The organism is Candidatus Hydrogenedentota bacterium, from assembly GCA_018005585.1.
Lineage (GTDB): Bacteria > Hydrogenedentota > Hydrogenedentia > Hydrogenedentales > JAGMZX01 > JAGMZX01.
In genome coordinates this window covers 1-40,723 of record JAGMZX010000041.1, presented here as the reverse complement: position 1 = coordinate 40,723, position 40,723 = coordinate 1, and the positions used below count along the sequence as shown (strand labels likewise).

Annotated in this window: 37 protein-coding genes; 11 read left to right on the top strand and 26 right to left on the bottom strand. The window is 65.2% G+C overall.

What is annotated here, in order from left to right; genetic code table 11:
* The 4 genes from KA184_09275 to ruvC all read left to right on the top strand — a co-directional run.
* The coding region (locus tag KA184_09275) for a class I tRNA ligase family protein (GenBank protein ID MBP8129761.1) at positions 1 to 617 on the top strand (617 nt) is incomplete at its 5' end.
* A 5-nt stretch (positions 618 to 622) separates the two neighbouring features.
* The gene (locus KA184_09270) at positions 623 to 928 is read left to right on the top strand and encodes a nucleotidyltransferase family protein (GenBank protein ID MBP8129760.1); all 306 of its coding nucleotides are present in this window, start codon (positions 623 to 625) and stop codon (positions 926 to 928) included.
* A 59-nt stretch (positions 929 to 987) separates the two neighbouring features.
* Positions 988 to 1,740, top strand: a complete 753-nt coding sequence (locus KA184_09265) for a YebC/PmpR family DNA-binding transcriptional regulator (GenBank protein MBP8129759.1) — start codon at positions 988 to 990, stop codon at positions 1,738 to 1,740.
* A complete protein-coding gene (gene ruvC / locus KA184_09260) occupies positions 1,741 to 2,232 on the top strand; it encodes a crossover junction endodeoxyribonuclease RuvC (protein MBP8129758.1) in 492 nt (163 codons plus the stop codon).
* 175 nt (positions 2,233 to 2,407) lie between these two features.
* Here ruvC and KA184_09255 read toward each other — a convergent pair whose 3' ends face one another.
* The 3 genes from KA184_09255 to KA184_09245 all read right to left on the bottom strand — a co-directional run bounded on the left by KA184_09255 (position 2,408) and on the right by KA184_09245 (position 5,829).
* The gene (locus KA184_09255) at positions 2,408 to 3,373 is read right to left on the bottom strand and encodes a sugar phosphate isomerase/epimerase (GenBank protein MBP8129757.1); all 966 of its coding nucleotides are present in this window, start codon (positions 3,371 to 3,373) and stop codon (positions 2,408 to 2,410) included.
* A 55-nt stretch (positions 3,374 to 3,428) separates the two neighbouring features.
* Complete coding sequence (locus tag KA184_09250; GenBank protein ID MBP8129756.1) at positions 3,429 to 4,595, bottom strand: Gfo/Idh/MocA family oxidoreductase; 1,167 nt, start codon at positions 4,593 to 4,595, stop codon at positions 3,429 to 3,431.
* A 100-nt stretch (positions 4,596 to 4,695) separates the two neighbouring features.
* Positions 4,696 to 5,829, bottom strand: a complete 1,134-nt coding sequence (locus KA184_09245; protein ID MBP8129755.1) for a hypothetical protein — start codon at positions 5,827 to 5,829, stop codon at positions 4,696 to 4,698.
* Between the two features lie 63 nt (positions 5,830 to 5,892).
* Between KA184_09245 and KA184_09240 the strand changes: the two genes are divergently transcribed.
* Positions 5,893 to 6,267 (top strand): methylated-DNA--[protein]-cysteine S-methyltransferase, encoded by a 375-nt coding sequence (locus KA184_09240; protein MBP8129754.1) that lies wholly within the window; start codon positions 5,893 to 5,895, stop codon positions 6,265 to 6,267.
* Positions 6,268 to 6,278: 11 nt separating this feature from the next.
* Here KA184_09240 and ruvB read toward each other — a convergent pair whose 3' ends face one another.
* The 5 genes from ruvB to KA184_09215 form a co-directional block, all read right to left on the bottom strand.
* Positions 6,279 to 7,304 (bottom strand): Holliday junction branch migration DNA helicase RuvB, encoded by a 1,026-nt coding sequence (gene ruvB / locus KA184_09235; protein ID MBP8129753.1) that lies wholly within the window; start codon positions 7,302 to 7,304, stop codon positions 6,279 to 6,281.
* A gap of 3 nt (positions 7,305 to 7,307) precedes the next feature.
* The gene (gene ruvA, locus KA184_09230; GenBank protein ID MBP8129752.1) at positions 7,308 to 7,913 is read right to left on the bottom strand and encodes a Holliday junction branch migration protein RuvA; all 606 of its coding nucleotides are present in this window, start codon (positions 7,911 to 7,913) and stop codon (positions 7,308 to 7,310) included.
* A gap of 111 nt (positions 7,914 to 8,024) precedes the next feature.
* Positions 8,025 to 8,483 (bottom strand): DUF494 family protein, encoded by a 459-nt coding sequence (locus KA184_09225; GenBank protein ID MBP8129751.1) that lies wholly within the window; start codon positions 8,481 to 8,483, stop codon positions 8,025 to 8,027.
* 112 nt (positions 8,484 to 8,595) lie between these two features.
* Positions 8,596 to 9,381 carry an alpha/beta fold hydrolase gene (locus tag KA184_09220; GenBank protein MBP8129750.1) on the bottom strand — a complete coding sequence of 262 codons (786 nt, stop codon included), beginning with the start codon at positions 9,379 to 9,381 and terminating at the stop codon, positions 8,596 to 8,598.
* A gap of 47 nt (positions 9,382 to 9,428) precedes the next feature.
* Positions 9,429 to 9,755, bottom strand: coding sequence for an SCP2 sterol-binding domain-containing protein (locus tag KA184_09215; GenBank protein ID MBP8129749.1), 327 nt, complete (start codon positions 9,753 to 9,755; stop codon positions 9,429 to 9,431).
* A 334-nt stretch (positions 9,756 to 10,089) separates the two neighbouring features.
* On the opposite strand from KA184_09215, the gene KA184_09210 reads away from it, so the two are divergent.
* Entirely contained in the window at positions 10,090 to 11,364 is a 1,275-nt protein-coding gene (locus KA184_09210) for a tyrosine--tRNA ligase (GenBank protein MBP8129748.1), read from the top strand.
* 16 nt (positions 11,365 to 11,380) lie between these two features.
* On the opposite strand, the gene KA184_09205 is transcribed toward KA184_09210, so the two are convergent.
* The 3 genes from KA184_09205 to KA184_09195 are packed head-to-tail and all read right to left on the bottom strand — an operon-like array spanning position 11,381 to position 15,386.
* Positions 11,381 to 12,640 (bottom strand): ADP-ribosylglycohydrolase family protein, encoded by a 1,260-nt coding sequence (locus tag KA184_09205; GenBank protein MBP8129747.1) that lies wholly within the window; start codon positions 12,638 to 12,640, stop codon positions 11,381 to 11,383.
* Between the two features lie 54 nt (positions 12,641 to 12,694).
* Positions 12,695 to 14,158, bottom strand: a complete 1,464-nt coding sequence (locus KA184_09200; protein MBP8129746.1) for a M20 family peptidase — start codon at positions 14,156 to 14,158, stop codon at positions 12,695 to 12,697.
* A gap of 37 nt (positions 14,159 to 14,195) precedes the next feature.
* Positions 14,196 to 15,386: a hypothetical protein gene (locus tag KA184_09195; GenBank protein MBP8129745.1), complete on the bottom strand. Its 1,191-nt coding sequence runs from the start codon at positions 15,384 to 15,386 to the stop codon at positions 14,196 to 14,198.
* A gap of 145 nt (positions 15,387 to 15,531) precedes the next feature.
* Here KA184_09195 and KA184_09190 point away from each other — a divergent pair, with 145 nt between their 5' ends.
* Positions 15,532 to 17,334, top strand: coding sequence for an SLC13 family permease (locus tag KA184_09190; GenBank protein ID MBP8129744.1), 1,803 nt, complete (start codon positions 15,532 to 15,534; stop codon positions 17,332 to 17,334).
* 344 nt (positions 17,335 to 17,678) lie between these two features.
* Here the strand turns inward: KA184_09190 and KA184_09185 are convergent, their stop codons facing one another.
* From KA184_09185 to KA184_09175, 3 genes are all read right to left on the bottom strand, one after another.
* On the bottom strand, positions 17,679 to 18,044 hold the full coding sequence (locus tag KA184_09185; GenBank protein MBP8129743.1) for a hypothetical protein: 366 nt from the start codon (positions 18,042 to 18,044) through the stop codon (positions 17,679 to 17,681).
* Positions 18,045 to 18,311: 267 nt separating this feature from the next.
* Positions 18,312 to 19,481: a CinA family nicotinamide mononucleotide deamidase-related protein gene (locus KA184_09180; protein ID MBP8129742.1), complete on the bottom strand. Its 1,170-nt coding sequence runs from the start codon at positions 19,479 to 19,481 to the stop codon at positions 18,312 to 18,314.
* Positions 19,482 to 19,730: 249 nt separating this feature from the next.
* Positions 19,731 to 20,735 (bottom strand): zinc-dependent alcohol dehydrogenase family protein, encoded by a 1,005-nt coding sequence (locus tag KA184_09175; protein ID MBP8129741.1) that lies wholly within the window; start codon positions 20,733 to 20,735, stop codon positions 19,731 to 19,733.
* A 163-nt stretch (positions 20,736 to 20,898) separates the two neighbouring features.
* On the opposite strand from KA184_09175, the gene KA184_09170 reads away from it, so the two are divergent.
* A complete protein-coding gene (locus KA184_09170) occupies positions 20,899 to 21,663 on the top strand; it encodes an HD domain-containing protein (GenBank protein MBP8129740.1) in 765 nt (254 codons plus the stop codon).
* A gap of 12 nt (positions 21,664 to 21,675) precedes the next feature.
* On the opposite strand, the gene KA184_09165 is transcribed toward KA184_09170, so the two are convergent.
* From KA184_09165 to KA184_09140, 6 genes are all read right to left on the bottom strand, one after another.
* A complete protein-coding gene (locus KA184_09165) occupies positions 21,676 to 22,251 on the bottom strand; it encodes a TlpA family protein disulfide reductase (GenBank protein ID MBP8129739.1) in 576 nt (191 codons plus the stop codon).
* A 123-nt stretch (positions 22,252 to 22,374) separates the two neighbouring features.
* The gene (locus KA184_09160; protein MBP8129738.1) at positions 22,375 to 22,515 is read right to left on the bottom strand and encodes a hypothetical protein; all 141 of its coding nucleotides are present in this window, start codon (positions 22,513 to 22,515) and stop codon (positions 22,375 to 22,377) included.
* Between the two features lie 20 nt (positions 22,516 to 22,535).
* On the bottom strand, positions 22,536 to 24,488 hold the full coding sequence (locus KA184_09155) for a hypothetical protein (GenBank protein MBP8129737.1): 1,953 nt from the start codon (positions 24,486 to 24,488) through the stop codon (positions 22,536 to 22,538).
* A 1-nt stretch (position 24,489) separates the two neighbouring features.
* Positions 24,490 to 24,975, bottom strand: a complete 486-nt coding sequence (locus tag KA184_09150) for a hypothetical protein (protein MBP8129736.1) — start codon at positions 24,973 to 24,975, stop codon at positions 24,490 to 24,492.
* Between the two features lie 56 nt (positions 24,976 to 25,031).
* A complete protein-coding gene (locus KA184_09145; GenBank protein MBP8129735.1) occupies positions 25,032 to 26,465 on the bottom strand; it encodes a sulfatase in 1,434 nt (477 codons plus the stop codon).
* A 142-nt stretch (positions 26,466 to 26,607) separates the two neighbouring features.
* Complete coding sequence (locus tag KA184_09140; GenBank protein MBP8129734.1) at positions 26,608 to 28,524, bottom strand: hypothetical protein; 1,917 nt, start codon at positions 28,522 to 28,524, stop codon at positions 26,608 to 26,610.
* A 203-nt stretch (positions 28,525 to 28,727) separates the two neighbouring features.
* Here KA184_09140 and KA184_09135 point away from each other — a divergent pair, with 203 nt between their 5' ends.
* The gene (locus KA184_09135; GenBank protein ID MBP8129733.1) at positions 28,728 to 30,065 is read left to right on the top strand and encodes a hypothetical protein; all 1,338 of its coding nucleotides are present in this window, start codon (positions 28,728 to 28,730) and stop codon (positions 30,063 to 30,065) included.
* Positions 30,066 to 30,145: 80 nt separating this feature from the next.
* On the opposite strand, the gene KA184_09130 is transcribed toward KA184_09135, so the two are convergent.
* Complete coding sequence (locus tag KA184_09130) at positions 30,146 to 30,850, bottom strand: metallophosphoesterase family protein (GenBank protein MBP8129732.1); 705 nt, start codon at positions 30,848 to 30,850, stop codon at positions 30,146 to 30,148.
* A gap of 126 nt (positions 30,851 to 30,976) precedes the next feature.
* Here KA184_09130 and KA184_09125 point away from each other — a divergent pair, with 126 nt between their 5' ends.
* Entirely contained in the window at positions 30,977 to 33,217 is a 2,241-nt protein-coding gene (locus KA184_09125; protein ID MBP8129731.1) for a VCBS repeat-containing protein, read from the top strand.
* A 1-nt stretch (position 33,218) separates the two neighbouring features.
* Here the strand turns inward: KA184_09125 and KA184_09120 are convergent, their stop codons facing one another.
* A complete protein-coding gene (locus KA184_09120; protein ID MBP8129730.1) occupies positions 33,219 to 34,199 on the bottom strand; it encodes a 2-oxo acid dehydrogenase subunit E2 in 981 nt (326 codons plus the stop codon).
* A gap of 113 nt (positions 34,200 to 34,312) precedes the next feature.
* Positions 34,313 to 35,293, bottom strand: coding sequence for a prepilin-type N-terminal cleavage/methylation domain-containing protein (locus KA184_09115; GenBank protein ID MBP8129729.1), 981 nt, complete (start codon positions 35,291 to 35,293; stop codon positions 34,313 to 34,315).
* 151 nt (positions 35,294 to 35,444) lie between these two features.
* On the opposite strand from KA184_09115, the gene KA184_09110 reads away from it, so the two are divergent.
* A complete protein-coding gene (locus KA184_09110; GenBank protein MBP8129728.1) occupies positions 35,445 to 36,224 on the top strand; it encodes a FadR family transcriptional regulator in 780 nt (259 codons plus the stop codon).
* Positions 36,225 to 36,287: 63 nt separating this feature from the next.
* Here the strand turns inward: KA184_09110 and KA184_09105 are convergent, their stop codons facing one another.
* From KA184_09105 to KA184_09095, 3 genes are all read right to left on the bottom strand, one after another.
* Positions 36,288 to 37,829: a YifB family Mg chelatase-like AAA ATPase gene (locus KA184_09105; protein MBP8129727.1), complete on the bottom strand. Its 1,542-nt coding sequence runs from the start codon at positions 37,827 to 37,829 to the stop codon at positions 36,288 to 36,290.
* Between the two features lie 120 nt (positions 37,830 to 37,949).
* The gene (locus KA184_09100; GenBank protein ID MBP8129726.1) at positions 37,950 to 39,146 is read right to left on the bottom strand and encodes a hypothetical protein; all 1,197 of its coding nucleotides are present in this window, start codon (positions 39,144 to 39,146) and stop codon (positions 37,950 to 37,952) included.
* Between the two features lie 73 nt (positions 39,147 to 39,219).
* Complete coding sequence (locus KA184_09095; GenBank protein ID MBP8129725.1) at positions 39,220 to 40,344, bottom strand: DUF5009 domain-containing protein; 1,125 nt, start codon at positions 40,342 to 40,344, stop codon at positions 39,220 to 39,222.
* Positions 40,345 to 40,723 lie beyond the last annotated feature (379 nt).

Genomic DNA, 40,723 nt, shown 5'->3' with positions numbered 1-40,723 from the left:
GCGCCATTGCGCCCGAATCGAAGGATTCCGCCTTCGATTGGGACGATTTCATGCACCGGTACAACGGCGAACTGTGCGACGTCGTCGGCAACTTCGTGCACCGCTCGCTCACGATGACCGTGAAGAATTTCGATAGCAGGGTGCCCGAAGCGGCGGCCTTGGACGCCGAAGACGAGGCCATGCTCGGCGCGATCCCCGCGCAGGTAGACGCGATCGCCGAATCGCTGGAGGAATTCCGGTTCCGCCAAGCGCTTGAACGGTTCATCGACCTTGGGCGCAAGGCGAACGTGTACTTCGACATGAAACAGCCTTGGGTCACGCGCAAAACCGACTTGGCCCGCACCGGCGCGACGCTCCATGTCTGCTGCCAGGTCGTCAAGGCGCTGTGCCATACCATGGCTCCGTTCCTGCCTGGCGGCGCGCGCACGCTCGGCCGCATCCTCAACGTGGAATTGCCCCAGGGCAGTCCGGACGGCGGGCCGGATGGCTGGAACGCCGCCAAGACGCCGCTGCCCGCGGGCAGCCCGCTCCAGACGCCGGAAGTGCTCTTCCCGAAACTCGACAAGGACCGCATCGCCGAACTCGCCGAGGCCCACGTGCGCGGCGAGGCGTTCTAAAATCACTGCTCCCGCGGCGCACCCCCGGAGCGGCGGCAGCACCCTCGCCCGAAAACGTGCGCGTCTTCGATTCCGTGGCGCGCGGCGACACGCGCCACGACAGCGACATCGATCTTCTGGTCACGCTGGAAGAGGGTTGCAGTCTGCTTGACGGCGCCGGCCTCATCCAAGACCTGGAAGACCGCTTGGGAAGGAAGGTGGATGTCGTAAACGCGCGTTCGCTGCACTGGCACATCCAGGACCACGTTCTTGCCGGGGCCGTCCCGATGCAGGACGCTGCCATTGCGCGGTTTGGCCGCCAATTGATATAATACCTGGAAGTCGCTGTTATTCATGCGTTTAGGGACACGACGCCAGGAGCACGCACCCCATGTCCGGTCATTCTAAATGGAGCACGATCAAGCATAAGAAGGGCGCGCTCGACGCGAAGCGCGGCAAGATCTTCTCGAAGCTCGCAAAGGAAATTTCCGTGGCCGCGCGACTCGGCGGCGCCGACCCGGGATTCAATCCGCGTCTGCGCACCGTGTTGTTGGCCGCGCGCGCCGCGAACATGCCCAGCGACAATATCGATCGCGCGGTCAAGAAGGGTACGGGCGAACTCGAGGGGCAGACTTTCGAGGAAGTGCGCTACGAAGCCTATGCGGGCGGCGGCGTCGCGCTGATTATCGACGTGCTCACGGACAACAAGAACCGCACCGTCGCGGAAATCCGGCATATCCTGATGCGGCATAACGGCAGCATGGCCGAGACGAACGCAGTCGCGTGGAACTTCGAACAGAAGGGGATTGTCGCCGTTTCGAAGGAAGGTCTCGACGAAGAGGCCATCTTCGAGAAGGCGATCGAGGCGGGCGCGGAAGACGTGGACACGGACGGAGACCTGTACGAACTGTCCACCGCGCCGTCCGAATTACACGCAGTGGTCACGGCGCTGGGCAAGTCGGGCGTCGAAGTCGGCGAAGCGAAATTGACCATGGCGCCGAAGACCACGGTCACGCTCGATACGAAGGCGGCCACGACGGTGCTGCGGCTCATGGAAACGCTCGAAGACCACGACGACGTGCAGAACGTCTACTCGAACATCAACATCACCGACGAGGCCATGGCCGCGATCATGGCGGAGTAAATGCGCGCGCTCGGGCTTGATCCCGGCACGGCCACGACAGGCTACGGCGTCGTGGATGGCGACGCAAACCGCTTGCGCCACGTGGCGCATGGGGTTATCTCTACCGCCGCCGGGGACCACTTCGCGACCCGGTTGAAGCTTATCTATGACGAGGCGCGCGGGCTCCTCCGTGTCTACCGGCCAGACATCGTCGTCCTCGAACGCATCTATTTCAAACAGAACGTGACCACGGGCATCGCCGTGGCGCAGGCACGCGGCGTGCTCGCACTGGCCGCCGTAGAAGCCGGCCTGCCCGTCACCGAATACAGCCCCACCGAAACCAAGACCGCCATCGTGGGCTATGGCCGCGCCGAGAAACGGCAGGTGCAGGACATGATCAAGATACTGCTCAATCTCGACGCCCCGCCGCGGCCCGACGACGCAGCCGACGCGCTCGCCCTCGCGATTTGCCAGGTACAGGCCGGCGCGCTGCAAGGGCGCTTTCGCGAGTAGCGGCCCTGATCGTGCGCGGGCATGGGTCCGGGAAGTGGCGTCCTGGACGCCATGGACTTGCATGGACGGTCACACGCCTGCGCGGGCCTCTGCGTCATCAACGTTGCGCTCAAGCCATACATAAAGGGAGCCGGCCGCGCAGCCGGCTCCCTCGAATGGGCGTGAAACAAACCGCCTATGCCCAAGTCATGGCCGTGGGCTTCTCGAAAATCATCGTCTGCTTGAGGAATGCGATCGCCTTGGTCAGGCCTTCCCAGCTCGACATCAGGCTGTCTTCGTGTTCTATGCTGATGGCCCCGTCGTAGCCGACGAGCCGCAGCGTGGAGAAGAAGTCCTTCCACCACTCGAGGCTGTGGCCATAGCCAACGGTGCGGAAAATCCACGAGCGGTTGGCTTCATCGCCGTAGTGCTTGGTGTCGAGCACGCCGTTGCGCGACGCGTTGACCGGGTCGACGCGCGAATCCTTCGCGTGCACATGGAAGATTGCCTTGCCGCCCAGCAGTTTCACCGCTTCGCATGGGTCCATGCCCTGCCAGAAGAGGTGGCTTGGGTCGAAGTTCGCGCCCAGATTCGCGCCGCAGGCGTTGCGCAGCTTGAGCAGCGTCTCGGGATTGTATACGACGAAGCCGGGGTGCATCTCGAATGCCACGGAGACACCGTGGTCGCGCGCAAATTTCGCTTGCTTCGTCCAGTACGGAATGACCTTCTTCGACCACTGCCATTCGAGCACTTCGAGGTAATCCGGCGGCCACGCGCAGGTCACCCAGTTGGGTTTCCTGGCCTTGTCGCTCTCGCCGGGGCAGCCCGAGAAATCAATGACGACTTTGATGCCCATCATCTCGGCCAGGCGGATTGTCTTCGTTTGCACCTGCTGGTTCTTCTTCGCGAAGACCGCGTCCGGGTGCAGACAGTTGCCGTGGCAGCTCAGCGCGCTGATCGACAGGCCCTCGCCCTTCAGCAGCGCGAGCAGTTCGTTCCGTTTCGGTTTCGACGCGAGCAGTTCGTCCAGCGGCGCATGCGCGCAGCCCGGATAGTTGCCCGTGCCCAGTTCGACGCAATCCAGGCCGAGCGGCCGCACGAGTTCGAGCACGTCCTTCAGCGGCTTGTTGCCGAACATGACGGTGAGCAAACCCAGTTTCATGGTCTGAATCTCCTATGTCGCGCCGCAACGGCGCCGTTCCCGCGCGCGGCGGGCGTTACTGTACCTTCACCCATTTCCTGGTCTGGGCGGCCCGCTCGACGGCATCGAGCACCTTCTGGCAGGCCACGGCGTCCGCGAAGGTCGGGTGATTGCCCTTGGCCTTATTGAGGCCGCAAAGGAACTCGTACAATTCGTGCACGAAGAGGTGTTCGTAGCCGATGATGTGTCCCGGCGGCCACCATGCGTGCACGTAGGGATGGCCCATGTCGCACGCCTGCACCCTGCGGAAACCCTGGAGCGTGGCGGGGTCCCCGCGGTCGAAATAGTGGAACACGTCCATCTCTTCCTGATTCCACAGGATGGAGCCCTTGCTGCCGTAGATCTCGATGGCGTTGTAATTGCGGCGGCCTGGCGCGAAGCGCGTTGCTTCGAACGTGGCCAGCGTATTCGCGCCCTTGATGCGGCCCAGGTAAATGGCGGCGTCGTCCACGTCGACGACGTCATACCGCTTCTTCTTCTGGCTGCCTTTCGCGCCCCACGCTCCCGAGTCGCTGTCCGCGATGACGCGCTGCTTGATGAACGTTTCCATGGCTGCGGCAACCTCGCAGACTTCGCCGACGAGAAAGTGGCACAGGTCCGTGATGTGCGCGCCGATGTCGCCAAGCGCGCCGGAGCCCGTGCTCGCCTTCTTGAGCCGCCACACCATGGGAAAATCCGGGTCGACGATCCAGTCCTGCTGATAAGCCGCGCGGAAATGGAAGATGTCGCCGAGCATGCCCTTCTGCATCATGCCCTTGATCGTCTGCACCGCGGGCGCGAAACGGTACGAAAAGCCGCACATGTGCTTTACGCCGGCCTTCTGCGCGGCGGCAAGCATCTCCTTGGCCTCCTTCAGTGTGTTCGCGAGCGGTTTCTCGCAGACGACCGCCTTGCCGGCCTTCGCGGCCGCGACCGCGATGGGCGGGTGCAGGAAGTTCGGCGTGCAGATATCGATGATGTCGATGTCCGGCCGATTGATTACCTCCTGCCAGTCGGTCGAGGCTTCCTGCCAGCCGTAACGTTCCGCGTTCTTGAGCACGTTCGGGTCTTTGTCGCACATGACCTTCATGACCGGCTTGACGGGCGGGTCGAAAAACATACCGACCTGGCGCCAGCCGTTGCTGTGCGCCTTGCCCATGAACGCGCCGCCGATCATCGCCACATTCACCGTTTTCTTCGCCATGATTCTCCCTCCATCAATACGAATAGGATTGGACAACACGGGCGCTATTATAGGGCGTGCGCGCGCGCATGCCAAGTGCGCGCGATCCCGCCAACGCAGCCTATCCCCGGTTTTCTTCCAGTTCCCGCTCGACCCGGCCCGCGAGCCAGCGGTTGAATACGACTACGAGCACCACCAGCGGCGCCCAGACGTAAACCTGCGACCACGCGAGGAACCCCATGCGCAGCACCTGCGGCCCGAGCGCCTCAGCGGACCAAAGCATCGTGCCTGCGCCGGCGGCGTAGAACACGGCCAGCATCAGCGCGAACTGCGCCGCGAGTTTCGCCTCGACGTACGAGCGGAAACCGCGCACCCACATCGACCCCGCGAGCAGCAACAACGTGCCGCTGACGACCCCGTGGAGGATCCAGTCTTCGATGAGGCCCTCTCCCGCGCCCGCGCGCGCCTGCATGCCCAGCCATCCCAGGTGCGCCAGGAAGAAGACGCCCAGCGCGCCCACGGTCCAGGCGATTGCCTTCACGGCGGAGGACGGCGCCCTTTCGCGGGCGTTGCGCGCGTCCCGGTGCGCCCGCGCCAGACGCAGCCGGTGGATCGGCCCCAAAAGGGAAGCCTGCTGCACGCTCCAGATGATGAGCAGGCTGCCGAGCCCCGTCGCCAGCAACCGCGCCGTTTCCAGGTCCGCGCCGCTGCGCAGGCCCAGCGGCACGGGCGCGAACAGGAGCACGAGGCTTGCCACGAACATGGCGGCGGCATTGACGCCATAGAACATGTCTCGGGACCACCAGATGTCCGCCAGCCCGAGGAAGACCAGCGCCAGGCCCCATACCCAGAAGAAATACTGCGGAAACAGGAGCAGCCCGGCGCCCAGCAGTACGATGGCCACGCCGTACCGGCGCACTTCGCGCTCCTGTTCCTCGCGCGGCTTCTGCGGTAGCCAGTTCAGCAGCTGCTCGAGTTCCAGAAGCGGGCATTTGAACGTGTGCGCCTTAAGACCCTCGACAATGACAAACGAGACCGTCCGCCCGTGAAACACGTCGTAATTGAAACGGATGTGGCGCGCCGCCTCCTCGCGCGGCAGCATCAAAACCAGCCGTTCATCCGGCGAGATCAACGACATCACGTCTTGTTCCAGGGAAACGGTGAACGCGTCCTTCTCGTCTCCATGGACCGGATGCAGCACCAGCGCGGCGAGCGGGGCCTCGGTCTCCGCGAAGCTCACAGCCGGTTCGCTCATTTGCCTATCCTCTTCATGCGCGAGCCCCCTTGCCCTGCATATGTGTAAACTCCATACTACCACATGTTACCGTGGGCTATGTCAAGATTTTACGAAGCCGTATACCGCCTCGTGCGGGAGATCCCCCAAGGCCGCGTCATGACCTATGGCCAGATCGCGGCGATCTTGGGCTGTCCCCGCGCCGCGCGCGCCGTTGGCTACGCGATGCGCGCCGCCGGGCCACGCGGCGACGTGCCCTGGCACCGCGTCATCAACAGCCGCGGCGGCATCAGCGCCCACAGCGAGGTGGAGAGGCCCATCCTCCAGCGCATGCTCCTGGAAGCCGAGGGCATCCGCTTTGACGCGTCGGAAACCTGCGACCTCACCCGGTACCGCTGGGAACCGCCCTGCCCCGACGCCTATCTCTTCGTCACCGAGGCCGACTGGCCGTTTATCTGAGGCGCGCCGCGTCAGAACAGGTGCGGCTGCGCGGCCGCGGGCGGCGGCTCGAGGCCCATATGGCGGTATGCGAGCGGCGTGGCCACGCGGCCCTGCGGCGTGCGTTTCAGGAAGCCGACCTGGATGAGATACGGCTCGTGAACCTCTTCGAGCGTCTGGCGCTCTTCCCCCACGGCGACCCCAAGCGACGAGACACCCACCGGCCCGCCGCTGAACTTCTCGATGACGGTCCGGATGATGGCGCGGTCCATGTCGTCGAGGCCCAGCGCGTCGATGCGCAGCATGTGCAGCGCCGCGTCCGCCGCCTCGCGCGTCACGACGCCGTCGCCCTTGACCTGCGCGTAATCGCGCACCCGGCGCAACAGGCGGTTTGCGATGCGGGCGGTGCCGCGCGAGCGCGTCGCGATCTCGAGCGCGCCGTCGTTGTCGACCTCGACCTTCAAAATGCGCGCCGCGCGGACGACGATGCGCTGAAGCTCCGCGGGCGAATAGAACTCGAACCGGCAGGTGTCGCCGAAGCGCGCGCGCAACGGCGGCGTCAGCAGGCCGGCGCGCGTTGTGGCGCCGATGAGCGTGAACGGCTTGAGGCCGATCTTCATCGAACGGGCCGTCGGACCCTTGCCGAGCATGATATCGACCTCGAAATCCTCCATCGCGGAATAGAGTGTTTCTTCGACCGCGTGGTTGAGCCGGTGGATTTCATCGATGAAGAACACGTCAAACTCTTCAAGACTTGTCAGCATGGCCGAGAGATCGGCCTGTCTTTCGATCACCGGACCCGTCGATTGCCGGATGTTCACGCCCATTTCGTTCGCGATGATCCGGGCCAGGGTGGTCTTGCCCAGCCCCGGCGGGCCGCTCAGCAGCAGGTGGTCCAGCGGCTCGCCCCGCTGTTTGGCCGCCGCAATCGCGATGCGCAGCTTCTCCTTGATAGGGTCTTGGCCGGGGAAATCCTCGAAGCGCTGCGGGCGTATCTGTTCGTCGAAGACGCGGTCGTCGTCGACCGGCTGCGGGCTTACGATCTCCATGTCGGCCATGGACTAGGCCCTCGCCATCGAACGCAGCGCCGCGCGCACCAGTTCTTCGGCCGGAGCATCGGGGCCCAGTTTCTTGCGCGCGTGGAGCGCGGCGTTCCGGGCTTCCGCGGGGGTGCACCCGAGCGAAATCAGCGCTTCATACACGTCGTCGCCTTCGCCCGGCGCGGCCTCCGCGGCCGGTTCCCCGAGAATGGCGCTCAGTTCGGTGTCCTGGCCGAGTTTCGTCTTCATTTCGAGCAGGATGCGCTGGGCGAGTTTCTTGCCGACGCCGGGCACGCCCGTAAACGCTTTCAAGTCGTTCTCGAGCAGCGCGCGCCCGAACGCCGCCGGGGCAAGGAACGACACCACCGCGAGTGCCACGCGCGGGCCGACCCCGTTGATTTCAAGCAGGGTCATGAAGAGCGAACGCTCTTCTTCCTTGAGAAAGCCGTATATCTGGAAGGCGTCTTCGCGAATGTGGCAATACGTCAGCAGTTTGACTTCCTGATGCTGCGCCAGCCTGCGGTGCACCGTATCGGGAACAAGCACGGCATAGCCGATGCCGCCCACATCCAACGCGATTTGGCCGGCCCCTTTGTGCTCGACCGTACCCCTGAGAAACGCGAACATACTGGTTGACCCCGGCACTTTATGCTTGTGGACACGCCGTCATGGTAAGTCAAGAGCGCTGGCCTATCCAAACGCAGGCAGCGGCCCGCCGGCCGCGGTTACCCCCCGCCGCTAGTGTATGGTCTTCTGATTGCCTTCGAACACGTTGAAGATCGTCTGCTGCGACTCGACGTCACGGGAGCTGTACACCAGCCAGGACAGGAGATAGTCAAGCTCATCCATCCCGACTTCGCCCTCGAATTGGGCCAGACGGTCGAGGATCATTTCTCTTTCGTACGGCTCGATAAGCCCGAACAACTCGAGGCGCACGAGCGTGTCCCGTGCTTCCGGCGACAGCTTGTACTCCTCGTAGGGGGTTAATTGCCGCACCGTGCCCAGACCCCGGCGTCCCATATGCCGCAGCGCTTCGAAACGCGGCCGCACCAGCTTCAGGACCGCCTCGATGTCGCGCTTGTTATAGCCCTGCCGGACCAGCCAGGAGCGTATGCCGTGTTCGGTGGGAGCCGTGTCGGGATGTTGCTCGATGCGTTCAATAATCACGTCGACCAGTTCGGTCAGCGTTGTCTTCATGCAATTCTCCCGGCGAACATTGGGGGCTCAGGCTGCATGGCGCCCTGCGACGCGCGCCCGCCAGCCCCAAACGTGCGCCATGGCTCTATTCTATGCCCCACAACGGGGCCTGTCAACTTCCGGGTGTTCCGGCGCCCGCGGCCAGGCGCTTGCCGATGATGGCCTGCAACCAGCCCAGCACCTGGACCTGCGCCGCCTCGGACGCGGCCAGGACATCCGTGCCGCTGGCGGCGCCGGGATATAACCGCAGTTCGGAAAACCCCGGCGCGGTCTGTTTCAGAGCCGTCGCGGCCCCAGCGGCCGGGCCGTCGTTCTCCGCCGCGACCAGCAGCACAGGCCGCGCCCGCAGCGCGCGCACATCCGCCTCGCTGTCAAAACCGTACTCGTCCAATACCGGCGAGACCATCACGGCCGCTTGTATAACCGGATCTATGCGCATATACCGCAGGGCAAGATTGGCGCCCAGCCCCTCGCCGAGCACGGCGAGGTTCTCCGGGTCTGTGCCTGCGGCGAGCAGGGCGTCCCTGGCCGCACGCAGGTCAGCCACGGCCGCAAGCCATTCCACGCCGGAAACATCGCGATAGTCCAGGCGCCCTTCTCCCCGCTGGGTGCTGCTCCCATGGCCCCGCAGATCCACTGCGATGACCTGATACCCCTCCTGTTGCGCGGCGAGGGCAAAGGAACGCCAAGAAACGGCATCCGCACCATAACGGTGCGCAAGGATCAAACCGGGCGGCTGCGCCGCAGGCACCGGATACAGCGTGGCCGCCACCTGCAGCCCGTCCTCCGTCTGCAGCGCAAGTCTGCGTTCACCGGCGGCCAGCGGCGCGGAAGAGCCGCCGCAACCTGCCAGCAGCACAATCACGAATACACGCGCCGCGGCGTGCACGGCGCGCAAGACAGAACTCGGGGACGGCCGCGCGGGCCGCCCCCGGAAAGATCGCATCAACTGAACGAGAACACCGTGGCGAGCTTCATAGCCAGCGTCATGTCGCCCTGGATTTTCAGCTTGCCCGTGAGGAAGGCCGTCTGACCGTTCAACTTGCCGGTGGCAATGTTCATCCAGTCTTCCGCGGAAGCCGTCAAGGTAATATTGGGCGCTTCCGCCTTGCCCTGAGCAACCGCGGCCCCGCCGTTCGCGATAGTGACGTTCCATTCGCCGCCACCTTCGCCGGTGATATTAAACTGGAAGATCTTCTCCATCCCGGCGATTTTGTCCTTATTTACCTTGTTGGGCACTTCCGCGAAGAATTCAGCAACCGAACCCGCCATGTTACTTCTCCTTACTCATTCCTATACACGTTTTACATGTCTTCAGAGAGCCACGACCGGACCAAGCGTTCGTACGCCCTCCCCTGACTAACCGAATCGGGAGTGTACTCTAGCATAGGAATTCCGCCCTGTCAAAACTGCGAATGCCCATCGAGACCAGCCCTTGTGGAAATGCGGGCCGGCACGCACATGCCCATGCGGGCCTTTTGCGCACGTTTGCAGACCTCTGTTAAAGTACCCCCGTTTCAGGCGCCGTTCATCCCGCCCGCGCGATAAGCATAACTTCGGTCACTGTAGCGGGAAGCGTGTCGGCGTGGCGCACGGAGTGGGACCCATGACTCTCTTTGAAGACCTGAGCTGGCGGGGCATCATCAATCAGGTGACCCACGAACATCTGGCCGAGGAACTCGAACAAGGGCCGATATCCCTCTACTGCGGATTCGACCCGACGGCGGACAGCCTGCACATCGGGCACCTGCTGCCGGCGCTTGGCCTCGCCCGGTTCCAGCGGGCGGGACACAATCCCATCGCGCTTGTGGGCGGCGGCACGGGGCTCATCGGCGACCCCAGCGGCAAGACGGACGAGCGCAGCCTGCTCACGAAGGAACAGGTGCAGGCGAACGCGGCGGGCATCCGCCGCCAGCTCGAACGCTTCCTCGATTTCGAAGGCGCGCACGCCGCCATCCTGCGTAACAACGCCGACTGGCTCTGCGAACTCCCGTTAGTCGACTTCCTGCGCGACATCGGCAAGCATTTCAGCGTGAACGTCATGCTCGCCAAGGAATCGGTGCGCCAGCGCCTCGAAGACCGCGAGCACGGCATTTCCTACACCGAATTCTCGTACAGCCTCCTGCAGGCCTATGATTTCCTGTATCTGTGCGAGCACCATGACTGCCGGCTCCAGATCGGCGGCAGCGACCAGTGGGGTAACATCGTCGCGGGCATGGACCTCACCCGGCGCCTCCTTCGAAAGGACACATTCGGCCTGACTTTCCCCCTGATTACAAAGGCAGACGGCACGAAATTCGGCAAGACCGAGAGCGGGGCCGTCTGGCTCGACTCCCGTCGCACTTCGCCCTACCGCTTCTACCAGTTTTGGGTCAACCAGGCCGACGCGGACGCGCCGCGCTTGCTCTGCTTCTTCACATTCCTGGGCAAGGACGAGATCGCGGCGCTCGACCGCGCCGTGGCCGAAGAGCCTCACAAGCGCGCGGCGCAGCGCCGTCTCGCCGAGGAGGCCACGCGCCTGGTGCACGGCGAGGAAGCGCTGGCGAACGCCGTCAAGGCATCCGAAGCCATGTTCGGCGGCGACCTGCGCGGGCTGGACGCCGCGACGCTCGAGGACATCTTCAGCGAGGTGCCCAGTGCGACGCTGCCCCGGTCTGTCTTGAGCGGCGACAGGCTGTTGCTCGATGTGCTGGTCGAAACAGGTGTCTTCAAGAGCAAAGGCGAGGCCCGTCGCCTGGTCAAGAACGGCGGACTTTACCTGAACAACGAACGCGTCGACGCGGAAGAGAGCAAGGTCACGCGCGAAACGTGCCTGACGGGCGATATGGCCGTCATACGAACCGGAAAACGGAGTTACCATCTGCTCCGCTTTACCGAGTGACGGCGCCAACCGCGTCTCAGTCGCTCTCCTTGGGCGGGTTAATCCGCGCCTTCTGCGCGTCCGTGAAGCGGCTGTCTGCCGGAGGGCGGGGCTCCCAGCATTGTTCCAGCGGCGGCGGGCTCGGTTCCCGGCGCGGAATGACGAATTCTTCGTCGCCTTCGAAGTTTGTCTCGATGGTTCCGCCCGCGCGCACGACGGCCTGTCGCGCCAACTGCCCGCACACGTCGATCAATTTCGGGAAATTGTATGGGGTGTGGCTGAACGTGCCTTCGGGGTCCAGTGCCTCGGTGAACCGCCCGGGCAGTTGCGAAAAACCGAGCGTGGTGAAAAGCACGCCCGCCGCGTTCGACGGATTGCAGTCGGAATCCTGGCCGCAGCGCGTGGCGATGATGACCGTCTGGTCGATATCGCCCTTGCCGTAGAGCAAGCCCATGACGATGTAGGCGCCGTTGATCTTCGCGTCGATGTTGAAGGCGTCGTCCGGCTTGGAACAGGAGAACCTGCGGAATTCGCGGTTCAGGTGGTACTTCTCGCTGATGCGCTGCCAGGTGGCCTCCCAGTGTTCCGGGTCTTCCTGATGCCAGCGCAGCACGTCGCTGATGCAGGCGTGATACTGGCTGCCTTCGGGGATGCAGGCGAGGCCCGCCCGGACGATCGCCTCGATGTCGGTCTCGAAGAACGCCGCCGCGTACATGCCGCCGACGAACAGGCCGCCATACAATCCGTCGCCGTAATTCATGAGCCTGCCGAATTTCTCGCCCAGTTCGATGACGGTGTTCGGCATCCCGGGCGCAATCAGACCCGAAAAATCGGCCTCGATCTGGTAGTCGATGTCGTCCGCGTGGCTGTTGAACGACGGGTGGCCCGAGTCGGGCGGCGCGATGCCGTTGCGCAGGTTGTCGCGTCCGGCGCGGTTCGCGTGCCAGAGCTTGTAGCCGCTGTTGGCGAAATCGATGCCCGCCTGGCGCGTCGGCGCGTCCAGGCCGTGCATCTCGAGCGTGCGCAGGAAGGTCATCTCGACGTAGAGGTCGTCCTGCATGAACTGGTTCACCATCTCCGGACGCCACTCGGGCATCTCCGGCGCCGGCATGATGACGCCGTTGAACCGGAACTCGGTCGGCCCGCCCCAGCCCACTCCGGCCATCTGTCCCACCCAGCCCGCCTTCATCTTGTCCAGATAGGCATGAACCGGCAGCCGCAGGTAGGGGTCTGTCTGGCTGCCAGCAATGGGAGAAAGCAGGATCGTCAGCAACAGCAACGGAATCAAGAATCGCATTGTCAAGGTCCTTTCCCTGTGCGCATCCGCGCGGGTTCCTGTATGTCCATACCATCATCCGGCGGCATTACGTATCACTTGCGCGTAACATTGTATCGCTTTTTCGTAGGCTTCGGCCGAAACCCGTTCATCCGTGCCGTGCAGGCGCGCCAGGTCCTCCTCGCGGAACAGGAACGGAATGAACCGGTACGCATGCTCGGCCACGGCGGCATAATGGTGCGTATCCGTGCCGCCCAGCAACAGTCCCGGCGCCACGACCGCCTCCGGGAAGACCTGACGCAGGCTCTGGCTCAGCGCTTCGAAGGCAGGCGTGTCGAGCGACGCCACCGGCGACGGCTCATTCGCCGGCGGGATGACCGATACGGCGACCCGTTCATCCGCGATGGTGTCGCGTACGTGCGCCAGTACGCTGTCCACGCTCTCGCCCGGCATGATACGGAAATTCACGACGGCCCGCGCGACGCCCGGCAACACGTTTTCCTTGGTGCCCGCCTCGAAGATGGTCGGGGCCGTCGTGGTGCGAATCGCCGCGGCGGTCGCGGGCGCAGCCTCGAGCCGGGCGCGCACCAGGCCGCCGAACAGCCACAGGTTCGCCATGACGAGGCGCATCGGAAACGTCATTTCCGGCCCCGCATAGGCGAGCATCTCGACCGCGGGCCCGTCGAGGCGCGACGGCAGCGGATGCGCTTCAAGCGCCGCGACCGCCTTGGCCAGCGTGCCGATCGCCGTGTTACGCGGCGGCGCGGAGGAATGGCCGCCGGTTAGCTCGACGGTCAGCTCGACACTGAGGTACCCTTTCTCCGCGATACCGATTAGCGCGACCGGCGCCGTCACGCCGGGGACAATCCCCTGCGTGATAACGAGCCCCTCGTCGAAACTGAACCCCGCCCGCACGCCCCGCGAACGGAGTGTTTCCGCGACCAGTTTCGCGCCTGTCTCGCCGCCCACTTCCTCGTCGTGGCCGAACGCAAAATAGACGGTGCGCCGTGGCGTGAACCCTTCCGCCAGAAGCGCTTCCGCCGCTTCGAGAGTCCCCAGAAGGCTGCCCTTGTCGTCGAGCGTGCCCCGGCCCCAGACGAAACCGTCCGCAATCGTCCCCGAAAATGGCGGATACGTCCAGTCCTCCTGCGTGCCCGGCGCCACGTCTACGACGTCCTGATGCGCCAGGAGCAACACCGGCGGCAGCGCGGGATCGCGGCCCGGCCACGTGTACAACAGCGACAAGCCGTTGACGCGCTCGCGCGTGAGCGTCGCATCAACACGCGGAAAGGCCGTTTCCAGCAACGCGTGCAGTTGTTCGAAGGCGGCGGTCTCGACCTGTTGCTTGTCCTGGTGTGAAATCGTCTGAATGCGCACCGCCTGCGCCAACCGCTCTGCTGCGGCCTGCCGGTCGACATTCACGGGAGAAAAGGGTCCGGGTTTGACTTGGCGCGACGAGAACGACGCCGTGCGCGCGAGCAACACGCCCGCGAACAGCGCCATGAGCATCACCGCCGCATATGACAGCCGTCTTCTCATGCGCTTGCACTCTCCATCCGGCGGGGGACCCACCCTCTCAGAAAAGGCTATGGAATGCCACCATCGGAAACGCCGTCAGCGCCGAACCGGGCGTCGCGTTCAGGATGCGGACTCCGTGTTCTTCCGCCCAACGCGCCGCACACGCGAAATCCTTCTCCGCGTCGAGCGGGCGCGGCATCAGGAACCGTTTTTCCTCCCCTGCGGCATAGCGTGCGTCAAAGTGCGTGGGGTGCGCCGCGTCTTTCGACTCCCAGAAACGACGGGGACCACCCTTGCCCGCCGCGCGGCGCGCCTTGATCACCTCTTCCGCGGCGGCCCGGCCCGCCTTGTACCATGTCGCATGGTCGTAGTGCCGCGCGAGCCACCGGCCGCAGAGGCGGACCATGCGCCGCAGCCGCTGGGTCTTGCGAAGGTCGTAGCGGTGGTCAACGCCGATCAGGATTATCGGGTCGCACCCCATGACCGCGGCGATTTGCAGCAACATGTACGTCACCGTGTATCCGAGAAAGAGACGCCCCGGCTCATTTGAAAACTGGCGGTTCGCTTCGCGCGGCCAGTCAAACCGGATCGGGCACGCCCCGTCGAAGTCGAGCAGCGGCAGGTACTCGAAGGGAAAGAACGTGACTGTGTCCCGTGGCACGCGCTCCTCGTATTCCGGCCCGTACACCTCTATTTGCAGTTTGTCGGAGACGCCCCAGTATGGGAACACGAAGCCCCATTCCTGGAATCCGAGATAGCATCGGTTTGAGCCCAGCACGACCTCGTCGCGCAGGCGCGTCATATCGATCTCGTTCAGGCTGGGCCCATTGCCCACGACGAAACAGCGGCGCCCCTTGTGCTTGTCTTGGAACGCGTCCAGGAGATGGGGCACGCGCAACACTCGGCCGCCCCCGAGATGGAAGCACTCAAATTCGCGGAAGCCGCGCCGCCACAGACGCGCGAACGTGTCGTAGCAGGGCGCCAACTGCGGCAACCGGACGGGATACTGATGTTCCAGCGGCGAGACGTCCACGTGCAGCGGCACTACAATTCGCGGAGCCGGAGCCGGTTCCCCCGAATCCGCGTCTTGCACGGAGGCAATCATGGGGAACCGCGACTGCAGCGACTGGGCCAGGGGCAGCGCGCCGCGCTCCGCGTACAGGACCACGGAAGCGCGCGCACCGTGCGCGCGCAACCAGCGCTCCGCCAGGAACGCGCCCTCGCCGTCAAGATAAAGACAAGCTTGCATCCGTCGCCCTCGCCTGACGCCTGAACGTACAGCATCGCGGATTCGCCGGGCAAGTGCAAGGAATGGGAACTGTCAGGAATGGGAGCGGTCTTTATTCGCGCACCCGCTATGGATACAATTCCGGCAAACATAGTGGAAATAGCGCATGGATTGGTTTCAAGCCGGTTTCACCTTGGCAATCTTGACCTGTATCTTCGCCGGACTGGTCATGAATTACGCCGCCGACGCCTTGTTCATCGCCGGAGCGGTCTTGTTGTGCGTCGCCGGGGTGATCAGCCCCGACGAAGCCTTCGCGGGTTTTTCGAACCACGGCATGCTCACGATCGCCGCGTTGTTCGTCGTGACGGCCGCGCTTGCCGAAACGGGTGCGCTTGCCGTGCTCGGGCGCTGGTTCCTGGGCCGCGCGAAAACCGAGACTTCCGTCCTCGCGCGGATGTCCCTGTCCATTACCACGTCCAGCGCGTTCTTGAACAATACGCCGATCGTGGCCATGTTCATCCCTGTGGTAAACCAGTGGTGCAAGGCCCATGGAAAGGCCCCGTCTCGCCTGCTGATTCCCGTTTCCTACTTCGCGATCCTCGGCGGCACCTGCACCCTGATCGGCACGAGCACCAACCTCGTGGTCAATGGCATGATGACGGAAGCCTACCATGCGGACCCCGCGGCGAACGCGGGCTTGCGGCCCATGGGTCTGTTCGAGATGAGCGTCGTGGGCGTGCCCTGCGCGGTCGCGGGCATCGCCTATCTTCTCCTGCTCGGGCGGCGCCTGCTCCCCGAGCGCAAGGGGTTCATGGAACAGATGAACGAGGCCGTCCGCGAGTATCTGGCCAACATGGAAGTGCGAACTGGGTGCAGCCTGGTCGGCGAGACCGTCGCCGACGCCGGTCTGCGCCGTCTCGACGGTCTGTTCCTCCTCGAGATTCAGCGTGGCGACGAGGTCATTGCCCCGGTCGAGCCGAACGTCATCGTGCGCGAACAAGACGTGCTGACCTTTACCGGCGCGGTGCGGCACATCGTGGACCTCGAAAGAATTTCGGGTCTGGTGCCTGTGGCGGATCCCCATTATGAGCATCGCGCCGCCGAGCGCCGGGGACACATGCTCTACGAGGCCGTCATGTCCAACCGCTCCCCGCTCATCGGCCAGACGATACGCGACAGCAACTTCCGCGCCCGGTTCAATGCCGCCGTCGTGGCCGTGAACCGCGGCGGCGAGCGGCTCAAGGGCCGCGTGGGCGATATCGTCCTGCGCCCCGGCGACACGCTATTGCTTCAGGCGGGCCCCCACTTCCGCGCCGCGTACCGCAGCAACCCCGATTTCTACCTTGTAAGCGGCGTCGACGACTCGCGCTCGGTCCGGGACGACCGCGCCGTGATGTCCCTGCTGCTGCTCGGGCTCCTGGTGGTGCTTATGGCGGCGAACGTCGTACCCATCGTCCTGGCGGCCTTCATCGTTGCCAGCCTGATGATCGTGACCAACTGTATCTCCCTTGGCGATGCGCGCGAGAGCATCGACCTCTCGACCCTGTTGACCATCTGCGCCGCCTTTGGGGTCAGCAAAGCCCTCGTAAACTCGGGCTTGGCGGAGCAAGCTGCCCACCTGCTTGCCGTCACCGCAGGACAATACGGGCCCCACGTCATGCTGGCCGGGGTGTTTCTCGTGACGGCGGTGTTCACGGAACTCGTGACCAACAACGCCGCCGCCGCGCTCATGTTCCCCTTTGCGGTCTCAATGGCGGAACAAGCCCACCTGAGCCCGCGCCCCTTCGTCATGGCAGTGGCTTTCGCCGCCTCGGCAAGCTTCGTCACCCCCATCGGCTACCAGACCAATCTCATGGTCCTCGGGCCCGGCGGCTACAAAGTCACGGACTTCGCCCGCGTCGGCCTCCCCCTCAGCCTGCTGGTGTGGGCGCTAGGCACCCTGCTCATCCCGCTTGCCTGGCCGTTCTGAATACTCCACAAGAGAAATACGGTCACGTGCGGGGCCCGCAGCCCTGCTCGCTCTTCGCGGGGCTTGCTCCGCGACAGAAGGGGCGTCAGGCAGCAAGCCGTGCCAAGATGAGCGGTGGTAAACTTACACACTCCCCAGGAAACGCGGCAATACGTTCGCGAACCTGAAAAGCAGTGCAATACGGCGCGTCTGGGCGGGCGGCAGTGCGGCGTGCAGGCCCTGCGGAAGAAAAGGACTCACGCCCCGGCGCCGGGGCTAGGGAAGCCAAAATGAGATGGCTTGAAACACCCGCAGATGCCCCGTGGAGTAGAATCCACCGGGTAGCCGGACAAGTCTCTGTCAGGTCAGCGGGGAGAGGATGCGCTCGGCGGGGTCTTGCCGAGCCGGTACACTTTGACGTGCAGCAACCCCTTGCTGGGATGCAACTTGCGTATGGCTGCCCGCGACAGGTCGATGACGCGCCCCTCGACATAGGGGCCGCGGTCGTTGAGCCGGCAGATCACGGAATTACCGTTGTCGGCCACGACCAAGAAATACTCGCCGAATTCACCGTCCAGCATGGCGCACGTGTATTCGTTGTTCGCCAGGTTTTCTCCGGAAGCGGTTTGACGGCTGCTGCTCTCGACCGTGTAGTACGAGGCCATGCCTTCTTTGAAAGGTTGCATCGGTTGCTGCGACACCAGTAACAGGGCCACAACTTCGATTAGCATATTGGGTCGGTGCTCCTTATTTTCGCCGTAACGCTTAGCATCGGGAGCCGGCGCCAATGGAGGTTATATATACGCGGGAGGCCACAGTGCTTTCCCGCGACGCCGCACCGCAGTGCGACTCACCGGACCAAGACGCCCTCCTGGCGTCCCGCCGGACCGTTCAGCATCCCTCTTGCGCGTCCGGGCCATTCCGGCCCGGGCGGCCACATCCACAACTCCGCACAAACCGTTCTGCAATAAAAACTTAAGCAACGCCGCACGCGGCAGTCACGACTCCTTGGCATAGCCTGAGAGCCGCCGCCGGATATGCTCCAGCGCCACGACCGCCGTCCGTACCCGGCCCCGAACGGGGTCCGGATGCCGCCCAATGGCCCAAGTTGCGCTTCCCGCCGGACTGACAAAGAGCGCCAACACGCTCTCCACCGTCGGCTCCCCCAACAAGACCAAAGCGCAGTGAGCTCCAAACTCTACCAAAAGGCGCTGGGCCACGTCAAGCGCCGTTGTCTCGCTTGCCTCCGCTACGCCGGGCAGGATCCTCGCCCCGGCGAACTGCCTCGCCCCCGCCCCCGTCAGCCGCTCCGTCACGGTCCCGCCCGTTGCGGCATCGGCCACGGCCAGCGTCCAGCCCCTCTCAGCAAGCAGCCGGTCCACCACACCCTCGAGCGTTTCGTCGTCCACGCCCATGACCAGGCCGGGCAGACGCTCGCGGACAGCCGCCTCGATCGGCGCGATCAGTTCGCGCGCCGCTTCGACCGACCCCGCGTGGGCGGCAATCCGAATGCGGACAGCATCCGGCCCGGCGAGTAAACCGATGGTAGGGTTGCTGCCCTGAGTGATGAGGTCGCCTATGGCCGCATCGACCCGCGATTCGCCCATGGCACAGACCTTGAGCACGCGGTAGTGCAGCACGCCGCTCAGCCCGAATTTCCCGCGCAGGTACGGGATTACACGGGCTTCCATCATGGGCTTGAGCTCCCAAGGCACCCCGGGCATGCACGCCACTAACCCGCGCCGGTCGTCGACGAGAAAACCGGGCGCCGTGCCGTTGGGGTTGTCCAGCACGAGCGCCCCCTCCGGAATGTACGCCTGCCGCTTGTTGTTATCCGTAATCTTCATCTGCAGGTGGGCGAACCGCGCCAGCACCCGCTCAAACAGCTCCTCGTGATACACCAGCGGCCGCCCGAACACCGCCGCGACGCATTCCCGGGTGATGTCGTCCTCCGTGGGGCCGAGTCCGCCGCTGCAGAGCACGGTGTCGGCCCGGCTCAGGGCCGCTTCGAGCGCCGCCCGGATTCGGTCCGGGTTATCGCCCACCGTCGTCTTCTGGTAGAGATGGATGCCGTGTGCCGCCAGGGTCTGCGCCATCCATGTGGCGTTCGTGTCCTGAATTTGCCCCAGCAGCAGCTCAGTCCCGATCATGAGGGTCTCTGCTTTCATGCCTTGTTGCCTGCTCCCGGGCGCGCCGGTCTTGACAAATGCGGGATGTTACGGGCACCGTTTCCGCGTCCCGCGTCCAAGAATACGGAGTTCCCCTTGTCAATGAGACGCGCCTTGCGCCTGAAAAAGAGGGTTTCGCGATTGAGATTATGACGGTTCCGGCCCTGCGGCGGCAACTCCTGTTCCGGCGGGCGCGGTATGTTGGACGGCCTGGCTGGGACGCGGGCCTCGCATGGGCACGGCACCACTTCAGCCCCCGGGCAGGAGCACCCCGGCGCCCGCGATGCGGTCCGCCTTGAGGTCTTCCAGGGCGCGGTTGGCCTCATGCAGCGGATACGCGGTGGTCGTGGGGCGCAGGGGTATGGCAGCGGCCTCGGCGAGCAATTCCCGGCCGTCCTCCCGCGTGTTCGCGGTCACGGAATGAATGTCCCGCTCATAGAACAGGTGCCGTTCATAGTCCAAGGCCGGGATTTCCGACATGTAGATGCCTGCCAGCGCCAAGGCGCCGCCCTTGCGCAGCGATTCCAGCGCCTGCGGCACCAGCCGGCCGGCCGGGGCGAAAATAATCGCACTATCCGGCTTGGAGGGCATGTCCTGGGGGTCGCTCCCGGCCCAATCGGCGCCCATTTCCTCGGCATGGCGCAGGTGCGCGCCGCCGCGCGAGACCACATACACCCGGCAGCCGCGCCGCCGCGCCAGTTGCAGAACCACATGCGCGGACGAACCGAACCCGTACAGTGCGAGCGTCCCGCCCTCGGGCACACGGGCCCGTTTCAGCGCCCGGAACCCGATTATCCCCGCGCAGAGCAGCGGCGCCGCGTCCGCGTCGCTGAACACGTCCGGAATCGGGTAGGCGAATACCTCGGGCACGACCACATATTCCGCGTAGCCCCCATGTTCGTGATAGCCCGTGTAACGTGACGCCTCGCAGAGGTTTTCCTGTCCGCGCAGACACCAGCCGCATGCGCCGCACGTGTGTCGCAACCACGCCGCGCCGGCCCGCTGGCCCACGCGCAGCGTGCGGCAGTCCGGCCCGAGCGCATCGACCACGCCCACCACCTGATGGCCGGGGATGAGCGGCAGCCGCGCGCGCGGCAGGTCGCCCTCGACCACGTGCAGGTCCGTCCGGCAGATGGCGCAACAGCGCACGCGCAGCCGGGCCTCGCCCGGGCCCGGTTCGGGGTCTGGCAACTCCCGCCGCCGCAGCGGCGCGGCCCCGATAGGAGCGATATCCTCCAACAACATCGCGCGCATTGCGTCTCCTCGCATGTCAAGGATACCCCAGCCGGGGGGGATGCCGCACCCGTTCGGGGGCTTGCCCCACGACTGCGCGCCCCCCGGGCACGGATTGCCGTAAACAGGCCAGATTGATAAGATGCCCCTCGGTTGAGATACCCGCAACGGAAAGGGTTAGGCCATGCTAAAGCGCGTACTCGTGATCGGCGGCAACGCGAAGAACACGGAAAAATATGAAGCGGCGGCACAGGGCAAGGACCTGCTCGTGCGCACGGCGGTGAAGGGCGAGCGCCTTCCGGACGCCGTAACGGCCCTGGCGACCGCAGCGAAGGATGTGCAGCCCCTCATGGATGCCGCCGTCGCGCTGGGCAAGCGTTACGAGACGCAACTGCGCCTGATCGGCCTGGCGCTGGATATGCGGGAAGGCAAGGCGCCGGGCACCACCGGCCGCGTCCACGAACATGCGGTGCGGTTCGCGCAGGCCCTGGAACTGGACGCGGACGCGCGGCTCGCGCTCGAACACGCGGGTTATCTGATGGATATCGGGAAACTCCGTATAGGCAATGACGTGCTGACCAAGAAATCGCTGCTGACCTACGACGAATGGACGCAGCTCCAGTCTCACACCACGCTGGGCGCGGAACTCCTGCAGGAATGGGATATCTTCGTCGAATGCGCCGATATCCTCCGCTATCACCATGAGTGTTACGACGGCACCGGTTACCCGGAGCGGCTGGAGCGGGACGCCATTCCGCGCCTGGCGCGCGCCATGCGCATTCTCGACGTCTATTGTGCCATGACCACGCCGCGGATTTACCGCAAGGGGTTCAGCACGCACAAGCAGGCCGTCGCGTATCTCAAGAGCGAGCGCGGCAAGCATTTCGACCCGGAATTACTCGACGTATTCATTCGGGAGGAAGTCGGGAAGCCAATGAAGGCGGGTTGACGGGCAGCCCGCCTACGGCGCGGCAATGCGTTCGAGCAACGCCGCCACGACCGGCGCGTCCCACTGCGCGCTGCCCAGGTGCTTGAAGACAATCCGTCCGTCATGGGCCATGATGTAAGTTGCAGGCACCACGTCGTCGTCGAACGGCGCGGGCCGCGCGCCCTCATACACATAGATAGGCGCGGCAAGGCCGGCTTCGCTGGCTGCCCGGGGCGCTTCCTCAATGCCCGCGCGCGCAATGCACAAGAATTCCACCCCTTTCCCCGCAAACTGGCCGTAAAGCCGGCCGATTCCCGCAAGTTCGGTCAGACACGAATAGCATTCGCCGCTCCAGAGATGCAGAAAGACGGGTTTGCCTGCGAGCGTGCGCAGGTCAAACGTCGAACCCGCCGGCGTTTCCACCTCCCAGTTGTAGTCCGCTTTCTCGTCGATCGTGATGGGCGGCGGCTTGAGCTGTTTCGACGCGAGTCCAATAATCTGGTCCTTGAACAGGAAAACGGCGGATACAGCCCCGCCTGCGGCCAACAACACGCCGAGCAGGGTTCCGGTCAGGCATCCGAACAGGAATGTTTTTCCCGGCCGCGGCACAAGATTTCTCCTTTCGTGTTGCGCGGGTATCCTGCCTGTGTTCCGCACACGCGCGCAAGATGGCCGGGCCGGCCCCGATGCGAAAGAGGGCGCCCATCGGAAATGGCCGCTGCAACCGAAGTTCTAATCGATGCCGAGTTGTTCCTGTATCCGGGCCACGGCATAGCCCAGCAACTGCGGGATGACATAGTACGCGAAGTAGTACGGGGCCAGGAAGACCCAGGCAAGAGGGAAAGAAAACTGGCTGTCGTTGTCGTCGCTCATCCGAGTTCCCGCATGCGGCGCTACTCCGGCGCCGCCGTCAGGCGCGCGTCCAGTTCGGCGATTACCGCGCCGCTTGGCCACTTCGTTCGCGCGTCATGATAGATCAAGTACAGTTCATCCGTGAAACGGGCGCGATCAGGCTTGACCGCCGCCCTGTAACAGCACGAAAGCGGCCTTTCCGATGTGATGTGGACCACATCGTCAACGGACACGGCGTGCGCGCCGTCGCGGCGGACCACCTCGCCGCTGCCGCAGGCGACGGCATGGTTCGCGCCGTCTATGCCGATGTTGCGCACGCCGCGTTCGTATACCCACGTCGCGTTGTTGAGAACGCCAATCAGGCCCGCCGCGACTTCTTCCGTTTCGATGTCCTGGAGAGCCGTGAGCGTGGCCTGCCAGCGCATGACGCCGTCGGGCGTGGACCGCACGCGCCACCGCGCCGCTGCAAGGCCATCGCCGTACACGAGGTCGAGCCCGGCTGAAAAACCGTCTTCTCTGTCTACGGCGATACGGCGCACCTGCACGGGCAGCGCCTCCTTCGCGCCCGCGAGGCGGATATGGCCGATCCCGCTTTGTGGGCAAGGCGAGGTGACCCGGTCGAGCCGTTGCGGCACGAACTGGACCATGATTTCCGCGCCCCAACTTATCGTATGGACGGCATCAGCCGTGCGGTGAAGCAGAATGCGCCCCTTCTCAAGCGCCAGCACGCCGAGACGCGCGCGCGGCGCGTCCACGGTGGGGTTACGGTATTGCCCGAAAAGCCACGCGAGCACGTTGTAGTACAACTGGTCCGTCCGGGTCGAGGGGAAAAAGAACTCGCTGTCGAGATAGACCGCGCCCGACGGCGTGCGGGCCTGCATCTTGTCCTGAGTATCGAGGCAGCACCGCAGCAGGCTCCACGCGTCCGGGTCGCCGCCGTGCGCGGCCATGAGCATGTGGACCACCAGCCACTCGGGGTCGCGGAAGAGTTCCCAATCCTGGCCGTTGGGATAGACGAACCCGCCGCCCGGCAGCGAGAACCATTTCAGGTTCTCGTACAGTCCCGGCACATTGTGGAAGAGGGCCTGCGGCGGCGTGCGCCCGGTCATGGCGAAGTCGAGGACGCAACCCGCCGACAGCAGGAACGTGGACATGTAGTCTGGGTGAATGCGGCCGTGGTTTTCGAGCGTGAAATCGTCGTAGATGTTTGCGCCGGTGAACTGCTCAGACAACGGCCTGCCGTCCATGACCGCGTCCGACGCCGCATCGGCCGGCCGCAGGAACGACGACAAGGCCCAGCGCTGGAACGCGCGCTCCCAATCGGGCCGGCGCGGGTCATCGGGCATCAGGACAATAGCCGTCGAGAGCGCCTGACAGTTCCAGGCGTTTTCCTCGGCCTTCGTGTCGTCGGCCAGATTGTGGGGCGGCGCCTCGTGGACGAAACGGTCCGCCTCATGCGCGATGACGCGGCACACGCCCTCGCGCAGGTCTTCCGGCAGGCTGTGCCACACCCACCATGCGCCGCGCGCGAGCATGTGCGCCCAGTGCGCCGACTGCCACTGGTCACCCCAGGGCTCGCCGTCGCCGGTCGCGCGCGACCCGGTCACATGCGTGGCCACCAGATACCGGCCCATCGGGATTACGGCGCTTTGGAGCAATTCCTCGCGCGTAACGCCGGTGCGGGCGGCGTCATACGCGCCAAACCGGCACAGAAAGCAGAATCCCGCGAATGCGCCCGTGTTCGGACGAACCCAGTGCTCGTCGTGCCGGCTCTCGGTGAGCAGTTTGAACTGGGGATCACTGTCCCAAGGGTGGACGGTCGTCAGCAGTTGACGCGCCTGGCCCTCGATCGCGGCGTACAGGCGGTCGAGCACACGGGGCATGTCGGCGGGGCCGGGCGCATCCGCCGGAGGGCACATGGGCAACGGCGCCCAGGCGGTGGCCAGCCACGGCCACGAGAAGGTCGCGAGCAGGGCAAGACATCGCCGCATCATGTCACGTCTTTTCGCGCTTATATTGCCGCAGTTTACGCCAGAGCGTATTGCGTCCGATGCCGAGGACGCGCGCGGCCTCCGACCGGTTGAACTTGCAGGCGCGCAGCACGCGCAGGACATGCTCGCGCTCGATATCGGCGAGGGTGGCGACAGAGCCGTCCTGCAAGGCCTCGGACTCCGGTTTCGGTTCCGGAGTGCGCCACGAGAGCGCGCGCTCGACCATCACCTCAACCTCGCCCGGCTGCAGGGGCAGGAAGACGTATCCGAAAACGCCGCGGCGCATGGCGCTGACGGCGCGGGGCAGCTCCGCGGCGGTGCAGAGCACCAGCGTGGGAATCTCGTTTGCCCGCAGGACGGCGGGATCGTTCAAGTCCGAGACGACGATTTCGGACGTGCCGGGCACGATGCGATGGCCTGCGGCCTCGAGCATCGTCTTGACCGATATCCGCGTTGCCGGGTCGTCGATATGCAGGGTCACATCCGCCATATGATGAGGCTACTACCTTTTGACCGGAATGTCCATACACCCCGGCGAGGCCTTGTTCAGGCTTGCCGGGGCAATCTGGCGCCCGTGCGCGCGAGCCAGTCATCCAGGCTTGAGGCCAAATCCGCGCACTGTCCCGGGCTCTGCGCGGCAAGGTCGCGCTCTTCGCCGGGGTCTTCGTCGAGGCGGTACAGTTCATGACGCGGGCCCTCGTACCAGCGGATCAATTTCCACGGGCCGTCGCGCACGATGCTGTAGGGCCCCTGTTTCTCGTCGCGATAGTGCGGGAAATGCCAGAAAAGGGTTTGGCGGTTGAGGTCTTCCGCGGCCGCCAGCAGGGGAACGAGGTTTTCTCCATCGATCGGGCGGCCCGCGGGCAGCGGCGCCTCCACCGCCGCGCACAAGGTGGGCAGAAAATCTATGCTGCACACGGGGGTATTGCTCACGCGCCCCGCTTCCACGACGCCCGGCCACCGCACGATTAGCGGCACGCGAATGCCGCCCTCGTACGGCGTGCCCTTACCCGCACGGAGCGGCGCGTTGCTCGTCTTGCCGGTCAACCCGCCGTTGTCCGAGGTGAAGATCACAATCGTTTGGTCCGCCACGCCGCTCTCTTCGAGCGCGGCGAGCACGGCCCTTACGGCCTCGTCCATGCTCTCGACCATGGCCGCGTACACCGGGTCTTTCTGATGCGTGGGCGGTTTCGCGCGGTATTTCGCGACCATGGCTTCCTTCGCCTGTAACGGCGTATGCACCGCGTAGTGCGCCATATAGAGGAAGAAGGGACGGTCCGCATGATCCCGGATAAACCGCGCCGCTTCACCGGCGAGCCGGTCGGTGAGGTATTCGCCCTCGCGGCGGGAGGGCAGGTTCTCGATGCAACCCTGATGTTCGCGGCAATAGGGGTCAAAATAGGACGGCGGATGGCCGAAGTCGCAGCCGCCGATGTTGATGTCAAACCCCTGATGCTCGGGGTACCAGGGTTCATCGCCCAGGTGCCATTTCCCGACATGGCACGTGGAGTAGCCGCGCGCTTTCAGCACCTCCGCGAGCGTCACCTCGTCCAGTTCGAGCCAGTAGGGATTGCGCGGGCAAATCAAGCTGCGGCCCGGCGCGCCCACGTAGCCGCCCGGGTATTCCGTCAGCGTGGCGTCGGCCCCGCGCTGGAACCCGGCGCGAATCCAGTCCGTGACGCCGATGCGGGCGGGATAGCGCCCGGTAAGCACCGCCGCGCGCGTTGGCGAGCACACCGCGCAGGCGGCGTACCCGTTCGTGAAACGCGCGCCCTCGCTGGCGAGCCGGTCCAGATGCGGTGTCTCGTAAAACGTGCTGCCGTAACAGGAGAGGTCGGCCCACCCGAGGTCATCTATGAGGATGAGTACGATGTTCGGCGCCGCGGCGCGCGGCTGTTCCGGGTTGCCCGCTGCGCCCGCGGGGTGCAGCGCGGCCGCCGCGCCTGCGCCCAAGATGCGAAGAAAATCACGCCGGTCCATATTTCTCACCACTCCCTTGCGCAGTATGCAGAACGGCAATTCTCGTTCCACCGAGCGGTCAGCGGAACGAGGAAGCTACAGGATCGGGGACTGGCACAAGCGAGCGAGTCTTCGAGAAAGACGTGCCTGTCCCGGCCTGCAATCACTGATTCTCCTCCGGTTGTGCCGGCGGTTCCTCGTAGACCGGATCAACAATCAGGGGCTCGTCGATGGCGAACCAGACCCGTGCGCGCGGTTCCAGACGCATTTCCGCGCGCGCGCCGTCGATTGTCACGGTTGCGCCGGGAAACGCCTCTCTCCCGCGCCCGCCGAAACCGTCGCGCACGCGGCACCAGGGCAACGCATCGAACGACAACACGGCATCGACGGGCTCTTCGCGGTAGTTCTGAAGGAACCAGGCGTTTTCACCCACGGACTGCAACGCGACGCGCGGAGGCGCACTCAGCGCTATGCCCAGGTCGGCAATGAATGCGTCTCGCAGGATGTCCGCCCACGCCTGCGGCAGTTCGAGCAGTCCGGCGGGTTTCGGCGCGAGGAGCACCTCGCCCACGGCGTCGAAATCCGCCTGGGTAAACGTGTGAACATTGAGCACGTACACGGGCGTGCCCCAGCGCGTGACTTTGGTCAGAAACGGCACGCGCCGGCCTGCCACGACGGCCTCGAGGACCGTCGCCGCGTCGCGGAGCGACAAATCGGCGGCGAGCTCGAGCGGACACGGCAACCGGGTCTCAATCCCGTCGACGACCGCGCTTTCGGCAAGGAGCGGCGCCTGCGCAACGGGTTTCTCGACACCCGCGAGCGCGCTGAGGCCGGGTTCGCCCGCCGGTGCGGCCAGAAAACCCGCGGTCATAAACAGCGCGTCGAGGCCGGACAAGCGTTCCGTCACCGTCGCCGTGACGGCAGGGTCGGCGGCGGCCTGCGTGGGCAGAACCAGCACGCCGGGTTCCTCGGGGAACTGCGAGACGGGCAATAGCGGAATCCCGAGCATGCCCAGATAATCCATAAGATACATGTCGCCGCCCGCGTCGCTGTGCGGCGGTTTGTAGCAACGCGCGCCGCGGTCCGCATCGGGGTCCACGGCGGCAGCAAGTGCGGCGAGCCGCGCGGCGTCCCGGCGCAGGAGTTCGTGGCCCGGGTGGCCCTCGATTATGTCGGCGAAATTGAAGAGGATAATCTCATGCGCGCCAGCCAGAACGGTCTGATAGGCTTGGTCCAGAAAAGCGTCCGCGTCGCAATCGAGGTGGTCAAACCATGCGCCGCCCAGCTTCGCGCCCGCCACGTCGCGCATCCAGCGGAAACTCACGAATCCTTCGTAGGGCTGGACGAACCCGAAGCGCTGCGTATCCGCGCCGCGCGTCTCCGTGCCGACCCGGACGCGGTCGAACTGTTCGGTCATGCGGGCCACATCGTATCCGTGCAGGTGATAGCGGTCGTACCATTGCGGATACTTGATGACCAGGGTAATTCCGGGATTTTCGGCCCTTGCGGGCGCGATGAGTGTCCGCTCCGCCACGTCCAGCATCAGGTCGCGCCGGTAGTCGCTCCAGGAGCGCGAGCCCCGCGCCTGTTGTGACGGTACACTCGTGTCGTCCGTGCAGAGGAAGTCGTCCACGATGATCTCGGAAAAGACCGGCGCCGCGTCGCGCATCACCCGTTCGAGGTCCGCGCGCGTCTTCTCGTCCTCATACTGGAACCAGTTCAGTTGTCCGTCGGACGCCGTGCCGAACCCGGCCCCTGGCACGGTCGCAATGCCGCCCGCCACGGCAAAGCCCCGTTCGAGCAGGAGATCGCGCGCCCTATCGAGCGTGCCGCGGTCGATTACCGTGCCCGCGCGACAGAATTCGAGGTATACCTTGCGGATTTCGAGGCGGCGCAATGCGTCCACGGCCGCTTGAGGCGAGGCCAGGACTTCGGGCACTTGCCCTGCCACCACGTAAACGCTGAAGAACAGCGGTTCGCCACGTTCACCTGCCATGATGCCTGCATCCCCGGCCGCCGCCGCAGCGGCTGACAACGCCTGCGCCGTAACGAAGCAAAACAGCGAATGGCGCATACCCATAGGCCAAACTCCCTCCACGCGTCCCGGCCTTGCCGGGCTTTCATTATACACGCCCAAGCGGGCGGAACCAGGTCCGGAACGTGAACGGTCTTGGGTTCATGCCTCAGGTGAGACGCGTCTCAGGTGAGACGCGTCTTGCCCCCGGATGTCTCGCGTGCTACGATAGGAATGTTCGTGGCATCTGAAAGAATGGGGGATGCGCCATGGTGGGAAGAGTCCACTCGGCAGTCTTGGCGTTGGCGTGGATAACCGCGGCCGCGGCGGCCGCGAACCACAGCGGCGACAGCAACCGCGATGGCGGGGTCAGCCTGTCTGAACTGCTGCGGGTCGTCCAGTTCTACAATTCAGACGGCTACCATGCCGCCACGGCCGGCACGGAAGACGGGTATGCGCCGGGTCCGGGCAGCCCATCATCCGCGCCGCACGATAGCGACTACGCGCCGCAGGATTGGGCCATCGGACTTTCCGAGTTGCTCCGCTTCGTGCAGTTCTATAACGCCGGGGGCTGCTATGGCCCGGTTTTCTCGGAAGACGGGTATGCGCCGGGGCAAGGAGGCAACCCATATCTGCTTCCCGTCGATGGGGACCGGGACGGCGACTATCTTACCGACGAGGAGGAAGCATATCTGCGCACGAACCCGGATGTGAGTGACGAAGACGGCGACGGCGTAGCGGACGGCGCAGCGCTTGCCGTGTCGCTCGCGCGGGAAATTGCCGTACTACCGCAGGAATACTCCGAGGGGCAATGGCGCCGCAATTACGTCGGGCAACTTTGTACGGCCACGGCGCCCTTCTCGGAAGAAGCAGTCACGCTGAGCGCGAACTGGCTGGAAAACGAACTGCTTACCGATGAAATCACCGGATATGCCGGTCTTCCGCGCGGCGCACTGCATTTTCTCGAGCATGGCTCGTTCAGCTACATGGCCGTCAACGACGACTGCGACTGGCTGCCCGAGCAAATCGAGCGGACCCCCGCGCATTTCCTCTATTACCTGATCTACATGGTCCCGGAGAATCTGGCCGGCACGCACTTGGTCGCGCTGGCGGGCGATTCCGATGGCGATTACCTGACCGATGAAGAGGAAGACGCGATCGGCTACGATCGGACCAACCCGGACGAAGATGACAGCGGCACACTGGACGGGCAGGACCTCGCCCGCGCCATGGCCGACATCGTGCAGTACCTGCCCTCCTGTTATGAATACAAGCATGCCGGCGGGCCCGCAAAGAACATCTTCGGCTGCGGAAAGTCGTGGAGGCCCCGTTTCGCGAAGGCTGAAGCCCGGTCGGATGACCCCGCGGTCCCTTGTGTCGACATTGTGGCGATGGACTGCTATTTCTACGACCCCGTTCTCGGCTTGCGGGACGACACCGACTACCACATCATTGGGGAGTCCGGGGGGATTTATCTCTCCGGGCTCATGCTCCAGATCATGCGGCTCGAAGGAAGCTTCAGTTTCTATGACTGCCTGTTTGGCTGCGAGACCTTCCGGTTAGACGTGCCTCTTCTTTACAGTCTCCTCGATATGGGCGGCGAATAAGCGCAGGTCCTCGACGTAGACGGCGGGCGCGTTTGCGGGGACGGCAGCGGGGGGGCGGTCGATTACGCCGGAAACGGGAGCTAGACGCGGACGCGGAGCACCGAAAAGCGCACGTGACGGAGAAGCGCGCCGCCGTTGTGGAAGGTGACGCCCCGGTATTGCCGCGCGCGCAATGGCACGTGCGTGTGCCCGAAATACACTTGTTCGAGGCCCGTGCCCGGCCCGTGCCCGGCTGCCGCGAGGTAGGCGTACAGCCTGCGCAGGGTCCGTCCCCGGGGGAAAAAAAGGCGTGAAAGGGCGAGGTGAGCACGACACAGGAATGCCGCGTCGTACGCGCGGCCCATCAGCGCGTGTGGCCGTTTCTTGTGCAGCCATCGGGCGCGGTAGGCGGCGAGTGCGTCCGGGCTGATTGCGCCGGCCGCGGCGTCGCCGTGCAGGAACAGAACCTTTCCGACGCGGAGGAAATAGGCATCCCAAGTAAGGTTGGGCCGCGTCTTCGCAAGCGCGTTCAGCGCTTCCAGATACGGCGCGAAATGGTCGTGGTTGCCGAGGTTGACGTGGAACCGGCAGCGCCCGTGCCGCGCCGTCCATTCGTCAAGCAAACGGATGGCTTCGGCCACGGCGGCCGTTTCCGTGGCGTGGCGGCTCCATTTGAAATCGAAGATGTCGCCGTTCAGGACCACCATGTCGGCGGATGCCGCCGCGTCATGGACGGCGTCCAGGTGCTCGCGCCAGCGCGAGCGCCCGCAGAAGATGTGCAAATCCGATACGACAGCGATTTCCACGCCATTCTTCCTCGCCGCGGCGAGCGCGGGGCGTTTCAGCCTGCGCCTTTGTGATACCGACCCGGCGTTACAGGTATTATACTTGGGACAAAGCGCCGGCATCACAGTACCGGGAAGGGCTACATCATGCACGCACGTACACCGTTCCTTCTAGTCGGGGCCCTCGCGTGGGTTGCGCTCGTTGCGGGCTGCCCGCCCGAATCAACCCCGGACCCGGACCCGAACCCCGCGCAACGGCTCTTCGACGCGCAATTCATCTATCCCGCGGGCGACCAACCCTTCGCCGTCGTTGTGGCGGACTTGAACGCCGACGGCCTGCCCGACGTCATTACGCCGAACGAGCAGGCAGACACCATCAGCGTGCTCATCCGGCTCGCGTCTGGCAGTTTTGCCGCGCAACAGGCGTACGCCACGGGCGACGGTCCTGTCTCGGCTGCCGTGGGCCTGTTCAACGCCGATACGGCGCTCGACGTGGTGGTCGTGAACAGCACCTCGAACGATATTTCGGTGCTGCTGGGCGCCGGCGACGGCACGTTTGCCGCGGAAACGCGGCTGGCCCTCGCCGCGGGGGCCGCGCCGCTGGACGTTGCGACCGGGGACACGAACGGCGATACGTTCGTGGACATCGTGACCGCGAACTCGGGCGCGGGCGGCGTCTCCGTGTTCATGGGCTTGGGCGACGGCACGTTTGGCGCGCCTGTCGACCTGCCCGCCGGGCCAGGCACGCGCGCGGTTCTGCTCGAGGACCTGAATGGCGACGGACGCGCGGATATCCTGGCCGCGAACCGGGATGCGAATAATGTGGGGCTGCTGCTGACCCAAGCGTCGGGGTTCGAGCCGCCGGCGTCGCTTGCGGCGGGCGTAAACCCGCGCTCGCTCGCCTTGGCTGACCTCGACGGCGATACGGTGCTGGACCTCGTCGTATCCAATCCCGGGTCGGGCGATTTCTCCGTATTGTTGGGGCTGGGCGCGGGCGCGTTCGCGGCCCAGACACGGGTGGACGCCGGTTATCTGCCCACACGCTTCGCCGTCAACGACCTTGACGGCGACGCCGTCCCCGACCTCGCCGCAATTCTCTACAGCTCCGGCGCGGAACCCGTGGCGCTGGGGAAAATAGCCGTCTTGCTGGGCGACGGCGCGGGCGGCTTCGGTGCGCCGCGCTATTTCGGCGCGCGCGGCCGGAGTATCGACGTGGCGGCAGCTGACTGCAACGGCGACCTGCAACCGGACCTGGTGACGGCAAACAGCGCTACAGACGATATCTCGGTGCTGCTGGGGCGCGGCGACGGAACCTTCGAAACGGACGAGCGGTTCGCCGCCGGGGCGCGCCCTCGCAGCATAGCCGCGGGCGACTTGAACCGCGACGCGCGGACGGACCTTGCCGTGGCGAACCTTGATTCGGGCGACGTCACGATTTTCCTGGGGCGCAGCGACGGCACGCTGCAGCGCGGGGTGACCGTCGACGTGACGGGCACGCCGCGCGCCATTGCGCTCGGCATGCTCGATAACGACAGCTTCCTCGACCTGGTCGCGGTGGACTACGACGGCGGCTACGTGTCGGTGTTCGCGGGGATGGCCGGCGCGACATTCGGCATGGAGCGCCGCTTCCTGGTGCGGGGACCGGGCAGCAGGCCGCGTTCGGTTGCCATCGCCGACATGGACAACGACGGCGATGCGGACTTGGTCGTGGGCAATTCCGCCACGGACAGCCTTTCTGTGCTGCTGGGGACGGGCGGCGGCTTGTTCGGCGCGGCCACGCACACCGGTTCAGACGCAGTAGGCAATTTCCCGCTTGATGTGCAGGCCGTCGACCTCGATGGCGATGCCTTCCGCGACGTGGTCTTTCTGAATGGTTATGACCAGGACGACCCGGCCCCGAACCAGCAGCCGCGCGTCCGTACGCTGTTCGGCCTTGGCGACGGCACGCTCGAGAAACGGTCCAATTTCGGTCCCTACCTGATTGACCCGGACCCGCGCGGGCTCGCGTTGGCCGACTTGAACGGAAGCGGCGGCATAGACGCCGTGACCGCGCATCCGAGCCGGAACAGCGCGAATGTCCTGCAGGGGAAAGGCGATGGCAAGTTCATTGCCGGCTCGCCGCACCGTACCGGCGACTCCCCCAACTCCGTGGCCCTTGGAGACGTGGACAACGACCGGCGCAATGACATCGTGACCACGAATGAGGAGCACAGCGTCTCGGTGGTGCGCAATCACGGGAGCCTGGTGTTCGGGTCGCCCCTGGTGTACCGGGCGGGTGCGAGCCCGATTGGCGGCATCCTCGCCGACGTGAGCGGTGATGGAAGGCCCGACGCCGTGTTCGCGAACCGCGATTCCGGCGATATCTCCGTCCTCATCGCGGCGCCGTGATTCAGACCGGCACCGCTGCCGCGCGTCCGTTTCCGCTGTGCGCTTCCAGCAATTGCCAGGGATTGGCGCACAGCCCCTCCACCGTGTCGATGAAGCCGCGCACATGTTCCAGGTCCATGGCCCGATGATCGATGCAGATAGTCATGGGCAGCACGCTGCGCACCTCGACGCGTTCGCGGCCTTCCCGGTCTTGAACGGCGAGCGGCCTGCGCACTATGGGTCCCAGCGCGACGGCGGTGGTCTGCGGCTGGATGATCTCGAGCATCTGGATCGTGACGTGGCGGCGCTGCAGCAGCGTACCCGCGTTCGATACCAGCAGCGTCGCCGAAACCAGGTTCTCCGGGGTAATCCGGTCGCTTTCCGGAATGCTCCGGTAGCGTCTACGCTCGTGCCTGGGCACGCGCGGGAGCCGGTCCCGGCCGAGCAGATTGGGGTAGAGCCGCAATAACACGCGCCAGTCCCCGCCGCGCAGCCGCAGCCACGTATCGCGCAGGGCCGCTTCGCGCAGCAGAATATCGAGGTTGGTGTTGCGCGTGCGCCGCTTAAGGTCCTCCATCGCGACGCACACTTCGAGCAGCGACAGCCTTCCGGAATCCTGCAGCGTCGGCGTGACGGTGCGTCCGTCTGGCATGCGCAGCGGCACGGCGATATTGATCGCGCGATGCAAGACCAGTTTGCCCACGCCGCTAATGGGCCGGTAGTCGATGTGCGCGTTCATCTCCGGCGATGCCTTTACGCCTTCGGCGATAATCTTGACCAACACCGAATTCACGGTCACGCGCGGAAGGGCGACGGGACGCTGCCGCAGTTCATCGACGAACGACAGGAGCGGCGTCACGTCGAAATCCACGCCGATGCTGGCGTGCGGCGCCGTGCGCCAGCCCTCGAGCGTCTTGTTTGCCACAACGCGCCGCTGGATGTCGAACAGGGACACGTGCGTGTCCGACAGCATGGGCACGCCGTCGCTATCGCGGTGCGACATGGCCGGGCTCTCCCTTGTTGCGGCGCAGGCAAAAGACAAAAACGATGCGCGCGGCAGAGCGCCTGCCCTCCCCGCGCGCATCGCTCCTAGAAGAAAGGTCCACTCTTAACGGGTCACGACGCGCCGAACAGGTCGATAGCCGCGTCCACCAGCGTCAGCGCATTCGCGAGACCGCCATTCACCGGCCCCGGACCGCGCTGGATGTAGCGGAAGAAGTCCACGTGGCCATCCAGGAACAGCACATTCGCGCCGCCCGGCACATGGTTGAAGGCATCCACGCCGGCCGAGAAGTTGTCGGCCATGATGAAGACCGTGCTCTGGGCCTGGGCGGTCGCCGCCGGATTATTGATGTCCGTGATCAGGAAGCGCTCGATGCCCTCGCGCAGACGGTAGATCGTCGCGCCTCCGCCATTGCCCAGCGGTACGGCCACTTCGATGTCTTCGTCCGCCTTCTTTTCGGCCGCGGCCCAGTTGTTGGCGACCATGTCGCCGACGATTGTGAAGAGCGCCGAGGAAACCTGCGCCGGCATCTGGCCCGTCACGCCCGTAGCGCCGATAACGCTTGCGATTCCGGATACGTCAATGGCCGGATCCTCCGTGTCCGTCTGGTCAAAGACCCAGCCAAGGTAGATGTAGCTCGAGTCAATGAGACCGATGCCCCGTTCCGTGTCGGAACCGCAGTTTACCGCCAGGTCGGGCTGCCCCGTTGCCGGGTTCTCGATCAGCGCCGGCGTCTGCTCCGAATCCGACGGACAGAACGCGATCGCCGGGTCGTTCAGGTATTCCGGATAAATCGCCGGCGGCCATGGACCGCCCGCGATGATGCCGCGCCCGCCCGTCGGCGCAAGCGGGCTCACGGCGCAGTTGTACTGCTCCGCGTTCTTGACCGCGATAGTCGGGTAGCGTTCGCCCGGGTCCTCGCCCGAGTACATCTTGAACACGAGCCCCCATTCCTTCAGGTTGTTCTGGCAGCTCGAGCGCCGCGCCGATTCGCGCGCACGGGCGAGGGCAGGTAGCAGGATGGCCGCCAGGATGCCGATGATGGCAATCACCACCAGCAGTTCGATGAGCGTAAAACCACGTCGTTTCATGATAAAGACCTCCCATGATTACGGTTTGGTACCACCACAGTTTGCATTCTGGCGGAATTCTGGACTAAAGTCAAGCGGCTGATCCTGATTTGGTGGTACCCATTGGGCGGGCCTGTGCAGGACCCGAACCCAGCTGACGGAAATGGTTACGACCATGGTCATTACCGGAAAACTCGAACAAGAAACCACCCCGACCCGGTCCCGGAAAATCGCGGGTGACTTGGCGCGCCGGATCGTAGACGGCGAATTCCCCGTGGGCAGCCGGCTGCCGACGGAGCGCGAACTTGCGGCGCGGTTCGGCACTACACGCAACGTTATCCGCGAGGCCCTGCGGCGGCTCGAGACGGGCGGGCTGGTGCAGATCCGGCGCGGTTCCGGCGTCTACGCCGACAACCCGCAACTGACGGCCGGCGTCGAGTTCTTCGATGTGCTGATGGGCATCGAAGACGGGTCCCTCAACGCGGCGTTCCTCCGCGATGTGCTCGAATTCCGCGGCCACATTTTCCGGATGATGGTCCGCCTCGCCGCGTTGCGCCGGACGGACGCGGAACTCGCCCGGTTCGGCGGTTTGGTCGCCGAACGACGCGACGCTGCCGCGGATCCCGCGCTTGAAAACGAGGTCACGCTCCAGATCTTTCGCGAAATCGCGCGCGCCACGCACAACCAGATTTGTCAGATGCTTTTCAATTCGGTTGAGCGTGTGACGCGCCGCCTGCGGGCGCTCGTCGACTTGCCCACCGTCAGTTTCGAGCAGACCCAGAAAATCTTCGAGCGGCTGGAAGAAGCTTTCCGCCAGCGCGACCCCGCCCTCGCCGAAATCACGGTGATCCGTCACGTCGATGCCACGTTTCGCGCCTTCGGCCTTGGCCGCGCCGCCGGCAGCGACGTCCTCTTCGCCCCCGAACCCACGGAGGGGCTGGAAGAAGGGGCATAGGAAACCCGCGCAAAACGGGAACGGAATCCCTTGCCGGGGTCGCACCGCCTCCGGCCCCGTTTCTCAACTTGCGTCCCGGCTCCGGTACTGGGGGCGGTACTGAACAGCTTCACCGATATGGCTCTCGGCGATGGCGGAAGCGGCGTCGAGGTCGGCGAGGGTCCGTGCGACGCGGAGCACCTTGTCGTAGGCGCGCGCGCTGAGACCGAGCTGTTCGAGGGCGGATTCGAGCATGAGCCGGGCGGAGTCGGTCATCGTGCAATGCTGGCGGATGGCCTTGCTGTCGAGGTGGGCGTTGCAGGTGAACCGGCCCTTGTACCGGGCGCGCTGGCGTTCGCGCGCGGCCTGGACCTGTGCGCGCACTTCGGTGGTGGCCGGGCCGCTGGGCCGGTGGTCGAGCAACTGGTCGAACGAGAGCGCGGGCACGTCGACGTGGATGTCGATGCGGTCGAGGAGCGGGCCGGAGATACGGCCCACGTAGCGCTCGACGGTGCCGGCGCTGCACCGGCATGACCGGTGCGGGTCGCCGAGGCAGCCACAGGGGCAGGGGTTCATCGCGGCCACGAGCATGAACCGGCTCGGATAGGTGACAGCGTAGTTGGCGCGCCGGATATGGACAAGGCCCTCTTCGAGCGGCTGGCGCAGCACTTCGAGGGCGGCGCGGTTGAATTCGGGGAACTCGTCGAGGAAGAGCACGCCGTTGTGCGCGAGGCTGACCTCGCCGGGCATGGGCTGCTGGCCCGCGCCGCCGCCCGCGATGGACACGGTGGTGGCGGTATGGTGCGGGCTGCGGAACGGGCGCTGCACAATGAGCGAGCGCTTGCCGTCGAGATGCCCTGCGACGCTGTAGACGCGAGTCGTTTCGAGGGCTTCCTCGAAGGTCATGTCCGGGAGGATGCCGGGCAGGCGCGAGGCGAGCATGGTCTTGCCGGTGCCGGGCGGTCCCTGCATGAGCAGGTTGTGGCCGCCCGCGGCGGCGACGGTGAGCGCGCGCTTCACGTGCGCTTGACCCTTGACCTCGGTGAGGTCTGGGTACGTGTTGCCGGCCGCGGCGAACACGCGGGCGACGTCGGTCTGATACGGACGCAAGTCGGTCTCGCCCGCGAGGAAGGCCTCGGCGTCGCGCAGCGTGTTCACCGGCAGGACGTCAACGCCGCGCACGACGCCTGCCTCTTCCGCGTTCTCGATGGGCAGCAGGATACCGCGGCGCTGATGTTCCTTCGCGGCGATGGCCATGGCGAGCGCGCCTGCCACGGGACGGACCGAGCCGTCGAGCGCGAGTTCGCCCACGAGCATGTAGTCCGCGAGCCGCTCGCCCGCAAGCTGTTCGGTCGCCGCGAGGATGCCCATCGCGATGGGCAGGTCGAGCGCGCTGCCCTCCTTGCGCATGTCGGCGGGTGCGAGATTCACGAGCACGCGCCCGCGTGGCCCGCGAAACCCGGAATTGCGGATGGCCGACCAGACGCGGTCCCGGCTTTCCTTCACGGCGGCGTCAGGCAGGCCCACGACCTCTATCTTGTTCTGGCCGGGAACGGCGTCTACCTCGACGGCCAGCGGGTAGGCGTCGATCCCGAATACCGCGCAGGACTGCACTCGGGCGAGCATGTTGCCGGGGTATCCTCCCCATGTCACGGGTGCCAAACCCGTGAAGCCATTTCAATAAACTAATACATGGGCAAGATGCCCATGCCACGGCATCATTGTGGGCAAGCGCGCGAGATCGTGTCAACAGGACGCCGGGAGCGGCAACTCCTTACGCGAAAAAGGCCGGATGTCGCGCGCGATCCACTCGCGCATGGCCTGGCCTTCGGGCGTCTGCTGCGGATAGGAGACGAACTGCAATTCAACGCCGAGGCGCTCCGCGACGCGGCGCGCCAGCACGGGCCACACGGCGCCCAGGTCGGCGACGATGGGGATGCTTCTCGGGTGCCGCGCGAACCCGGACATCTCCATGCGGAAGGGGACCTTGAACAGCTTCGTTTTCGGCTGTCCGTCGGCGATGGCCTGCTGCACCGCGCCGCCCTCGCGCTGCGCGCGCCACACGGCGTCGAGCGCGGGGTCGAGGTCGATGCGCACGAGGGTCTTGCCTTCGAGCCGGTACGTGAATTCGCCCTGCCACCCGGCCCAGAGCCCGTGTCCCGTGTAGCATTCGAAGGGGCCGTCGTGCACCTCCTGCGCCAAGGCAAGGCCGGACTCGACAATCACGTCTGCACTGTCGAGCATGCGCGCCAGCCGCTCCGCGCGCGCGCTGATGCTGAGACTGTCCCCGATGCACAGGCCGACCGCGCCTCCGCCGACCAGTTGCGGAATCGTCACGAGCACGGGCAGGCCCGCGCGCGCGCCAATGCCGATCATGGTGCGCAGGTCCGCGCCGCGCCCGGCGACCTCCTCGAAGGACGCGCCACGCTGCCGCGCAAGTTCGAGCACGTCGCGGGCAATGCGTTCGAGCCAGAGGCCCACTGGATAGCCAAGGTTGCCCGCCGCCTTGATGATGGTCTTGCCGGGTGCGCGCTTGAGCCGCTCGATCAAAGCAGAATCCACCTGGATATCCGCCGCAATCTCGCGCAACACGGCGTCATCCATCTCCGTGAGTTCGAATTCGCCGCTCAGCGGCAGCAGATGCGCCGGAACGCCCAGCGCTGCGCCGTCGCAGCGCTTGACCTTGTCGAGCGCGCCGCCCATCTCGTGCGCGACCACAGCTGAGCTGGTGGCGACGCCGTGCACGATGCCCGCGCGCATCAATTCGGCGATGAGCGTCGTGACGCCTTCGTGCAGGTTCGGGCCGCTGCCCGTCACGACGACGATTCGCCCGCCGCGCTGCCGCGCCTCCACGATTCGGTCCGCCGCCTGCGCGATCCGCTCGCGCACGGACGGGTCCAGTTGCGCTTCAATCGCCGCTACTATGTCCCAATCGGGTTTCATGACGGCACTCCTTGTTTCGCCTTATTCCAGTCCCGCAACTGCGTGTAGCGAACCGCTGTCATTGCCTCCGGAATCATATTTTCAAGAATGTCTTGTTCCGGTACATATAATAGAGGATGAACCAGACGATGGCGAAGTTGACCGCGGCAAGCAGGAACGCGCCGGCGCCGAGCAGGTGTTTCGCCAAGCCGCCCGCGAGCGCCACGCCGACGGCGTCGATGGGCAGCACGTGCGTGCCGACGTAGACCGCGATGGCGTTCATGCCTATGACAACGAACGGGAACGCCCAGATGCGGAAACGGATCACGTCGATCACGAGATAGAAGAACGCGAGCAGCAGGTAGCTCCACCCGGCGGACCAGAGGACCATCGAACTGGTCCACACGTGCTTGATAATGGGGAAATGATAGCTCCAGTACCAGCCGCCCGCGAGGCACGCGCCGCCCATCGCGACGAGCGCGAGAAACCGCAGTGCAGCGTTCCATTGCGCCTTCAGCACGCGCCCGCCGAACACGCCCAGCAGCGTCGTCGCGCCGAAACCGAGGCTGCTCAGTATCCACGTGTAGGTAGTGCCGTCGCGGAACCCGCGCAGGATGAGTTCGTCTACGTACAGCGCGAGGTTCGCCTTTGGCTCGAGCACGGGCCCGCCGTGGCCGGGCACGGGCAAGAACATCAGCAGCGCCCAGTAGACGGCCAGCAAGGCCGCCGCCGCCGCGGCCTGCGCCACGAGCGGCAGGTGCAAGAGCGCCACCGCCGCAATGAGATAGCCCGCCGCGATCGCCTGGAGCGTGTTGCTGTACAGGTGCAGCTTATCCCAATCGAATGCCAGCAGGTTGCCCTGCACCATCATTCCGAACAGCCAGAGCAGGAGGACGCGCCGGAAAATCTTGGCGTAGATGCGTTTGAGGCCCTGTCCTTCCTGCGCGCGCCGCCCGAACGAGAACGCCATCGACACGCCCACGATGAACAGGAACAACGGCATGATCATGTCCCAAGCCGAGAAACCTGCCCACGCGACGTGGTCGAATTGCGCTTCGACCGCCGCCGGCAGCGGGTCCCAGAACAGCCGGAGAAACGAGAGGACGAGACCCTGGCCGCCGATAATCCAGAACATATCGAACCCGCGCAGCGCGTCCACTGACATGATGCGTTCCGGCGCCGCGGCTTGCTCCTTCGGTGCAGATTCCTGTGTGCTCATGGAGATTCCTCCAAAGCCCTCAAGTATCGGCGGCCAACCGGCGGGAATCAAGCGGGCCGGACGAATCTGGCGTGGTTTGGCTCGTTCCCTGAGTGCGCCTTGGGAACGAGAACAGAAAACGAGGCACGGCGGAAACCGGGGCGCCGTGTAACGTTCGGGCGGCGCGGCATGCATCTATCCGGGGATGCTGCTAAAATGGATCATGGAGCGGCACTACGCCGCTCCCCGGCGTACGGGCGATGGATCTATGAAAAGGCGGTTTGCGCGGGTACGGAAGCTGCTGAAGAAACGGTACCGGGGCGAAGAGGATGAGGCGCTGGTGCGGCGCGCGTTTGAAAGGGCTGCGGCGGCCCATCACGGTCAGACGCGTATCAGCAAT

What these genes read in the sequence shown, in the direction of transcription:
- KA184_09250 (MBP8129756.1), bottom strand. Translation starts at nt 4,595, where the DNA reads ATGGCGAAGAAAACGGTGAATGTGGCGATGATCGGCGGCGCGTTCATG.
- KA184_09245 (MBP8129755.1), bottom strand. Translation starts at nt 5,829, where the DNA reads ATGAGCGAACCGGCTGTGAGCTTCGCGGAGACCGAGGCCCCGCTCGCC.
- KA184_09195 (MBP8129745.1), bottom strand. Translation starts at nt 15,386, where the DNA reads ATGCAAGCTTGTCTTTATCTTGACGGCGAGGGCGCGTTCCTGGCGGAG.
- KA184_09135 (MBP8129733.1), top strand. Translation starts at nt 28,728, where the DNA reads ATGGTGGGAAGAGTCCACTCGGCAGTCTTGGCGTTGGCGTGGATAACC.
- KA184_09185 (MBP8129743.1), bottom strand. Translation starts at nt 18,044, where the DNA reads ATGCTAATCGAAGTTGTGGCCCTGTTACTGGTGTCGCAGCAACCGATG.
- KA184_09150 (MBP8129736.1), bottom strand. Translation starts at nt 24,975, where the DNA reads ATGGCGGATGTGACCCTGCATATCGACGACCCGGCAACGCGGATATCG.
- KA184_09140 (MBP8129734.1), bottom strand. Translation starts at nt 28,524, where the DNA reads ATGGGTATGCGCCATTCGCTGTTTTGCTTCGTTACGGCGCAGGCGTTG.
- KA184_09120 (MBP8129730.1), bottom strand. Translation starts at nt 34,199, where the DNA reads ATGTCGCACCGCGATAGCGACGGCGTGCCCATGCTGTCGGACACGCAC.
- ruvA (MBP8129752.1), bottom strand. Translation starts at nt 7,913, where the DNA reads ATGTTCGCGTTTCTCAGGGGTACGGTCGAGCACAAAGGGGCCGGCCAA.
- KA184_09160 (MBP8129738.1), bottom strand. Translation starts at nt 22,515, where the DNA reads ATGAGCGACGACAACGACAGCCAGTTTTCTTTCCCTCTTGCCTGGGTC.
- KA184_09200 (MBP8129746.1), bottom strand. Translation starts at nt 14,158, where the DNA reads ATGAGAAGACGGCTGTCATATGCGGCGGTGATGCTCATGGCGCTGTTC.
- KA184_09210 (MBP8129748.1), top strand. Translation starts at nt 10,090, where the DNA reads ATGACTCTCTTTGAAGACCTGAGCTGGCGGGGCATCATCAATCAGGTG.
- KA184_09175 (MBP8129741.1), bottom strand. Translation starts at nt 20,735, where the DNA reads ATGCGCGCGATGTTGTTGGAGGATATCGCTCCTATCGGGGCCGCGCCG.
- KA184_09170 (MBP8129740.1), top strand. Translation starts at nt 20,899, where the DNA reads ATGCTAAAGCGCGTACTCGTGATCGGCGGCAACGCGAAGAACACGGAA.
- KA184_09240 (MBP8129754.1), top strand. Translation starts at nt 5,893, where the DNA reads ATGTTACCGTGGGCTATGTCAAGATTTTACGAAGCCGTATACCGCCTC.
- KA184_09190 (MBP8129744.1), top strand. Translation starts at nt 15,532, where the DNA reads ATGGATTGGTTTCAAGCCGGTTTCACCTTGGCAATCTTGACCTGTATC.
- KA184_09180 (MBP8129742.1), bottom strand. Translation starts at nt 19,481, where the DNA reads ATGAAAGCAGAGACCCTCATGATCGGGACTGAGCTGCTGCTGGGGCAA.
- KA184_09255 (MBP8129757.1), bottom strand. Translation starts at nt 3,373, where the DNA reads ATGAAACTGGGTTTGCTCACCGTCATGTTCGGCAACAAGCCGCTGAAG.
- KA184_09215 (MBP8129749.1), bottom strand. Translation starts at nt 9,755, where the DNA reads ATGGCGGGTTCGGTTGCTGAATTCTTCGCGGAAGTGCCCAACAAGGTA.
- ruvB (MBP8129753.1), bottom strand. Translation starts at nt 7,304, where the DNA reads ATGGCCGACATGGAGATCGTAAGCCCGCAGCCGGTCGACGACGACCGC.
- KA184_09125 (MBP8129731.1), top strand. Translation starts at nt 30,977, where the DNA reads ATGCACGCACGTACACCGTTCCTTCTAGTCGGGGCCCTCGCGTGGGTT.
- KA184_09100 (MBP8129726.1), bottom strand. Translation starts at nt 39,146, where the DNA reads ATGAAACCCGATTGGGACATAGTAGCGGCGATTGAAGCGCAACTGGAC.
- KA184_09110 (MBP8129728.1), top strand. Translation starts at nt 35,445, where the DNA reads ATGGTCATTACCGGAAAACTCGAACAAGAAACCACCCCGACCCGGTCC.
- KA184_09105 (MBP8129727.1), bottom strand. Translation starts at nt 37,829, where the DNA reads ATGCTCGCCCGAGTGCAGTCCTGCGCGGTATTCGGGATCGACGCCTAC.
- KA184_09145 (MBP8129735.1), bottom strand. Translation starts at nt 26,465, where the DNA reads ATGGACCGGCGTGATTTTCTTCGCATCTTGGGCGCAGGCGCGGCGGCC.
- ruvC (MBP8129758.1), top strand. Translation starts at nt 1,741, where the DNA reads ATGCGCGCGCTCGGGCTTGATCCCGGCACGGCCACGACAGGCTACGGC.
- KA184_09095 (MBP8129725.1), bottom strand. Translation starts at nt 40,344, where the DNA reads ATGAGCACACAGGAATCTGCACCGAAGGAGCAAGCCGCGGCGCCGGAA.
- KA184_09225 (MBP8129751.1), bottom strand. Translation starts at nt 8,483, where the DNA reads ATGAAGACAACGCTGACCGAACTGGTCGACGTGATTATTGAACGCATC.
- KA184_09265 (MBP8129759.1), top strand. Translation starts at nt 988, where the DNA reads ATGTCCGGTCATTCTAAATGGAGCACGATCAAGCATAAGAAGGGCGCG.
- KA184_09205 (MBP8129747.1), bottom strand. Translation starts at nt 12,640, where the DNA reads ATGCGATTCTTGATTCCGTTGCTGTTGCTGACGATCCTGCTTTCTCCC.
- KA184_09155 (MBP8129737.1), bottom strand. Translation starts at nt 24,488, where the DNA reads ATGATGCGGCGATGTCTTGCCCTGCTCGCGACCTTCTCGTGGCCGTGG.